At 31.5% G+C, this 57671-nt stretch carries 61 protein-coding genes, 1 tRNA gene and 2 pseudogenes (1 of these 64 running past the window's edge); 43 read left to right on the top strand and 21 right to left on the bottom strand.

Features of this window, described 5'->3' with window-relative positions; translation table 11 throughout:
- From porM to V1468_RS00310, 3 genes are all read left to right on the top strand, one after another.
- On the top strand, positions 1–349 hold the final stretch of the coding sequence (porM, locus tag V1468_RS00320; protein ID WP_331808270.1) for a type IX secretion system motor protein PorM/GldM. 1238 nt of this gene lie to the left of the window's left edge; 349 of the gene's 1587 nt are visible here — the last part of the coding sequence; the start codon falls outside the window, past its left edge; the stop codon is at positions 347–349.
- 61 nt (positions 350–410) lie between these two features.
- The gene (gene porN, locus V1468_RS00315) at positions 411–1319 is read left to right on the top strand and encodes a type IX secretion system ring subunit PorN/GldN (protein WP_331808269.1); all 909 of its coding nucleotides are present in this window, start codon (positions 411–413) and stop codon (positions 1317–1319) included.
- A gap of 64 nt (positions 1320–1383) precedes the next feature.
- Entirely contained in the window at positions 1384–2427 is a 1044-nt protein-coding gene (locus tag V1468_RS00310) for an NAD(P)/FAD-dependent oxidoreductase (protein ID WP_408647351.1), read from the top strand.
- Between the two features lie 6 nt (positions 2428–2433).
- Here the strand turns inward: V1468_RS00310 and V1468_RS00305 are convergent, their stop codons facing one another.
- On the bottom strand, positions 2434–2817 hold the full coding sequence (locus tag V1468_RS00305; RefSeq protein ID WP_331809329.1) for a DUF983 domain-containing protein: 384 nt from the start codon (positions 2815–2817) through the stop codon (positions 2434–2436).
- A gap of 113 nt (positions 2818–2930) precedes the next feature.
- Between V1468_RS00305 and V1468_RS00300 the strand changes: the two genes are divergently transcribed.
- From V1468_RS00300 to V1468_RS00235, 14 genes and pseudogenes are all read left to right on the top strand, one after another.
- Positions 2931–4838 (top strand): ABC-F family ATP-binding cassette domain-containing protein, encoded by a 1908-nt coding sequence (locus V1468_RS00300; protein ID WP_331808267.1) that lies wholly within the window; start codon positions 2931–2933, stop codon positions 4836–4838.
- A 75-nt stretch (positions 4839–4913) separates the two neighbouring features.
- Positions 4914–6038, top strand: a pseudogene (locus tag V1468_RS00295) (efflux RND transporter periplasmic adaptor subunit).
- Positions 6038–9241 carry an efflux RND transporter permease subunit gene (locus tag V1468_RS00290; RefSeq protein WP_331808266.1) on the top strand — a complete coding sequence of 1068 codons (3204 nt, stop codon included), beginning with the start codon at positions 6038–6040 and terminating at the stop codon, positions 9239–9241. The pseudogene V1468_RS00295 and the gene V1468_RS00290 overlap by 1 nt, the downstream one beginning before the upstream one ends.
- On the top strand, positions 9228–10547 hold the full coding sequence (locus V1468_RS00285) for a TolC family protein (RefSeq protein WP_331808265.1): 1320 nt from the start codon (positions 9228–9230) through the stop codon (positions 10545–10547). The genes V1468_RS00290 and V1468_RS00285 overlap by 14 nt, the downstream gene beginning before the upstream one ends.
- 13 nt (positions 10548–10560) lie before the next feature.
- Positions 10561–10743, top strand: a complete 183-nt coding sequence (locus V1468_RS00280; protein ID WP_331808264.1) for a CPXCG motif-containing cysteine-rich protein — start codon at positions 10561–10563, stop codon at positions 10741–10743.
- A 132-nt stretch (positions 10744–10875) separates the two neighbouring features.
- The gene (locus V1468_RS00275; protein WP_331808263.1) at positions 10876–11718 is read left to right on the top strand and encodes a leucine-rich repeat domain-containing protein; all 843 of its coding nucleotides are present in this window, start codon (positions 10876–10878) and stop codon (positions 11716–11718) included.
- A gap of 117 nt (positions 11719–11835) precedes the next feature.
- Positions 11836–11908, top strand: a tRNA-Met gene (locus V1468_RS00270).
- A 53-nt stretch (positions 11909–11961) separates the two neighbouring features.
- On the top strand, positions 11962–13320 hold the full coding sequence (locus V1468_RS00265; RefSeq protein WP_331808262.1) for a tyrosine-type recombinase/integrase: 1359 nt from the start codon (positions 11962–11964) through the stop codon (positions 13318–13320).
- Positions 13321–13322: 2 nt separating this feature from the next.
- The gene (locus V1468_RS00260; protein ID WP_331808261.1) at positions 13323–14252 is read left to right on the top strand and encodes a hypothetical protein; all 930 of its coding nucleotides are present in this window, start codon (positions 13323–13325) and stop codon (positions 14250–14252) included.
- Between the two features lie 199 nt (positions 14253–14451).
- Complete coding sequence (locus tag V1468_RS00255; RefSeq protein WP_331808260.1) at positions 14452–14967, top strand: hypothetical protein; 516 nt, start codon at positions 14452–14454, stop codon at positions 14965–14967.
- Between the two features lie 4 nt (positions 14968–14971).
- Positions 14972–16021 carry an AAA family ATPase gene (locus tag V1468_RS00250; protein WP_331808259.1) on the top strand — a complete coding sequence of 350 codons (1050 nt, stop codon included), beginning with the start codon at positions 14972–14974 and terminating at the stop codon, positions 16019–16021.
- The gene (locus V1468_RS00245; protein WP_299096339.1) at positions 16022–16234 is read left to right on the top strand and encodes a hypothetical protein; all 213 of its coding nucleotides are present in this window, start codon (positions 16022–16024) and stop codon (positions 16232–16234) included.
- A gap of 56 nt (positions 16235–16290) precedes the next feature.
- Positions 16291–16446: pseudogene (locus V1468_RS00240) on the top strand (PG0870-related protein); the annotation flags it as partial.
- Positions 16447–16482: 36 nt separating this feature from the next.
- Positions 16483–17139, top strand: a complete 657-nt coding sequence (locus V1468_RS00235) for a DUF6371 domain-containing protein (RefSeq protein WP_331809328.1) — start codon at positions 16483–16485, stop codon at positions 17137–17139.
- Positions 17140–17201: 62 nt separating this feature from the next.
- Here the strand turns inward: V1468_RS00235 and V1468_RS00230 are convergent, their stop codons facing one another.
- From V1468_RS00230 to V1468_RS00220, 3 genes are all read right to left on the bottom strand, one after another.
- Positions 17202–17864 (bottom strand): hypothetical protein, encoded by a 663-nt coding sequence (locus V1468_RS00230; protein WP_331808258.1) that lies wholly within the window; start codon positions 17862–17864, stop codon positions 17202–17204.
- 6 nt (positions 17865–17870) lie between these two features.
- Positions 17871–18302 (bottom strand): hypothetical protein, encoded by a 432-nt coding sequence (locus V1468_RS00225; RefSeq protein WP_331808257.1) that lies wholly within the window; start codon positions 18300–18302, stop codon positions 17871–17873.
- 161 nt (positions 18303–18463) lie between these two features.
- Complete coding sequence (locus V1468_RS00220; protein ID WP_331808256.1) at positions 18464–18739, bottom strand: hypothetical protein; 276 nt, start codon at positions 18737–18739, stop codon at positions 18464–18466.
- Positions 18740–19096: 357 nt separating this feature from the next.
- On the opposite strand from V1468_RS00220, the gene V1468_RS00215 reads away from it, so the two are divergent.
- The 26 genes from V1468_RS00215 (at position 19097) to V1468_RS00090 (ending at position 43427) form a co-directional block, all read left to right on the top strand.
- Positions 19097–20596, top strand: coding sequence for a MotA/TolQ/ExbB proton channel family protein (locus V1468_RS00215; RefSeq protein ID WP_331808255.1), 1500 nt, complete (start codon positions 19097–19099; stop codon positions 20594–20596).
- A complete protein-coding gene (locus V1468_RS00210; protein WP_331808254.1) occupies positions 20596–21315 on the top strand; it encodes an OmpA/MotB family protein in 720 nt (239 codons plus the stop codon). The genes V1468_RS00215 and V1468_RS00210 overlap by 1 nt, the downstream gene beginning before the upstream one ends.
- The gene (locus V1468_RS00205) at positions 21316–22158 is read left to right on the top strand and encodes an HNH endonuclease (protein WP_331808253.1); all 843 of its coding nucleotides are present in this window, start codon (positions 21316–21318) and stop codon (positions 22156–22158) included. It begins immediately after the preceding gene.
- A 169-nt stretch (positions 22159–22327) separates the two neighbouring features.
- Positions 22328–23716, top strand: coding sequence for a hypothetical protein (locus V1468_RS00200; RefSeq protein ID WP_331808252.1), 1389 nt, complete (start codon positions 22328–22330; stop codon positions 23714–23716).
- A 125-nt stretch (positions 23717–23841) separates the two neighbouring features.
- Positions 23842–25206: a DNA recombination protein RmuC gene (locus V1468_RS00195; protein ID WP_331808251.1), complete on the top strand. Its 1365-nt coding sequence runs from the start codon at positions 23842–23844 to the stop codon at positions 25204–25206.
- A complete protein-coding gene (locus V1468_RS00190; protein ID WP_331808250.1) occupies positions 25199–27751 on the top strand; it encodes an ATP-dependent helicase in 2553 nt (850 codons plus the stop codon). The genes V1468_RS00195 and V1468_RS00190 overlap by 8 nt, the downstream gene beginning before the upstream one ends.
- 129 nt (positions 27752–27880) lie before the next feature.
- Positions 27881–28078, top strand: a complete 198-nt coding sequence (locus tag V1468_RS00185) for a hypothetical protein (protein ID WP_331808249.1) — start codon at positions 27881–27883, stop codon at positions 28076–28078.
- 1 nt (position 28079) lies between these two features.
- Positions 28080–28775 (top strand): hypothetical protein, encoded by a 696-nt coding sequence (locus V1468_RS00180; protein WP_331808248.1) that lies wholly within the window; start codon positions 28080–28082, stop codon positions 28773–28775.
- A gap of 176 nt (positions 28776–28951) precedes the next feature.
- Positions 28952–29689, top strand: coding sequence for an SOS response-associated peptidase (locus tag V1468_RS00175; RefSeq protein WP_331808247.1), 738 nt, complete (start codon positions 28952–28954; stop codon positions 29687–29689).
- A gap of 141 nt (positions 29690–29830) precedes the next feature.
- Positions 29831–30328, top strand: coding sequence for a hypothetical protein (locus V1468_RS00170; protein WP_331808246.1), 498 nt, complete (start codon positions 29831–29833; stop codon positions 30326–30328).
- Positions 30329–30339: 11 nt separating this feature from the next.
- Entirely contained in the window at positions 30340–30672 is a 333-nt protein-coding gene (locus V1468_RS00165; protein ID WP_331808245.1) for a hypothetical protein, read from the top strand.
- A gap of 11 nt (positions 30673–30683) precedes the next feature.
- Entirely contained in the window at positions 30684–30941 is a 258-nt protein-coding gene (locus V1468_RS00160) for a hypothetical protein (protein WP_331808244.1), read from the top strand.
- Complete coding sequence (locus V1468_RS00155; RefSeq protein WP_331808243.1) at positions 30942–32093, top strand: transthyretin-like family protein; 1152 nt, start codon at positions 30942–30944, stop codon at positions 32091–32093.
- 156 nt (positions 32094–32249) lie between these two features.
- A complete protein-coding gene (locus V1468_RS00150) occupies positions 32250–32615 on the top strand; it encodes a hypothetical protein (RefSeq protein WP_331808242.1) in 366 nt (121 codons plus the stop codon).
- Between the two features lie 90 nt (positions 32616–32705).
- The gene (locus tag V1468_RS00145; protein ID WP_331808241.1) at positions 32706–33509 is read left to right on the top strand and encodes a hypothetical protein; all 804 of its coding nucleotides are present in this window, start codon (positions 32706–32708) and stop codon (positions 33507–33509) included.
- A gap of 376 nt (positions 33510–33885) precedes the next feature.
- The gene (locus V1468_RS00140) at positions 33886–35250 is read left to right on the top strand and encodes a tyrosine-type recombinase/integrase (RefSeq protein WP_331808240.1); all 1365 of its coding nucleotides are present in this window, start codon (positions 33886–33888) and stop codon (positions 35248–35250) included.
- Positions 35251–35464: 214 nt separating this feature from the next.
- Positions 35465–35962, top strand: coding sequence for a hypothetical protein (locus V1468_RS00135; RefSeq protein ID WP_331808239.1), 498 nt, complete (start codon positions 35465–35467; stop codon positions 35960–35962).
- Entirely contained in the window at positions 35959–36480 is a 522-nt protein-coding gene (locus V1468_RS00130) for a hypothetical protein (RefSeq protein WP_331808238.1), read from the top strand. Before V1468_RS00135 ends, V1468_RS00130 begins: the two co-directional genes overlap by 4 nt.
- Positions 36481–37443: 963 nt before the next feature.
- The gene (locus V1468_RS00125) at positions 37444–38181 is read left to right on the top strand and encodes an SOS response-associated peptidase (RefSeq protein ID WP_331808237.1); all 738 of its coding nucleotides are present in this window, start codon (positions 37444–37446) and stop codon (positions 38179–38181) included.
- 226 nt (positions 38182–38407) lie between these two features.
- Positions 38408–38809, top strand: a complete 402-nt coding sequence (locus V1468_RS00120; RefSeq protein WP_331808236.1) for a YybH family protein — start codon at positions 38408–38410, stop codon at positions 38807–38809.
- Between the two features lie 156 nt (positions 38810–38965).
- Entirely contained in the window at positions 38966–39265 is a 300-nt protein-coding gene (locus tag V1468_RS00115; protein ID WP_331808235.1) for a hypothetical protein, read from the top strand.
- Positions 39266–39277: 12 nt separating this feature from the next.
- Positions 39278–39787, top strand: coding sequence for a hypothetical protein (locus tag V1468_RS00110; RefSeq protein WP_331808234.1), 510 nt, complete (start codon positions 39278–39280; stop codon positions 39785–39787).
- A gap of 158 nt (positions 39788–39945) precedes the next feature.
- A complete protein-coding gene (locus tag V1468_RS00105; protein ID WP_331808233.1) occupies positions 39946–40992 on the top strand; it encodes a DUF3500 domain-containing protein in 1047 nt (348 codons plus the stop codon).
- Between the two features lie 159 nt (positions 40993–41151).
- Entirely contained in the window at positions 41152–41829 is a 678-nt protein-coding gene (locus V1468_RS00100; RefSeq protein WP_331808232.1) for a sulfotransferase family protein, read from the top strand.
- Positions 41830–41949: 120 nt separating this feature from the next.
- Positions 41950–42522, top strand: a complete 573-nt coding sequence (locus V1468_RS00095; protein WP_331808231.1) for a cupin domain-containing protein — start codon at positions 41950–41952, stop codon at positions 42520–42522.
- A 167-nt stretch (positions 42523–42689) separates the two neighbouring features.
- Entirely contained in the window at positions 42690–43427 is a 738-nt protein-coding gene (locus V1468_RS00090) for a DUF6090 family protein (protein WP_331808230.1), read from the top strand.
- A 103-nt stretch (positions 43428–43530) separates the two neighbouring features.
- On the opposite strand, the gene V1468_RS00085 is transcribed toward V1468_RS00090, so the two are convergent.
- The 17 genes from V1468_RS00085 to V1468_RS00005 all read right to left on the bottom strand — a co-directional run bounded on the left by V1468_RS00085 (position 43531) and on the right by V1468_RS00005 (position 57435).
- Entirely contained in the window at positions 43531–44295 is a 765-nt protein-coding gene (locus tag V1468_RS00085) for an NHL repeat-containing protein (protein WP_331808229.1), read from the bottom strand.
- A gap of 203 nt (positions 44296–44498) precedes the next feature.
- Positions 44499–45476 (bottom strand): hypothetical protein, encoded by a 978-nt coding sequence (locus tag V1468_RS00080; protein WP_331808228.1) that lies wholly within the window; start codon positions 45474–45476, stop codon positions 44499–44501.
- Between the two features lie 221 nt (positions 45477–45697).
- The gene (locus tag V1468_RS00075) at positions 45698–46606 is read right to left on the bottom strand and encodes an alpha/beta fold hydrolase (protein ID WP_331808227.1); all 909 of its coding nucleotides are present in this window, start codon (positions 46604–46606) and stop codon (positions 45698–45700) included.
- A 144-nt stretch (positions 46607–46750) separates the two neighbouring features.
- Positions 46751–47632 carry a hypothetical protein gene (locus tag V1468_RS00070; RefSeq protein WP_331808226.1) on the bottom strand — a complete coding sequence of 294 codons (882 nt, stop codon included), beginning with the start codon at positions 47630–47632 and terminating at the stop codon, positions 46751–46753.
- Between the two features lie 163 nt (positions 47633–47795).
- On the bottom strand, positions 47796–48185 hold the full coding sequence (locus tag V1468_RS00065; protein WP_331808225.1) for a hypothetical protein: 390 nt from the start codon (positions 48183–48185) through the stop codon (positions 47796–47798).
- 229 nt (positions 48186–48414) lie between these two features.
- Positions 48415–49263: a GIY-YIG nuclease family protein gene (locus V1468_RS00060; RefSeq protein WP_331808224.1), complete on the bottom strand. Its 849-nt coding sequence runs from the start codon at positions 49261–49263 to the stop codon at positions 48415–48417.
- A gap of 157 nt (positions 49264–49420) precedes the next feature.
- Positions 49421–49876, bottom strand: a complete 456-nt coding sequence (locus V1468_RS00055; RefSeq protein ID WP_331808223.1) for a hypothetical protein — start codon at positions 49874–49876, stop codon at positions 49421–49423.
- Between the two features lie 380 nt (positions 49877–50256).
- The gene (locus tag V1468_RS00050) at positions 50257–50493 is read right to left on the bottom strand and encodes a hypothetical protein (protein ID WP_331808222.1); all 237 of its coding nucleotides are present in this window, start codon (positions 50491–50493) and stop codon (positions 50257–50259) included.
- Positions 50494–50654: 161 nt separating this feature from the next.
- Positions 50655–51092 (bottom strand): hypothetical protein, encoded by a 438-nt coding sequence (locus V1468_RS00045; protein WP_331808221.1) that lies wholly within the window; start codon positions 51090–51092, stop codon positions 50655–50657.
- 416 nt (positions 51093–51508) lie between these two features.
- Positions 51509–51697, bottom strand: a complete 189-nt coding sequence (locus tag V1468_RS00040) for a hypothetical protein (protein WP_331808220.1) — start codon at positions 51695–51697, stop codon at positions 51509–51511.
- Positions 51698–51880: 183 nt separating this feature from the next.
- Complete coding sequence (locus V1468_RS00035) at positions 51881–52444, bottom strand: hypothetical protein (RefSeq protein WP_331808219.1); 564 nt, start codon at positions 52442–52444, stop codon at positions 51881–51883.
- 158 nt (positions 52445–52602) lie between these two features.
- Positions 52603–53049, bottom strand: a complete 447-nt coding sequence (locus tag V1468_RS00030; RefSeq protein WP_331808218.1) for a hypothetical protein — start codon at positions 53047–53049, stop codon at positions 52603–52605.
- Position 53050: 1 nt separating this feature from the next.
- Complete coding sequence (locus tag V1468_RS00025; RefSeq protein ID WP_331808217.1) at positions 53051–53617, bottom strand: Panacea domain-containing protein; 567 nt, start codon at positions 53615–53617, stop codon at positions 53051–53053.
- A 316-nt stretch (positions 53618–53933) separates the two neighbouring features.
- Positions 53934–55100 carry an HNH endonuclease signature motif containing protein gene (locus tag V1468_RS00020; protein WP_331808216.1) on the bottom strand — a complete coding sequence of 389 codons (1167 nt, stop codon included), beginning with the start codon at positions 55098–55100 and terminating at the stop codon, positions 53934–53936.
- Complete coding sequence (locus tag V1468_RS00015; protein ID WP_331808215.1) at positions 55048–56097, bottom strand: DNA adenine methylase; 1050 nt, start codon at positions 56095–56097, stop codon at positions 55048–55050. Before V1468_RS00015 ends, V1468_RS00020 begins: the two co-directional genes overlap by 53 nt.
- Positions 56090–57088, bottom strand: coding sequence for a DNA cytosine methyltransferase (locus V1468_RS00010; protein WP_331808214.1), 999 nt, complete (start codon positions 57086–57088; stop codon positions 56090–56092). The genes V1468_RS00015 and V1468_RS00010 overlap by 8 nt, the downstream gene beginning before the upstream one ends.
- A complete protein-coding gene (locus V1468_RS00005) occupies positions 57085–57435 on the bottom strand; it encodes a helix-turn-helix domain-containing protein (protein WP_331808213.1) in 351 nt (116 codons plus the stop codon). Before V1468_RS00005 ends, V1468_RS00010 begins: the two co-directional genes overlap by 4 nt.
- Between the last annotated feature and the right edge of the window lie 236 nt (positions 57436–57671).

Here is a 57671-nt window from a genome sequence, read left to right as displayed (position 1 = left end):
AACATTTAGAATAAAAGATATTCCTGCACCAACAGGTGTAATAGCTGGTCAAACAGGTGTAGTAAAGTTGCCTAAGCGTAACGTTGAGATAGGTACTGTTGCGGCAAAATTAGATGATTTTGTTTTCGATTTACCAATCCAAGTTACATCTTTTAAAATTAGAGTGCCAGGTCAACCTACGATTAGTGTATCAGGTACAAAAATGAATGCACAAGCAAAGGCTGCAATCAAAAAGGCTAGAAGAGGAGACAATATTACAATTTTTGATATTAGAGCAAAAATTCAAGGAAACTCAAAATACAATCTTAAAAACGTTTCACCTGTAATTGTAGAAGTTACAAGTAACTAATTAATTCAATAATTAACAGTTACAAACGTTAAAAATAAAGAAACCCAAATTAATTAATAAGATGGAAATTAAAAGGTTTATATACACAGGTTTAGTAGCATTAGTCGCAAACAGTGCTTTTTCGCAGGCTAATATTCTAAATGCAAAAATACCTGAAGAAATAGGTATGAAAACAGAAGCAGAATTGCTTTTAGACAACGATAAGCCATTAGAATACGGTTATGTAGGAGATAGAGACATCTTATACTCAAAAATGACTTGGGAGAAAGTTGTATTAGATGAACGTGTTAATTTTCCACTTTACTTCCCGGTTGAGGGTAATTTAGGTGATGATCGTAAATCTTTATACAAGGTTTTGATGGAAAATATTGAAAGCGGAATGATTTCTAAGATATACGGTGATTCGTATTTCACGGAAGAGCGTACGCTGAAAGATATTGAGGCTGCTTTAAAAATGAGAAAAATCACTGATCCAGGTTATGATTACATGAATGAAAATGGGGTGGGTGAAGACGAAGTACCAGAAGAGTTTGTGATAGAAAGAAATATAGAACCTGCTGATATTAGTTCTTATTTAATCAAAGGCCTTTGGTATTTTGATAAACGTCAAGGTGAATTAAAATATAGAATTCTGGGTATAGCACCTGCGGCACCAGATGTTAACTTTATTGATTCTGAAGACGAAGCTCAGAAAGAGCCAATACCTATGTTTTGGGTCTTTTATCCAGAAGTAAGGGACATTTTGCACGAAGCTAAAGCTTTTAACAACGATAACAGTGCGTCACCAATTTCTTTTGATCATTTACTTAATAGCCGTCGTTTTCATGGAATTATTTATAAAGAAGATAACGTTTATGGTGACAGAGAAGTAAAGGAGTACGTTGCAGAAAATGCGCTTATGCAATTATTAGAATCTGAGCGTATCAAAGATAAGATCAGAGATTTTGAACAAGATATGTGGAGTTACTAATAACTCTCAAAATGTAAAAGTAAACGCTCACTTTAAAGTGGGCGTTTTTTATTTTTGTACAATGATGAAAAGTGTTGATTATATAGTTGTTGGTTGTGGTTTGGCAAGTATTGCATTTTGTGAGTTGTTAAGAAATAACAAGAAATCATTTATAGTTTTCGATGATAATTCACAACAGTCATCTATTGTGGCGGCAGGCTTATATAATCCTGTTATTTTAAAACGATTTTCAGAGGTCTGGAAAGCAAAAGAGCAACTAAATCTGGCATTACCAGTTTATAAAAGAATTGAACAAGATCTAAAAATTAAAATAGATTATAAACTTAGAATACTAAGAAGGTTTACGTCTATAAAAGAACAGAATTTATGGTTTAACGCTTCTGATAAACCAAAACTAGAGCCTTACCTTTCTACGCAACTAGTTAAGAACACTAATGAATTTATAGATGCACCATTCGGATTTGGTGAGGTGTTACACGCAGGCAGGATAGAAACGGAAAAGCTTATACATGCATACAAGACATTTTTAAAAGAAAATCAAAGTTTTGTAGAAGCGCGTTTTGAGTATCAAAATCTTCAAGTTTCACCTCATGGGTTAATTTATAATGATATAAATGCAAGGCAGGTAGTTTTTGCTGAAGGATTTGGAGTTAAAAACAATCCTTATTTTAAAGACATACCGCTTAATGGAACAAAGGGTGAGGTATTAATAATCAAAGCTCCTCAACTTAATATCGATTATGGTATTAAGTCTTCGGTATTTATTATTCCACTAGAAAATGACTTATACGCAGTCGGAGCAACATACAATTGGACCGACAAAAGTAATATCCCAACTGAAGAAGGCAAACAAGAGTTAATCAATAAGCTAAAAACGTTTTTACAGTGTGAATTTGAAGTTGTTCAACATTTAGCTGGAATTCGTCCTACAGTGAAAGACCGTAGACCTTTGGTTGGGCAACATGCCGAATATCAAAATTTATATGTTTTAAACGGACTTGGTACCAGAGGTGTTATGATAGCACCTTATGTAGCGCAAAAGCTTTATCAATTAATAGAAAATAACACAGCTTTAGACTTTGAAATTAATATTTCACGTTTTAATTAAAAGTCTTTACTTCTTAACTAGAGATTTGTCGTATTTCATAAATATGTTAATCCATATATTACGTGATAACCTCATAATTATTGGAAAGAATACTAATAAGGTTCCAACAATACTAATGAAGCCTACCGTTTCAGAAAAGCCAAGAATAACATAACTAATAATAAAAGCGGCTACCGAAAACGCAATTCCAACACCATAGCTTACATACATAGAGCCATAGAAGAATGAAGGTTCCATCTGGTATTTCGTTTTACAATGCGAGCAATGATCGTGCATCTTTAAAACTTCTGAAATGGCATAAGGATTCTTGTTAACATACATAGATTCCTGATGGCATTTTGGGCAGGCGCCAAATAAAATGCTATATAATTTCATTCCTTTTCTAATCATAGCTAAAACCTTTACTTTTGCGTTTTGTTGAACTACAAAGATAACTTTTTTGTAAGTCTGTATTTGTAACAATTGTAACATTTTATGCAGTTGTATTTTTAAGAAAACTATATATGCTCAATATTCATAATCTGTCCATATCCTTTCAAGGAGAATATCTTTTTGAAGACATTACATTTAAACTTGGTGCAGGCGACCGCATTGGTTTAATTGGTAAAAATGGTGCTGGTAAATCTACAATGCTAAGGATTTTGGCCAAAGAACAAGAGTCAGATTCCGGTCAAATAGCCGCAGATAAGGACTTAAAAATAGGCTTCCTTAAACAAGATATAGATTTCGATTTTGGTAAAACCGTTTTAGAAGAATCCTACGAAGCCTTCAAAGAGATTAAACAATGTGAAGCTAAGCTAGATAATATTAACACTCAATTAGCAGAACGTACAGATTACGAAAGTGAAGCTTATAATCAGTTAATGATTGATTTGAATGACATTCAACATCAGTACGAAATCTTAGGTGGTTATAATTATCAAGGTGATACCGAAAAAATTCTTCAAGGTTTAGGATTTAAGCGCGAAGATTTCAATAAGTTAACAGATACCTTTTCAGGTGGTTGGCGAATGCGTATTGAATTAGCAAAGCTATTGCTTCAAAATAACGATTTGCTGTTGTTAGATGAGCCTACAAACCATTTAGATATTGAATCTATCATCTGGTTAGAAAACTTTCTGAAAACATATCCAGGAGCAGTTGTAATTGTATCGCACGATAAAATGTTTCTAGATAATGTAACCAACAGAACTATTGAAATTTCATTAGGAAGAATTTACGATTACAATAAACCGTATACGAAATTCCTAGAGTTAAGAAAAGAAATGAAAGTGCAACAATTGGCAGCGCAAAAAAATCAGGAAAAGCAAATTCAGCAAACCGAAAAACTGATAGAAAAATTCAGAGCCAAAGCCTCAAAGGCAACAATGGCACAATCGTTAATTAAAAAGCTGGATAAGATTGATCGCATTGAAGTTGATGAAGATGATAATAGTGTAATGACTTTAAATTTTCCTGTGTCTATTACACCAGGAAAAGTGGTTGTTGAGATTGAAAATGTCTCAAAAAATTATGGTGATTTACAAGTTCTGAATAATGTGAATTTAACTGTGCCAAGAGACGTAAAGACTGCATTTGTTGGCCAGAATGGTCAAGGAAAATCAACCTTAGCTAAAATCATCGTTGGTGACTTAAAGCACGATGGTAACGTCAATCTCGGTCATAATGTGCAGATAGGATATTTTGCACAGAACCAAGCAGAATATTTAGACGGTAATAAAACCGTCTTAGATACAATGATTGATGCAGCAAATGAAACCAATCGAAGTAAGGTTCGTGATATTTTAGGAGCATTCTTATTTAGAGGCGAAGAGGTAGAAAAGTACGTAAAAGTCTTGTCTGGTGGTGAGCGTAACCGTTTGGCATTGGCAAAGCTATTGCTTCAGCCATTGAATGTTTTAATAATGGATGAGCCTACCAACCACTTAGATATTAAGTCTAAAAATGTACTAAAAGATGCGCTCAAAAAGTTTGAAGGTACGCTGATCTTAGTATCTCACGACAGGGATTTTCTACAAGGATTAACCGAAACGGTTTACGAGTTTAAAGACCAAAACATCAAGGAATACCTTGGAGACATCGATTACTATTTAGAGCAACGTAATATTGAAAATCTAAGAGAAGCCGAAAAGCGAACCATTGTAGAGGATAAGCCTAAAGAAAGCAATAAGCAAAGTTACGAAGACCAGAAAAAAGTAAAGTCGCTCAATAACAAGCTGAGTAATATTGAAGCTAAAATAAATCAGCTGGAAAAAGCTATTAAAGAAGACGACTTTAAACTGGAAACAGATTACGATAACACGGCTTCTGACCCTAAATTTTTTGACGATTATCAAGAAAAAAAGAAGAATTTAGAACAGTTGATGGAAGAATGGGAAGAAGTTACCATTCAAATTGAAGAAATTTCATAGCAACATTAAGATTATTTTAACGACTGCGCATAATGATAACAATAACTTTGTACGTTATTGATGACCGCTTTCATTATGACCAGAAAAATTATCCTTTCCGTTTTGGGTATCGCTTTAATTGTTGGAGCATACTTTTTCGCAAAATATCTTATTGAGAATAAAAACAAGCCTAAACCTGTAGTGCCAAAAGTGGTTAAAACAGTTTTGGTAGATACGGTTGAAAATTCAACAGTACCTATTGTAATTTCAGCAAATGGAAATCTTACAGCAAAGCAACGTGTGGAGTTGTATTCTGAGGTGCAAGGTGTTTTTAAAACCGGAAATAAACTTTTTAAAGCTGGTCAAAAATTCAATAAAGGCGAAACACTTATTCGTTTAGATGCTTCAGAATATTATGCTAGTGTGCAATCTGCAAAGAGCAATCTTTACAATAGTATTGCTGCAATTATGCCAGATTTGAGGTTAGATTTTGCAGATGTTTATCCGAAATGGCAAGCCTACCTTAATGGTTTTGATTTAAATAAAAGCACACCACAATTACCAGAAATATCTGGTGAAAAGGAAAACTATTTTATCACAGGTCGTGGAATAGTCAGTGCGTATTACAACGTTAAAAATTTAGAACAGCGTTTAGCAAAATATAGAATTACTGCGCCTTTTACAGGTATATTAACCGAAGCTCTAGTTACAGAAGGTACGCTTGTAAGAAGTGGACAAAAATTAGGCGAATTCATAAATCCATCGGTTTACGAAATGCAAGTAGCCGTAAGTAAATCTTATGCAGATGTGCTAAAGGAAGGCGAAGCTGTAACCCTTTCTAATTTAGAAAAAACAAAAACCTATCAAGGAACAGTTTCTAGAGTAAACGGAAGTATTGATGCTACTACGCAAACTATCACTGCTTTTGTTGAAGTAAAGCACTAAGATTTAAAAGAAGGAATGTACTTAGAGGCAAACCTTAATGCCGAAAAAGTAAATGATGCTATAGAAATTGATAGAAATCTGCTACTGGACAGCCAAGAAATTTACATAGTCAAGGATAGTCTTTTGGATGTTATTCCTGTAAAACCTGTGCATTTCTCTGATGCAACTGTAGTATTAAAAGAGGTGCCAAACGGAACCATCATTTTAAGAAAACCAGTACCTGGTGCTTATGCAGGTATGCAAGTTAAAGCTGCAACAACAGATTCTGCCGAATAATGAGAAAGTTAATAGAATACTTTATAAGATACCATGTTGCAGTAAATGTATTTATACTGGCATTTTTTGTGTTTGGTATTATAGGTTATTTGTCGCTGAAATCTTCGTTTTTCCCATTAACCGAATCAAGAATAATAAATGTAGCCATTACTTATCCTGGTGCTTCGCCACAAGAGATAGAAGAGGGAATCGTACTTCAAATTGAAGATAATCTAAAAGGCTTAAAAGGTATAGATAGAGTTACTTCAACTTCACGAGAAAATAGTGGAAGTATTACTGTAGAAATCGAAAAAGGCGAAAGTTTAGACTTTATGCTTCTTGAAGTTAAAAATGCGGTAGATCGTGTGCCATCTTTCCCTACAGGAATGGAACCTTTGGTGGTTTCTAAGCAAGAAGCCATAAGAGAAACCATATCATTTGCAATTAGTGGCAATGATATTCCTCTGGCTACTTTAAAGCAATTAGCCAGACAGGTTGAAACCGATTTAAGAGCTATAGACGGAATCTCACAGATTGAAATTTCTGGTTTTCCTGATGAGGAAATCGAAATTGCAGTTAATGAAACAGATTTATTAGCATATAATCTCACGTTTAACGACGTGGCAACTGCAGTAAGTAACTCAAATATTTTAGTTACAGGTGGTAATGTAAAAACCGTTGCAGAAGAATATTTAATTAGAGCAAATAATAGAGAATACTACGGAAAAGAGCTGTCCAATATTATTGTAAAAGCCTCTGCTGATGGAAAAGTTGTTCGCCTTAAGGATGTGGCAATTATAAGAGATCGTTTTTCTGAAACACCAAATGCTACCTATTTTAATCAAGAATTAGCTGTAAATATTTCGGTTACCAGTACTAATAATGAGGATTTAATTAGCTCAGCAGATAAGGTAAAAGAGTACATCGAAGCGTATAATCAAAAGTACACAAACGTACACCTTAGTGTGGTTAGAGATTTATCAATTACACTAAATCAAAGAACACAATTATTAACAGAAAATGCCATTGTTGGTATGTTGTTAGTTTTAGTGTTTTTATCTATTTTTCTTAATACAAGATTGGCATTATGGGTCGCTTTTGGTTTACCAATTTCATTCTTGGGAATGTTCATTTTTGCCGGTCAATTTGATGTGACGATTAATGTATTATCACTCTTCGGAATGATTATCGTTATTGGTATTCTGGTTGATGATGGTATTGTTATTGCCGAAAATATCTATCAGCATTACGAGAAAGGTAAAAAACCAATTCAAGCAGCTATTGATGGTACTATGGAGGTAATACCACCTGTGGTTTCTGCAATTACAACAACGGTATTAGCCTTTTCATTGTTTTTCTTTTTAGAAAGTAGAATAGGAGAGTTCTTTAGTGAAGTGTCAGTCATCGTTATATTAACATTGGTTGTGTCGCTTGTTGAAGCATTAATCATTTTGCCTGCGCATTTGGCACATTCAAAAGCTCTTAGAATTAAAAAAGAAGAGCTGCATAACAAAAAGTCATCTAATGGGTTCTTTTCCTTTATGCGAGGACTAAATCGTTCTGGAGACCGCTTTATGTCATATTTAAGAGATAAGGTTTATGCACCTACATTACGATTTGTAATGGAATTTAAACTATTGGCACTTGGTATTTTTGTTGCGCTTTTAGTGCTAACATTTGGCTCTCTTGGAGGTGGAATTATTGGTGTAACCCTTTTTCCAAGAATTGCAAGTGATGCAGCTAATATTGAGTTAGTAATGCCTGCAGGAACCAATGTAAAGATCACTGATTCTATCATTTCAATGATTGAAGAAAAATCTTTCATCGTTAACCAAGAGCTTACAGAAAAGTATTTAAAAGGCACAGATAAACAATTGTTTGAAAATACGATCGTGTCTATTAACAGCAGTTCTTCAGCCAATTTAAGAATCAATTTATTGCCAGGCGAAGAACGACCAGATGAAGTTCAATCGTTTTTAATAACCAACAGGTTAGAAGAATTGGTTGGTCCAGTAATTGGTACAGAACGATTAATCTATGGTTCTGGTGGAAATTTTGGTGGTAATCCAGTTTCAGTATCCTTACTGAGTAATAATATCGAGGAATTAAAAGCCGCTAAACTAGAATTAAAAGAGCATTTGCAATCTAATCCTTTGCTAAAAGATATTGGAGACAATGACCCAGCCGGAATTAAGGAAATACGCTTAGAGCTCAAAGAAAGCGCATACTTACTCGGCTTAGATTTAAGAAGTGTAATGTCTCAGGTGCGTTCAGGTTTTTTTGGTGCTCAGGCGCAACGTTTCCAAAGAGGACAAGACGAAATTAGAGTTTGGGTACGTTACGACAAAAACAACCGAAGTTCTATTAATGATTTAGACGATATGCGAATCGTAACGCCTACTGGCGAACGTGTTACTCTAAAGGATATCGCAACCTATAGCATTGAGCGTGGTGATGTGGCCATCAATCACTTGGAAGGTAAACGCGAAATTCAAGTGTATGCAGATTTAAAAGACCCGAGTACAAGTGCTACTGATATTATAGACAATATTAGAAAAGATTTTATTCCAGAGTTACAATCAAAATACCCAACAATTACAACGTCTTACGAAGGACAAAATAGGGAAGCAGGCAAGCTAACAAGCTCTTTAGCAATTGCAGGACCTATCATCCTATTACTAATATACATTACAATTGCGTTTACGTTTAGAAGTTATTCGCAACCGCTATTGCTGATTTTATTGATTCCTTTCAGTTTAACAGCTGTAGCTTGGGGACACTGGTTATTAGATTTTCCTGTTAATATTTTATCCCTTTTAGGAATCATTGCATTAATAGGTATTATGGTTAATGACGGATTGGTGCTCATTGGGAAATTCAATAGTAATCTAAAAGAAGGAATGAAATTTGACGAGGCACTTTCCGAAGCCGGTAAATCGCGTTTTAGAGCTATTTTCTTAACCTCATTGACTACAATAGCAGGTTTGGCACCTTTACTATTAGAGAAAAGTAGGCAAGCACAATTTTTAAAACCAATGGCAATTTCCATTTCCTTTGGTATCGCTTATGCAACCATTTTAACCTTGTTGGTGTTACCGTTGTTTTTGTCATTCAGCAATAATATTAAGAAGAATACCAAATGGCTGGTAACCGGAAACGATGTTACCAAGGAAGAAGTAGAACGCGCTATAAAAGAACAAAATGAAGGTAATGAAGAGCACTAAACAGATATTGATTGTCTTGGGCGTTTTATGTTGTGTTAATCTGCAAGCCCAAAATATATTAACAAAAGAAGAGGCTGTTTCTAAGGCTTTAGAAAATAATTATGGTGTACAAATCGCCAAGAATGATGTAGCTGTTGCAGAGAATAATACCAGTATTTTAAATTCAGGTTATTTGCCAACATTGACTGGTAGTGCAGGCGCAACGTATAATTTAGATAATACTGAAGCTGAATTTTCTAACGGAGAGGTTACAGTCTTAAATGGTGCTGAGAGTTCTAGATATAATGCTAGTGTAAATCTTAACTACACCTTGTTTGATGGTTTAGGCAGACGTTACAATTACAAACGATTAAAAGAGCAATACCAATTAACCGAATTGCAAGCAAGAGAAACGATAGAAAACACGATTATTCAAATGTTTTCGGTGTACTACAATGTGGCGCAATTGTCCGATAATTTAAACACTCTTGAAGAAACGCTAACCGTTACCAAAGACCGATTAGTAAGAGCAGAATATCAATTTGAATATGGACAAAACACAAAGCTTGAAGTTTTAAATGCTGAAGTTGATATTAATAACGACAGCATCAACATCATCAATACAAAACAGCAGTTAAAAAATGCAAAGCGCGATTTAAAATTGGTATTGGGAGAAACGTTTACGGAAGATTACAATGTAGAAACCGAAGTGGACTTCACGTTACAATTTCAAAAGGATAGCTTATTTCAACAAGCAAAACGAAGAAATGTTGCTTTACTTCAAACCGAAAAAAACATTGCAATTAGCAAGTTAGATATTAATTCTGGTCAATCCGCATATTTACCAACTATTGGTTTAACAGGTTCTTACGGCTGGAACAAAAACAACAACAACGCAGCATCGTTTTTAACCACTTCAACCAATACAGGATTATCAGGAGGCATTAATCTGAGTTGGAATTTGTTTGATGGTGGAGCAACCATTAATAGAGTAAGAAATGCAAAGATTAATCTTGAAACGCAACAGCTTCAAAAAGAAAATATCCTATTGAGCATTGAGCGCGATTTTAATAATGCCTGGGATGACTATATGAACAAGCTCGATATTTATAACATTCAAGATAAAAATATCATTACAGCTCAGAATAACTTTGATAGAACTCAAGAAAAGTTCAAGATAGGTCAAGTCAATTCAATTGAGTTTAGACAAGCCCAAATCAATTTATTGAATGCAGAGTTAAGCAGAAGTCAAGCAAAATATGATGCAAAATTAGCTGAGTTAACTTTGCTTCAAATTAGTGGCGAGTTGTTAAATGTTCAATTCTAAAAACCGCTAAAGAATGGAAGAACACTTTTTTCAATGTCCTTATTGTTGGGAGCAAATATCTATGTTAATAGATGTGTCTCAAAGTCAGCAAACTTATATTGAAGATTGTGAAATTTGCTGTAATCCTATTCAAATTTCTGTAGTCACAGAAGCACAACAAATAGTCAATTTTCAAGCAGAGAATATAGAGCAATGAGATAAGTGTAAAATACGAAAAATTAAGTTTTTATGTTAATTAGTAGTGTAGTTCATCGAAAAAATTTGCAGTTTAAGGTGTAAGACCCTATTTTTGAATAGTTTATGTGCCCCTCCACAAAATCTAGCTATTATGAAAACTTTAAAATTAACCCTACTATGTTGCTTGCTTTCTGTCTTTACATATGCCAACGTTTCTCAAAGTCAAAAAGACGCACTAGTAGCACTTTATAACGCAACTGATGGTGACACTTGGAATACCTCTTGGAATTTAGACCAACCTATAACTGAATGGTATGGTTTAACCATTGAGGATGATAACGTGATAGCCATCGACTTAAGCTTCAATAATCTATCTGGTAAATTGCCAAGTGAAATATCTCAATTAACCTTTTTAAAGACTTTGAATTTAGCATTCAATAAACTAGAAGGAAAATTACCAGAGACATTAACGAGTATGATTAATCTAGAGACCTTACAATTGTTCTCTAATAATTTTTCAGGTGCCTTACCATCAGACATTGGCAGCATGGCCAATCTTAAGACAGTCGAGTTATACAATAATAATTTTTTTGGTGAGATTCCTAGCTCTATAGGTAATTTAACCAAGCTTGAAAGTTTAATACTTAGTAGTAACCAATTAATAGGGAAATTACCAGCAAGTATATCTAATCTTAAATCCTTAAAAGTATTAAGCTTATTTGATAATAGCTTATTAGGTACAATTCCGGCTAGTATCGGCGAATTAACGCAGTTAGAGGAATTAGTATTATCTAATAATGCTTTTTATGGTAATTTACCTGGTGAATTAGCTCAGTTGTCAAATTTAAAAACGCTGTTGTTAAGTAATAATGGTTTTAAAGGAAACTACGCCGCTTTAAAAGATAAACTACCTAATATTGTAGATTTTGATCTAGATGATGCAAACATGAAGGGAGCATTAGCAACATTAGATTCTGAAGAGAACGACGACTAATATTTGTTTTTAACCATATAATTATATATTAAAAAAAGTGTTCAAATTATTTGAACACTTTTTTTATGCTAAAAACTTGCTAAAACTAAAAAGCGTTGTATATTTGCAGTCCAATATCGCGGGATAGAGCAGTAGGTAGCTCGTCGGGCTCATAACCCGAAGGTCACTGGTTCGAGTCCAGTTCCCGCTACTAAGGCGAAAGCCAGTAAAATCAACGGATTGTGTCTCACAATCCGTTTTTTTATGTCTTCTATTTTCTTACTTTTACAAAAAGTACACGAAAACGTACACGTTTTATCAATGAAAGCCAATTATTCTGAGCCCAAAATCTACACAGGTGGGGTGGATATCAATCAATGGTCTAAACTCACTAAATCAGAGCGAACCAAAGCCTTAAAGAAAGATTGGTACATACATTACAGGTTTAGACACCCTGAAACAGGTCTTTTAACAAGACAAACAAACATCAAGGCTGGTGCAAATAGATTTAAAGACAAAAGATCAAGATACCATATTCTGAAGATTATAAAGCAAAGCCTAGAAATCGTGCTAAGGGAAGGCTTTAACCCTTATGAGGATAACACTGATCTGAAACAATATCTAGAAGAAAGACTTGAAAATAAACAGAGAGCAAAGAATAACTCTGTACCATTAAATAATTCGACTAAATCAAAAGTTGAACCAGTGGATGAACTTGCAACAAAGGTTCAGTTGAAAGAGGCATTCGAACTGGTATTGAAACTAAAAGAGAATGTTATGACACATGACTCTTTTGTTAAGTACAGGAGTAGGATTAATAAGTTTAATACATGGCTACTTAATAACGGTTTTAACAACAAGTCTGATATCACGAGCATTCAGAAAAAGACTGTTATTTCTTATTTAAATCAAAGATTAGAAGAAACAGGTGTTAGAAATAGAAACAATGCAAGAACGGATTTATCCTCATTTTTTCAAACACTAAAGGACAATGATATCATTGTACAAAATTTTATAAAAGAGATTAATATTCTAAAAGCTATACCTAAAAGAAATAAGTCTTTTTCACCTAAGCAGGAAAATGAAATTTTTAGCTATTTAGAAAAGTCAGACCAAACTTTATTACTGTTCATTAAGTTTATTTGTTATGCACTACTTCGACCTATAGAAATATGTCGCTTGAAAATCAAGGATATCGATATCCAAGACAAAAAACTCTATGTGGTGGCAAAAAACCAACCTGTAAAAATTAAAATAATCCCTGAGATTTTATTGAAGGAAATCCCAAACTTGAAGGACTTTGATCCAAATCATCCTTTGTTCTCCAAGGATTCCCTAGGGCAAAAATGGTCAGCAAAGGAAAGTAGTCGTAAGGACTATTACACAAAACAATTTAAAGAAGTTAAGGATAAGTTAGGTTTTAATTCAGAATATGGACTATACAGTTTTAGACACACTTATATCGCCAAAATGTATAGGAAACTGGCAAGAGAAGGCTCACCTCACAAAGCTAAGAGTGATTTGATGTTGATTACGGGTCATACCTCAATGTCAGGATTGGAAAACTATCTAAGGAGTATTGATGCCCAACTACCAAAGGATTACTCTAATTTATTGAAATAGCAATGGAAGTAACTTTACTATATAAATATCATTACGAAGCAATAATTAAAAGATCAAAGCATTTAGTTGTTACTATTTTTAAGAGTAATAAATCTATAAAAAGAACCTTTAGTTCTTTTTATAACGACATCATAGAAGAGTTTAAGGGTCGTAAAATACATTACTATGATCTTTACAAGGGTAAATATTCAAATTCTATGAATGTATTTGATCGTAATAAAATGATTTATGAGGGAAGTAAATATGAAGTAATTGAATTAGTATTTAAGAATCATATTTTTTCTCTCTATGAGAAATATTCTAAAAAGGAATTATTGAATTTTATTGTAGATCTAGCGAGACGTGATGCTTTGGATTATCTATCTAGGCACTTGTATAACCATCGAGATTATTATAGCTTGGTTTATGACACTAAAAGTTACCAAAATATTTATTTTGATGACTCTGGTAATATTTATTTCAGAGATTCTAAAGAATTTAATGATATGCTAGATTTGAAACATCCTAATAGAAAAGCAGCCGAGTTAAATATTGAAATTAAATTACCAAAGGAAGATAACATTTCAAAAACTATTAGTTCTGAAAATGACAAGGATTCTGAAATTCAAGAAAAACTTAACGACTTTACTGATGATGAAAGATTAATTCTTAGTCATTTAGTATATTATAATATTATAAAATCCAATAAGAAGTCAGTTGACTTAAATAGATTTTTAATGCTTGTTAAAATAATGGGCGGATATAATAGTATATCCCTATTTTATCAAAAAACTAATACTAATACGTTATATAAAAAGGCGCTTGAAGGCCCCTCGTATTTTGTTGGAGCCACAAGGAGGGAATTACTACGGTCTCTCCAACAGAAATTAATTAATTTAGGCATTGACGATTTTCTATATCTTATCGAAAAGCAATTACGAAATATAAAATAAATACGATTTTCCTTCCGACATAATAACATAGTTAGCACATTTTAGACCTTAAAAAAGTGTTTTAAAATTCTGAATATCAATTAGTTGTTGTTTGTGTGTCGGAATCCGACGAACTTCCGAGACCTGTTCGAAAACAACAATTTGTTTGTAATCTTTGCTTCCGTAGGACAATGTCCCACATAATTAAAACATTATGTATATGGAAACAAAAATCAGTATTAGAGTAGACGAATTCACCAAAAATCAACTAGAAACTTTCGCGCAAAACGAGAGTAAGACACTGTCGACTTATGTTAGGGAATTACTTAATGACCATGTAAGGCTAGATTTATATGAAGATGAGTATGAGGTATTAGAATCATATGTACCATCCGAATATCCAAAAGAGTATTGTATTGATATTAAACCTGAGTTTGAGAAGTCTTATGGCTTTACGTTTTTGTTAACTTGGTTATTTGCTAAAGGTATGAATAATACATGCACATGTAGCAAGGATAATCTAAGGGATTTAAAAGTTCTAGTTGAATCAGTTATCGAGTTTAGTTCGTTTTCTAATGAGCTAAAAATGGAATTTGTCAAAGTCCTTAATGATATAAATAGGGTTTTGGTAGAAGCCAATAATTCATCAAAACAGTTTTACTTTTCAATAGCAAACCATCAAGGTAGTTTTAATTATTATTTGCTAATGAGTGAAGTGTGGAGCGTAAAATATTAATGTTATGAACAGGAATATTTTAAATGGTAACTTAAGAACTGAGTTGGGTGAGCAATTAAAATCAGCCAAAGAACAAAGGTTGATAAACATCAATCACAATGAAGGCCTAATAATTAAGACAGCTAACCAATGGCTTGATAAAGCTAAGTCAACTCCAATACCAAATATGCTATTTAGCGAATTCTGGTATGAGAATGAACTCTGCATTCTATTTGCAGACACCAATTTAGGCAAGTCCATTTTAGCTGTTCAAATAGCGCAAAGTATAAGCAGTGGTGTTCCTATTGATGGTTTTAAATTGGAATCTACTCCAAGAAAAACATTGTATCTGGATTTTGAATTGTCAGACAAGCAGTTTGAGAAACGCTATTCAGAGGAATATACTAACCACTTTGTATTTTCTGAAAATTTACTGCGAGCGGAGTTAAATCCGTATCACGAATTGCCTAAGGAATTCAAATCGGTTGAAGATTATATATGTACTTATATAGAGACCTGTATTAAAGAGCACCACGTTGCGGTTGTTATTGTGGATAATATGACCTACTTAAAGAACGATAACGAAAAGGCGAAGGATGCATTGGATTTGATGAAAAAACTAAATAAAATCAAAAAAACATACCAGATTTCGATTTTAGTACTTGCCCATACACCTAAACGTGATGAGTCCAAGCCAATTTCTAAAAATGATATATCAGGCAGTAAAATGATTGTTAATTTTTGTGATAGTGCGTTCGCCATTGGTAATAGTACAGAGGCTGCCAATCGTAGATATTTGAAACAAATAAAACAACGTAACATAGAGCATTTGTATCATGGTGGTAATGTTGTGGTATGTGATATAAATAAGGATTTCAACTTTTTAGAGTTCCGCTTTATTGATTATGATAACGAATTGACTCATTTGAAGAGTTATGACAAAATGGGTATTGAAGAACGGGATACTGAAATGGTTAGACTTCTTAATGATGGTCTCAGTAACGTGGCAATTGCAGAACAATTAGGAGTTTCAGAAGGAACTATTCGTATTCGTAGAAAAAAACTTGGTATTTAATTGAAAGCTACCGATGTATATAATATAGCCATTGCACTTCCATCAGAGGAGCTTAGTTTGCTATATAATATGCTAGGTAAAAAAGTCATGTCGATTCCTGATTCTGGAATTAAGAAACGCAGAAAATGTTTGCCAAGATTTACAATAGATGATGGACTTAGGTATTTGTTGGAGAATATTATTGATAAAAATAGAGAACAAGACGATTCGTAATATTCGTAATCAATTCTTGTTACGAATATTACGAATCAAAAGGAAAGCATTTTAAAATGTATAAGTATTCACTTGATAAGAGCAGTAAAAAATTTATTTGTCCGTCATGCAACAAAAAGCGGTATGTTCGGTATGTAGATATTATTTCGAATAATTATCTGGACTATAATTATGGTCGGTGCGATAGGGAAAGTAGCTGCGGTTATCACTCTAGTCCTAGTGGTAATACAATTGTCAGTCACACCTATATGGCTCCAAAGGACATACAACCCACATTTATGAATGACGAATTATTGGGTTCTTATGGAAATGACTATAACAACAATTGTTTTATAAAGTACTTAATGATACATTTTACTGTAAATGAAATTAAGTCAGCTATTAGAAGGTACTTTTTAGGAACCTCACATTATTGGCCAGGTGCGACAGTGTTTTGGCAAATAGATCAGTTTATGAATATAAGGACAGGCAAAATAATGTTGTACAACAAAGAGAACGGTAAAAGAGTTAAGGAGCCTTATTCACATATTACATGGATGCATAGTTTATTAAAAAAAGACAACTTTGTCTTACAGCAATGTTTATTTGGCATACATAATTTATGCGATTACAAAACAGATGACCTAATTTGTATTGTAGAGTCAGAGAAAACAGCTGTTATTATGAGTATGCTCTATCCTGAATATTTGTGGTTGGCTACTGGCTCAAAATCAAACCTAAAATATGAATTAATTAAACCCCTAAAAAATTATAACATTGTCTTACTACCAGATAAATCGGAGTTTGAGGATTGGAATACTAAAGCTATTAGTTATAGAAAAATGGGATATAAAATATCTTGCAATGTCCTTTTGGAGCAACTTAATGTCGCTAATGGTTCTGATTTTGCAGATATATTAGTTTGATTTTTTATTTATCTGTGAGACAATTTAATAACAATTGTTTTTTAGGTGTAAAACTATCAAAATCAGAGATTTTCATTTAGCTTCATTTTTTCATTTTCTATATCATTTCTAATGAAGATAGGATCTAAAAAAGAAAAATAAGATTCTGATATTTTATCTGTGTTCCTCCAATTAAAAATAATATCATTACTTATTTTTAATCTATGTTTATATTTCTCATTGTATGGATATTCTGTGTCTTTAAGATACTTTTTACCGTTAAAGGTTTTAAAACTACCCTTAATCTTTCTAGTTTTCTTTTTAATGTTTAAATAATAAGGTTCGTTGGTTGCACACAGAAAAACTCCAAGATCAATTTTGTCATCTTGAAATAAGCTATCTAATTTCTTTAAATCGTTTATGATTTTCTGAATATTCTGAGTCTGGCCTGAATTACTCTTTTTTTTATGGGGAAATTTAAATTCTATGCCCACACGATGTTTGATTGATTCAATTTCAACTTCAAAATACAGGTCGAGAAATTTCCCGTCTTTAAAATCTCTTCTAAAAAGATTTTTTTCAAAATCGATATTATATACTTTAAAATCATCTATTGTATTTAAAAGCCATGCAAATTTGAAAACTAAAGTTTTTTCAGATGAAATTACTATTTGTTGTGCATTTAAATCCGATTCAATCGTTTTCCAAATGTTTTTTATCACTTCTGATGTAATAGTCAGGCTCATGCTATATTAATGTTTAAATAGTTTTATTATCTCTTCCTTATTTTCAAAGATGAGATTGAAATTAAACATTTCATTTCTCGCATCCGATTCAGAAATTTGGTTGTAAATCAATAACTTACCAGCAATCAGAAAAAGATTTCTATTTTCAAAGGTTGAATATTCAATTAAATAGGATAACTCGTCTAGCTGATATTTTCCTATTTCTTTCTTTAATTTATATACAGTTTGCTCTCTAAACTCTATAAAATAGAGATCATTCAATAGCTCTATTTTGAAACAGCAATTTAATTCCCCTTCAATACTGCTTGAGAAATAATCAAATAAGGTAACATTGATTAACTTTTTATCCTCAAGAGAGTTTATTAAAGCCAGATTGTTTCCTGTATATTCTAGGTAAATATGACCTAAGTAATGTTTTGGTGGATTGTTAACTTTCATTTATTGGCTTGATTTATAATGGTTAGGAGTTAATGTATAACAATCTTTTTAATTAAAAAATTAGGATTTATGGAAAGTCATTTTGTTAAAAAATGTATCCTTTTCGTTAATTAATTTTCTTATGTCAGGGTAAAATGAAATCTGTTTCGAGTTAATTTTTGCTAATTATCAAATCTAGATTTACTCAGCATATATTTCAATACATTTTTAGGAGTATTTTCCATAGTCAGTCGATTTAGTTTTTTTTCTAAATCATATATGTGAATGTTGTAACTGTACTTTCTGTCGTTGTTCCTTTCTTTGTCTCTTAACTGGTACAGCTCATCTAATCGACTTTCTAACGATACAATGTTAAACGCTTTTTGATATTCATTGACTTCAATGTGCGGAATACCTTGGTTCTTAATTACACCTGAAAAATACTTTGTAAACTTCATTCAACAAATTTAGAAGCTATCTCAGCTTGGTATTGCTATAGAATGTAGTAGATGAAATAATATCTACCCTAATACGGTAAAACGTAATTGGATTTTATTAATTTTTATTATTTTTAAATCCCCCTTAATTAATTTCAACCCCCTTTATTAATAAAAGATGAACCATGGATCTTTGAATCTATCGGTATATTTTGATTTAAAATGAACTGATAATTTAATACAAGTTGGAGACTGTATTATTATTGTTTATATAAAAGATATATAGATAATACGTATATCAAATTGTTGGCATTCATTATGACGAATCAACAAACGACAGAAAAAACAATCAACATTTGAACTAACCAACAACAGAATATGAATAAAGAATTTTTGGCAAACATAGTTTATAGTGCATTAATAATTTGGCTACTATTCTCTCTATATTACATAATCCGACTTTGGTATCGAAAAAGCACAAAATCTTATAACGAATATTTATATAATTCAATTCCTTCTGTTTTTACAACAATTGGAATACTTGGAACTTTTGGCGGAATTTATCTCGGATTAAGAAATTTTGATGTTGATGATATTGACAATAGTATTCCAATGCTATTAGAAGGAATGAAACTTGCGTTTCTTACTTCAATTGTTGGAATTATTCTATCATTAATATTCAGAGTATTTGGACAACTAATCTTGCGAACAGTTGAACTAAATGAACCACCAAAGCAAACAGATGAATTATCAGCATTAAGCGAAATACTCGAAGTCTTAAAATCATCTAAAACAGAAACAAAAGCCAATTTTGATAAACTAAACACCTCGCTGGTTGGAGAAACAGAAACAAGCCTATCTACTCAATTAGTTAAACTTCGCAATCAAACAACTGACAACCAAAAAGAACAAGAAAAACAAAACATTTTACTTGAAAAAATCCAGACATCGTTAATCGGGAACGAAGAAACAAGCTTACTTACTCAACTTGAAAAATTAAGAAGTCAAGCAACTGACAACTACAAAGAGCAAAAAGAACATAAAAAAGTACTTACTGCAATAAATGAAACTCTTGGGTCTAAAAACGAGAACAGTATATTATCACAAATTAAAAATTTAAAAACCGACCAAAATAAAAATAACAAAACATTAGAAAGCAAGTTTGATGAATTTGCGGAAATTCTAAAAAAGAATAATACAGAGGCTTTAGTGGAAGTAATGAAAAGTGCTACAGAAACTTTCAACGCTCAAATGACAGAATTAATCCAAAGATTGGTTCAAGAAAATTTTGCAGAATTAAACAATAGTGTTCAGAGTTTAAACGATTGGCAAAAAGACAATAAAGAAATGATTTCATCCTTAACAGAGCAGTTTAAATCTGTTTCTAAAGACTTTGAAATTGCATCAGTTTCCATTAAAGAAATTACCGAAAACACAACAAAACTAACAGAGGATAACAGTCAATTATCGAAATTAATTGCGGAATTACAAAAGGTGCTAATTGATGACACAAAATTCCAAGAAATAGTTACAAAACTTGAAAGTTCTATTGACACCATCAAAACAAATACAGAAACATTTGACGAAACAACTAATAAATTAAATGATTGGATTGGCAAAGAGCATAGCTTCAAAAAATCTGTTGATATACTAATTAGCAGATTAAAAGAAATAGAAGACATAAAAGACATTAACGGAGAATTTTGGAGCAATACAAAAACTCAAATGGAAGAAGGAGTTTCAATTATAAGTAACTCTTCATTAGAATTAAGAAATAATCTCGATAATATTTCAGAAGAGTTTACAGGTCAGTTAAATCAAACTTTAACGAGTTTAGATGAACTTATTCAACGCCTAATCGAACAAGCAAATAGATAATGAAAGAGAGTTCAGACAACAATTGGGTTTCATTTTCCGACATTATGACTGTATTGATGATTATCTTCCTATTCATCTCTATTTCATATATGATGCAAGTAAAAAAAGAGCAAGCACAGAGAGATGAAATATTTGAGGAATTTAAAGCAACTAAAGAGGAGCTTTATAATGAGTTAAATACAGTTTTTAAAGATGACTTTCAAAAGTGGGATGTTAAACTAGATAAAGACTTGTCTATAAAATTTACAAACCCTGATGTTTTGTTTCAATCAGGAAGAACAAATATAAGACCATATTTTTCAGAAATATTGAACAAGTTTTTACCCAAATATTTTGACGTTATTTTGCAAGAAAAATACAAGGATAAAATTTCAGAAATAAGAGTTGAAGGACATACAGATAATGTTCCTGCACCACGATACGACCAAGACCCTTACATTGCCAATACATTGCTATCCCAAGAAAGGTCTTCAGAAGTAATTAAGCATTTTCGTGAAATGGACTATTTTAAAAGTTTATCTTCCAAAGAAATCATTTTAATAGAATATTTACTTACTGCAAACGGATTGTCTTATGGAAGAACAGTTGATGATAACGGAAAATTAACCATAAATAGTAATCAACCTATTAATAATCAAAAGTCTCGTAGAGTAGAATTTCGCATAATAACAACAAGTGATAAGTTAATTGATAAAGTCCTTAAAGAATTAGAAAAATAGATGCCATTAATAAAGTTTAATAGAGCACATAATTATTTAGATACGATTGGAGTTCCTCGTTTAGAGGAGTACAATAGTAATGTAATCATTGATAGAATTGATTTTACTGAACAAGAAAATGATGGAAATTTAGAATGGAGAGAAGATGGAGTTTATTTAAATGTTCGTGGTAATTTTCAAAAAGGTTTTATGTTTAATAAAGACTATAAAAGGTCTGATTATGGGAATCCTAGATTTCATTTGTTTGAGTGTTCTGTTATTGAAAAGTTTATAGAAAAAGGAATTTTGTCAAGATATTATTTTTGGTCGAACTCTGATTTAGTAACTGTAACACAAAGAGGAACTAAAAAAGAATATCCAGACCAAAATCTAAATTTATGCTCAAAATGTAGAGCAATTCTACACGACAGAAACCTTGAGAGTATAAATGATACAGAAGACTTTCATAATTTACTTGACTTAAATGACCAAAACATTAAGGAAAAACTAGAAGAAGTTGAAACTGATATTTATAAAAGACCTTTAAATTGGCGAAGTATTTCAAAAGCTTATAGAGAAGAACAAAACTATACTTGTGAAGAATGTGGATTTGGTGGTAACGACCTTGATAATAATTACGATAAAAGATATTTACATACACATCATATAGATAGTTATGATTTAATAAATACTCATAGAGACAATTTGAAATGTGTATGCGTTTTGTGTCATTACAACCAAGACGAACATCACCAATCTAATTTTGAAAAGCCTAGATTAAAAAGGGAATTGAATTCCTTTATCAATAAATACAGAAATAGACTAATGGAAATCGGAAACGTACACATTGGAAATTACGAATGAAAAAATAACGAAATGCCAACATTGTATAAAAATAATAGCGGTTTAATCGCCTAAACAAAATGAAATATATAAATCAAAAGACAGTGACAAATCAAAAAGTAAGTGCGTAAAACACCGCTACTATTCTTATACGGTTACCGTTGACATAATTTAAAACGAACAACATAGAATGATAAAATGGTTAAGGAAAAAACTCGGAATTAATACTATCGACAAAAATATTGTTGAAAACAATTCTATGACCAAAAGCCAACTTATTGAGGTTGCTAATAGTTTTGAAATGAAAAACGATATTTCAAATTTAACTTTCAAATTAAATAATAATATTAGTTTAGATAATAGTTGGTCTTTAATTACTACTCAAAACAACAAATCGAATTTTCTTTCTCAAATTGCTGGAACTTCATCAATAGGTAGTTCAGTCGCTTATTCAGCAAATGGATTATACACTGCAACTGCGAATACAGGGAGTTTAATGACTTATGGAAATGGCTCTTTAAGTTCAATAACAATGAATGGTTCTCAATTCGGAAGTCACGCAGGTTTTGTTAGTGCAAATCCTGCTGTTTTTACACCAATTTTAGCTGTCCAATTTGCTTCAATGCTTACTGGTCAATATTATTTTAAAGGTTTAACAAAACAATTAACATCAGTTCAAAAAGGGATAAACGAACTTATCAGTTTGCATCATAATGAAAGATTAGCAAAATTGAGATATATAAACACTAAAACAAACGAATTAAATAATCGGAATTATTTCACAACCGAGGATTATGTTATTGTCGATAGATTAAAATATGACTTGTCAATTATTAGGTTTGAATACTTACTTTCTGCTCAACAAGAAATCATTAACACTTTTGAGATACAAAATGGAAAAGAAAATAAAGAAGAAATAATTGATATAATATCAGAAGATAGTAATCAAGTTGAGAAAGCTTTTATTTCAATAAAAAGCAATGCCAAAAAAATATCTTCCTTTTTTTCATCAACCTATAAAAAATCTGGAATCGAATCTGGAATAAACTATTTAAAATCTAAAACTGAAAATTCACATAAAAAAGTTGAAAAACTTTCAGAAAAAGTAAATAATAGTAAATTCTTTTTTTATTCAGAAATCGCTTTAAAATCGGAGCAATTATACCAACTCTTAAAGCTATTGGAATTAAAAATAAATTTATCTGATAAAAAACCAAACCATAACCGAATTGGAAAAATTGAGGAACTTTATAAATCAATAGTAGATTTTAATTACGAAGACAGTATTTATGATGAAATGGAGCAACTGAATTCGGAATTAAAGGAAAATCTATTATCTGAAATCGAAATCTATAAAGCAAATAGCCAAATGACTAAAAGTAAAATTGAGTCAAAAGCAACTGAAATACTTGAAAATTTCACAAGATTAGAACAGAATTTAAGCGATAAGGATATAATATTTGATGACATTGAACAAATTAAAATTGGTTTTGAAAAATCACATCAAATACTAATTGACAATAGATCAGAAACAACTAGAATTTACACAAAAGCTACTGATAACAGTGGCTATGACTAATTGCTTGTTCTTGCTACTTCTAAAAATTTTTACGGATTTTACGTTTGCTGTGCTCTTGTAGAGTTAAGTAATAATAGATGTGACTTTTAATAGTCAAACAATAGAATAAAATTTAAAAAACCAACATGACCACTGAGATAATACTACTGATAATACTGATATCGTTACTTGCAATAAATCTGATCGTAACTTTAGTTAAAAAGATAAAACTTGATTTTGACATTGAAGGGAATTTTAATGAAACAAAAAATTCTTTAGTTAAGTTTGATTCAACATTGGAAAGAACCGATAAGTCAATGAGAGATGAGTTTCAAAGAAATAGAGAAGAATCAAATACTTCTGCTAAAAATCAAAGGGAAGAATTGACTAAATCGCTTAATAGTTTTAAAGAAGGGTTTGACAATAATACCAAACACTTAAATGATTTATTAAAAGAGAGATTTGATGCCTTTAGCAAACAACAAATCGAAATAAACCAAGAATCAGAAAAAAGAATTAAAGAGGTAAAAGAAACAGTTGAGAACCAGCTAAAAGAAATCCGAGAAGATAATACGAAACAACTTAATGAGGTCAGAAAAACAGTAGATGAGAAATTACAAAAAACATTAAATGAACGTTTGACCCAATCATTTGAAACAGTTGGTAAACAATTAAAGTCTGTTCAAGAAGGCTTGGGTGAAATGAAAAATTTGGCTACAGATGTTGGTGGATTAAAAAAAGTTCTGAGTAATGTAAAAATGCGTGGTGGTATTGGAGAGGTTCAACTTGCTATGCTATTGGAACAAATACTTGCACCCGAACAATATGAAGCAAATGTCAAGACAAAAAAAGGTAGTTCAGCTACTGTTGAATTTGCCATAAAATTACCAGGAAAAAATGACGACAACTCTGTAGTATGGCTTCCTGTAGATGCTAAGTTCCCAAAAGATGTTTATGAAAAACTTCAAATGGCTTATGATGATGGGGATTTAGATAAAATTCAGTTCGCTCAAAAAGAGCTAGACAACACCATTAAAAAAATGGCTAAAGATATCAGCGAAAAATATATTGACCCACCAAATACGACTGATTTTGGAATAATGTTTTTACCGTTCGAAGGCATTTATGCCGAAGTTGTAAGAAAAGCATCTTTACTTGAAACTTTACAAAAAGATTATAAGATAATTGTAACAGGTCCAACAACATTAGCCGCTATTTTGAATAGTTTACAGATGGGCTTCAAAACCTTAGCTATCCAAAAGAGAAGTGGTGAAGTTTGGCAAGTTTTAGGCGCAGTAAAAAAGGAATTTGAAAATTTTGGTGGAATGATGCAAAAAGCTCAAAAAAATATCCAAACCGGATTGAACCAACTAGATGATGTAATGGGTAAAAGAACAAGAGCTATTCAAAGAAAATTAAAAAATGTTGAAACACTTGACGAAGGACAAGCGAAAGCAATCTTACCGGAAATAACAGATAATTTATTAGACTTAGAAGAAGATAATGGATAGTGTTCAGAAGCTAAAAAAAAATTTGAACGAACAACAGTTGAAAGCTGTAACAGAAACCGAAGGTTTTGTTAGAGTAATCGCAGGTGCAGGTTCGGGAAAAACTAAAGCACTCACTCAAAGATACGCCTACATTGTTGAAGTATTAGGAATTAACTCTTCTAATATTCTTTGTGTAACCTTTACCAACAAAGCTGCACAAGAAATGCGAAAAAGAGTAAAACGCTTAGTAGGAGAAAATTCAGATTTAAGCTATATAACTACTTATCACGGATTTTGTGTTCGAGTTTTAAGAGAGGATATAAACAAAATTAAGTATCCTAAAAACTTTATCATAATGGACGTAGAAGACCAAAAAACTGTTCTTCGACAAGTCTATAATGAATTGGGTTTAACATCAAAAGTGTTCACTTTCAAACAAGTCCTAAGATATATAAGCAAACAAAAAACTTCGCAAGAATATTTACAATATATCCTTGAATCAAAGAAAAAAGAAACTGATAATGAAATAGAAAAAATCTTTATTAGGTATTTAGAAAAGCAACAAAGGAATTTCGCTTTAGACTTTGACGATTTACTCAATTTTGCTCTTTACATATTCGTTAATAATCCTGACGTTCTAGAAAAGTGGCAAAAGAGATTACACTACATTCAAGTTGACGAAACTCAAGATAGTTCTCAAAAACAGTTTATGTTAATTGAGATGCTTTCTCAGTTCCATAAAAATCTTTTCGTTGTTGGCGATCCAGACCAAACCATTTATGAATGGCGAGGTGCAAAACCTGAAATTTTGGTTGATTTTGACAAACAATTTGTTGATTCAAAAACAATCATTATGAATCAAAATTATCGTTCAACACCAAATATTTTAAGTCTCGGCAATCATATAATTAAAAACAACAAAATTCGAGTAGAAAAAGATATGTTTACTCAAAATCCAGAAGGTGTTGAAGTTGTTCACTTTCACGGAGAAAATGATTATGAAGAAGGATTATGGGTCGCAAATGAAATCAAAAGACTTGTAAAAGATGAGAACTGTAAATATTCAGATTTTGCAATATTATACAGAGCAAATCATATTTCACGTAGCATTGAACAATCGCTAATTCGAGAAAATATACCTTACTCAGTTTTTGGCGGTATTCGATTCTTTGAGCGTAAAGAAATTAAAGATGTCTTGGCATATTTACGATTGATTGAATTTGAAGATGATTTTTCATTTTTAAGAGTTGTGAACACACCAAGTAGAGGTTTAGGGAAAAAGTTCATTGAAAATGTAGCAAAAATTGCTGAAAAAGATAACATTTCTCTTTACTCAGCTTTGCAACAAAATATAAATCAAAAAGCTTTAAGTCGTAAAGGAGCAATTGATTTTATTGAACTTATAGAAAAGTATAAAAAATCAAAAGCAGATTTAATTATTTCAGATTTAATAAAAGAAATAATGGACGAAAGTGGATTGTCTGCTTATTATAGAACTGATGGAGATACAGATAGATTAGATAATATCAAAGAACTTCAGAACTCTATAGTTTTATTAGAAACACAAGACGAAGAACCAATAAACCTTACTGAATATTTGCAAGAAATTGCACTTTACACGGATATGGATATTGAAGATGATAGAAATGACCGAGTTAAACTAATGACTATCCACACTTCTAAAGGTTTAGAGTTTCCTTACGTTTTTCTTTGTGGCTTCACAGAAGGTGTATTACCAAGTGCAATGTCAATTAAAGAAAGAAGAGCAAAAGCAATTGAAGAAGAAAGACGTTTAACCTATGTTGCAATTACAAGAGCCGAAAAAGCATTTTATATGACTGAATCAGAAGGTTTCAATTTCAGCACAGGTCTAAATAAATATCCTTCTCGTTTTTTATTTGAAATAAGCGACAATTATTTTGTGCGAAAAGGAGAATTAAGTCAAGAAATCATAAATGAGGCTAAAGAACAACTTAAACTTGATGCAAGCAGACAATTAATCCAAAAGAAATTTGACGTTGGAGATTTGGTATATCACTTGATTTGGAAACAAGGCAAAGTAATTGAAGTAAACGAAGAAAAGGGAGAATATCAAATTGAGTTTGTAGAAACGGGAAAAACCAAACCAATAAATTTTGAATTTAGAGGTTTAACGAAAATCGAGAAGCAAACTGAACTTACAGAGGAAGAAAAGACTGAAAAATCAAAATCGGATGAAGATTGGAATTCGTTTGTAGAAAACGAAATTCAAATTAAACAAAGCGAAAAACCTGAAATTCCGGAACCGGAAGAAACCAGCGTAGAGGAAAAGAAAGACTTGATTAGAAAAAGAATAACTGATTTAAAAGAAGAAAAGGAATTACTTGACAAAATAAAAGACGAAAAAATTAAATCAGAACTAATAGTCGAACCAAAAAAATCGGCAAAAGAGACGACTAAGGAACAAGAAACGGAGGAAAAAATACTAAGCCCAACAACGTATAAAAGTAATGGCGGGAATAGTGCTAAACCCAATGAAAAAGATAAAAATAAACTTTGGTCTAAACTGAAAAGATTCTGGTCTTAAACCACCATTACTCTTATATAAGATCGTTATATATAATGGAAAAAACCAACGAAATAATCAGTAAATACAGAAAATATGTCAAATTACTATTGTAAAAATTGTGGAACGAAATATTCAAGTATTTCCACCTTGACACTAAATAAATGTGCAAGACATCCTAACGGCACAAACAAAGGTTCGCACGAACTTTACGAAGGAAGTGAAAAATCCCATTACGAATGTAAATATTGCGGAACTAAATACAACAGCATCTCATCTATGACCGTGAATAGATGTGCACGTCATCCAAAGGGAATGAATAAAGGCCAACATTCACCAGCTTTATAAAATGGAACTATTGACTTATCAAAATTGGTGTGCTGATATTAAAAAGAGTCTAACAGCCTTGAAAAGTAAAATAGACCAAAACAAAATCTCAAAATCTTTATATGGTGGATTTTATGTTTGGGATAGCAAGTACATAAAAAACCCTGAAATTATGTTCATTGGAATTAATCCAGGAAACGGAAATCCCAACAATTCAGGAAAAGTTATAACAGAGCCAGAACATCAAATTTCATATATGGAATTTCTTGATGGCGAGAATCCAAATTATAGATTAGCCAAAGAAACCATCAAATCATTTGAGATGGCTGGCTACTCAATTCAAGAGATTAAAAAACTTTTCAACGAAAAGTCTATTAAGACAAATTTTTATTATCTGATAACCAAAAATCAAACAGATATTAGTAAATGTATCAATGAACTTGACAATTATTCTTTCAACGATTTTTGGCAAAAAAGCTATGAATGGACTGGACAACTTATCGAATTAACAAATCCTAAAGTTATTGTTAGCGAAGGTAAAAGCATATTCGACACTATTATGGACTATGACGATGTTTCAGAAAAGGAATGGAAAAATGACTGTGGATATTGCATTAGACCAAATGGACAAGTAATAATCGGATACAATAGAATTTTTAGCATTATCAAAAACAAAGACGGATTTTCCGAACTAATTAAACGATTCATAAAAAAATAAAGAATAACACAGCAATGACTATAAGTAATTGCTTGTTCTCGTCTTCTTTAGTAAATTCTTACGGATTTTCAATTTAGCGTGTATATGTTTAAAGTAACTAACCATTAGTTGAAATCGTAAACATATTGAAACCAAATGATTATTAGAATTTGATTAATTTTAATTAAAAATAGAATATGTGTTTTCATACCAGCACTACGCATAGTGTAAACAAATTAGAAAAACATTTTAAAGTTAAAATAGTCGACTCTTCAATGGAGCCCTATTTTAATAATCCTACGTATCATCATAATGGATTTTCTCATCCAAATATGCTTGTTATACCTCAAGAACGATCGGACGTTTTAGCTCCTGGTATTTGGGGCATAGTACCAAGCTATAAAACCAAAGATCAAATAAAGGAATATCATAAGGAAGCTGTGCGCTATGGTGGCGGTCTAAATGCTCGTTCAGAAAAGACATTTGATCATTTTATTTATAAAGATGCGATTATGGACAACCGTTGCATAATTCCAGTCTCAGGTTTTTTTGAACCTCATGACCATAAAGGAAAAAAATATCCATTTTATTTTAAGGATAAAGTTGATAAGCCTATAGCCTTGGCAGGACTTTATACTGTAATTGACACTTACATAACTTTTACCATTCTGACAAAAGAGGCCTCACCATTATTTGCTAAAATCCATAATAAGAAGAATAGACAGCCAATAATCCTAGATGAAGAGTTAACTCATAATTGGTTGTCCGTTGATCTAAAAGAGACAGATGTAGAAGATATTCTGCACTTTAATTTTCCAGAAGATCAATTAGAGACTTATACAGTAAGCAAGGATTTGTTTAGTCCAAAGGTGAACAGTAATGTTGATGCCATTTTAGAGAAAACTCGATACTCAGAACTTTCTAACATTTTGTAATTCAATTTATTACAACGATTTTTTTTGCTTTTTAGCCAATAAAGTAAATTCCTGATGTTTTGGGTTTTATCTTTTTACTCCTATAAACTGGATATAGTTAATACGTATATCCAATTGTTAGCAACAAATTAAAAGAAACATATGAGACAAATTCAAATCAAAAAAACTTTTAGACTGACTACATTTTTAATGTTAACATTAGTTCTATTTCAAAATTGCAAATCAATAAGATTGATAAGCGAATATGATGAAATTACAGATAAAACTGTTACTGCTGTTCAAGAAAAAGTTAGTGGTTACTTTGTGAAATTGGAAAATTCTGTCGGAACTAAAGAATCGAGTTATGACAATTACAAAGAACAGTTCGAGCAAATTAAAATAGACCTAAATACACTAGAAGTTCGCGCTAAAGCAATTGATAAAAATAGAATTGTAATTGAACAAGTCAAAGAGTTACAAAATATGATAGCCAACCTAGAAAAATTACATAAATCTTTTGGAGAAAATGGCTATCAATCTTATGATTTAATTGAACCAAATCTGAATTCATTTAATAGTGCATTTACTGCAATAATTAAACTTCAATTAGCCTTAAAAAGAGGTGAGAAAACGAAAGAAGACAAATCTGAAAACAATTAAATTTTATCACTATGGCAGATATAAATGTAAACGAAATATTAGAAGAGATGTTGAATGCAGCTAAAGGTGTTCTAGAAAATCATTGGGAAGATGCAAAACCTTTTGCAGAGCAAGAATTAAAATCATTAGCGGAAAACTTAAAACTTATTGCTCAACTAAAAGTCAAAGGGAAAATTAATGAAGAGCAAGCAAAATACTATGTTGAAATTCAAAAAAGTAGTGTCAGAATTGTACTTTTAACAATTGAAGGATTAGGTATTTTAGCTGTTGAGTCAGCTATAAATGCTGCTTTAGATGTTATTAAAACTACAGTCAACACAGCTATTGGCTGGTCAATTATATAAAAACAATAAATATGAATTTAGAATTACTAAAGAAAAGGCTTCAAGAAGAATTAGGAATAACTGGTCATAGTTTAACCAATTCTGAACTTATAGAATTAGTTCAAAAATTAAAATCTACACCAAGAGAGGGGAGAACACGAGAAAAAGTTCAAGAGATTGTAAAATCTGTCATCGACATTGACATTTTCATAATTAAGGAGTCGTTTGACAATAGTGATTTAGATAATATTATAGACCAGATAGAAGATGCTTTAAGAAATAGAAGTTAGATGCCGAAAAAAACTTTACAGGATTTTGATGAAGATTTAGCACAAGCAAAAGAGGATTTCTTTCGTGAATTTAAAAATATGTTATCGTTAGTAAAATCTACAGATACTACTTCTGCAAAAATCCAAATTTGTTTGACTGACCTTCATTCAAAAGGTGTAAAATATTTTAATGTTTTCAGCCTTTCATTAAATGCTCTATGTAAAAAGAAAAGCTATGGTCAAGAAATTAGAGACAGTAAAGTTGATGATACAATAAATATCTCTAATACTATTATCAAGTACTGGAAACTTATAAACTCTTTAGAGGAGAAATTTCAAATTCGAAAACCAATTCCTTCCGAAAGAGCTTATAGCAACATCCAAGTTTTTTTAAAAACCTTTGATAGCGAAGCTGCAAAAAAACTAAAAGTACGATTTGAAGAAATAAATTTACCTGTAAGTGGGTTTAACTCAAATAAAAAATTTTGTGATATGACTAAAAAACAACAAGTTACATTCGGCGCAATAACCGGTTTAGTACTTTTAGTAACATTATTAATTATTACTCTAATCATTGATTGTCCTACGAATTTTCAAAGCACAATTTTTACAACCATATTGGCTCTTGCAGCAGCTGCATTTGCAACAGTAATTCCAGGCTTGATTGATATTCGTTATAGACAAATTATTACAGCAAGTGGAGCACTAGCCGTTTTTGTAATAGTATTTTTTTTGAAACCAGCTGAATTAACGGATTTCAAAAGCTGTAATGAATTAACGGTTTCTGGTAATATACTTTATGGTTCAGAACCATTAAAAAATATTGAATTAAAAATAATGCAAACCAATCAGCAAACTTCTACTGATGATTTTGGTAAGTTTAATTTTCCACCTTTGAGTTCGACTTTAAATAGCAATATTTCTATCAAATTGAAAAATGAAAGTATTGCGCTTGATACTCTTTATACTTTTACAAAAGCTGATATTGAAAAACCTATCTTAATAAATATTAAAAAGCATTGTGTTGTTTGTAAAAGAAAAAACGCTGAAGGAAATGTAGTTTTTCGTAAAGAGAGTTGTAAAGGGAATTATAAATATATCTCGAATTTCATAGAAGGTTTTACGGATAAAAGCGTGGAACTTGGAATGGAAGCGGACTGTGTGCGAAAATAATCTGTTGCTAACAATGGCTATAAACAATTGCTATTACAGGCTTATCCTGAAAATTCCTGCAGAATTTTCAGCTTGTCGTGTACTTGCAAAAGTCCATGCCAAAACACACAACTGTTCATAGCCGAGACCGTTGCATGCAACAAAAACTGACCAGATATGATATTTTACACAGGAAGAGGAATGATGGTTTTAGCACTTATTGGAATACCTTACGCCATATTAAGTGTTTTAAACCTAAATGTTTCAGATGTAAGCGCGATGGCATATTCAGCTTTTATCGGAGCACCATTTATTTACTTTATTGGGAGTTACTGGAACAAACCAAAAATCGGTATTGAAGAGAAAGCAAATGAACAGTTCTGGTATAAGCCAAATCACTCATTATTTTGGATACCAATGCAGTATTATATTCACAGGGTAAGGAATCAATACAAATGGAATATGGTTTATATAAGGAAGAATAATGCTTTGATAATAATTGTCACCATAATTGATAGATTCAAGTGCATCCGAACTTATTAGGAAATCATAGTTTTAGTGTTTAACAGAAAAATAATAACTAACCACAACTAATTGTTACGCTGAACAATTAGCAATAATTCTGAAATTTAAATGGATAAGAAGAAAAATGTTTATGAAAAAATCGCGGATTTTTTGAACAAATCTAAAATACCAACAGCTTATATTTTGTTTATTTATATAACAAGTGTTCAATTTCTTCCAGACTCATGGATCTCTAAAGAATTTAAGGAGGTAACTGTTTGGCCTTTTATGGTAACATTAGGAATTATTATTCTGAGAGTTTTTTTTGATATCTATAAAAAAATCAATGAACCAAAAAAGACATTACCTTTTTATAGTAAATGGGGGGACGTAATTAATTCAGGTGACTTTTCAAAACTTTTTAAAAAAAGACTACATGATGATAAAGTTATTTATATCAAGGTAATTGGAATATCACTTAGATTTCATTGGTATTACATTAAGAATCTCATGGAAGAATATTTGATACAAGATAAAAATGTTGAATTTAATGTCACTTTAGCAATGCTAGATACTAAATCTTATAACAAACTTGAGTTCATTGATGAAAGTTTTAAGCAAAAATTTCTAAAGCAAGCTGAGGCTACAAAAAATGATATTGAATTATTTAAAAATACTTATGAAGGTAAGGATAGAACTTGTAAGTGCAATGTTGAGCTAATTGAATATACTTTTATGCCTTCTTTTTATGGAATTTTATTGGATAACAAATTCTTGTTTTTGGGTAATACATATTGGGGTAAAGAAATGATTCGAAGTGCAGGGCAATCATATAATCTTTATGTAGAAGATGATGACTTTAGCGGTTCAGAAAGAATTAAAATATTTAACTCTTGGTTTGAATATATTGATAGTCAAAACGGTAAAGAGTAAAAACTATTAGCAACCATGTAAGTGTTTTAATCATAGTTATACTCTAAAAACAAAAATCTTCACTGATTTTTTTTGCCTGAATTTGTAAATTTTGATCGATTGATCTTCTACAAATGTTTCAATACAGTAGATTTAAAATTGAAAATTTCATTGTAGATTAATACGCGAGAAAAAAATATAATATATTTGATTATAAATTTTATTAATCAGAGTACACAATACAGTACACGATTTTTAAGCGAAAAGCCATTTTAGGGGTAGTTTTCGGGTGATTTGTCAAACTCATAACCCGAAGGTCACTGGTTCGAGTCCAGTTCCCGCTACTAAGTACAAAGTTAGGTATGTTAACGGTTTGGTGTTGCCAAACCGTTTTTTTATGCTTAATTTTAATACTTTAATCCAAAATGAATACGAAAGTGCATACGAAAATGCATACGATTTGTCATTGAAGAAACAATTTTCAAAACCCAAAATCTATACCGCCAAAGGTGATCTGTCCAAGCGATGGTATGTCTACTTTTCATATCGTAATCCTGATACGGGAAGACTGAAGCGCCAAAACCCTTTTTACGGCAATGCCAATACATATAAGACCAAAGAGGAGCGCATGGCTGTGTTAACTATTTACAAGAACATAATCTACAAATACCTTAGAAAAGGATATAGTCCTTATGGAGATACTCTCGAAAAAACAGTTTTGGATACATCATTCGAACAACATGTTAGTCAGAAGCCAGCAGATGTTCCCTTAGTTGAAAATGAAGATGAACTTAAGGCAAGGACGGAAATGGAAACCACGGATGTATTCAAAGGTGAAACTGTACAGGGTGCACTAGAGTCTGTACTGGAGACCAAGGAACGAAGATTAAGGCAAAGTAGTATTCGGTCGTTCAAGAGCCATTTGAATGTTTTTATTGACTGGATGGATAAAGAAAGGTGTAACATAAAATATATCTCTGATGTCGATAGGAAAACAATCCACGCATTTCTAGATAATATTCATGCTCAATCTTCCGCGCGAAACAGAAATAACTACAGAGCTAGTCTCAGCAGTGCATTTGAAACCCTTGTTGAGAGGGAGGTGGTACACAGCAATATCGTTAAACAGATTAAAAAGCTAAAAACAAGACCAAAGCAACATGCCAGATATTCAGCAGAGCAGCAGGGTGCAATATTCAAGTTTCTCAAAAAAGAAGATCCTTATATCCTGCTCTACATCAAGTTTATGGCATATACATTTATGAGGCCGTTGGAAGTCTGTAGGCTAATGGTTGGTGATGTCGATCTAGAAAAAAAGACCCTTAGTTTTAAGCCAAAGAACGGTTCAAGAAAGACAAAGATCATTCCTGAGATATTGATAAAACAGCTTCCCGATCTATCCGATATGGAAAGTGAAGCTTTTCTGTTCACTGCAGAAGGGATGGGGAAGTTCACCAAAACTAAACTTGAGAACCGTAGAAGCTACTTTACTAATAGATTTAAGAAAAGAGTAAAGGGCCGATTTGAGCTTGACCTCGAGCACACTATGTACAGTTTTAGGCACACGTTTATTACAAAACTCTATAGGGAGCTGCGGAAAACCTACTCGCCTTTCGAGGCCAAAAGCAGGTTGATGCACATCACGGGACACACCTCTATGAAAGCACTGGAGGCCTATCTTAGAGACAACGACGTGGAGCTTCCGGAAGATTACTCAGACATGTTGAACATCCAAAATAAAGGTAATGGAGAGTATAGGTGATTTTTATGATCGTATATACAAAAACTTTTTGTGCTGCTCCGCACTATACCTTCCGCGTTTTCTTGCAGAGGAAATAGAAAGGGTTCAGAAAAGCGCAAATGACCTCGACGTTCAGCAATATGCGGACACCGTATTCGTGCTTGACCAAAAGGGCCATAATTTCGTCCCATAGAAACATGAACTCCCGAGCCACGTTGTCGGAAAAAAGATTCTTTTGGAAGACAACCTGTTTTTGTTATTGCAGAAAAGGGACAGTTATCTTCCAGAAACGTTTGCCTATATATTCAAAAAGTACTGCCAACAATTTGCATTTTACTTATGGCTGGTGGAATGGCTAGACGACAACCTGAAGACCCATATTACTGATTGTGATGAGGATGCTGAGCGTACCTTTAGAGACCAGCGAAAAATATTTAGCAAACATAAGGAGGAACTCTGGAGGATGTTCAGAAGGGAAATGTTCAAGATTGGTGGATTGCCTATGACACGATTTGAGTTAAATGGGACAAATAAAGCAGAGCCGTCAAAAGACCTTGAAGAGATGAAACGGATCATGATACCCAAAACAGAAATAGAAAGAAAAAGGACAGTCAAAAGCAGAAGGGAAAAGATCACGGAGTTGAAAGATTTCACAAAGGGTTATGCCGACGAACTGATACTGGAAAGGGTATTCAATATGAAACAAGATAGTAGAAAAAACCATACCGAATGAAAAGGAACAAGATAAAGAACGAGGACGTATCTATAAATTTCAGGATACCGAGGGCACTAAAGGCAAAGATCATAAATGAGGCTTCGGTCAGAAACATTACCATTTCCAAGTACCTTAGAGAAACCCTAGAGGAAATCCACGGTGATTTGGAAGAAAGACCAAAAGAATTCCTTAGTGAAACGAAGGACTATCTTTTTTCTAAGGAGTTTGTTCGGTTCGTTTTCTGGATATACCGTAAACTAAAGGACAACAATAGGGAGGAAGACGATGATATCGATGGTTACATAGATCTAATTAAGGGTGTCGGAAAGTACCTACCGAGCGATGTGGTCTGTGAGCTCGACAAGGTTCTAATGGACTTGCTCAGGATAAGAACGGCAATTGGGATTGATGGAAAATATTACCGTTTTGTGGACAGTTATGCGGACGATAAAAGATTGAACTATAAGAAGCTGGAGGACTTTTTCTTGGGCTTTGGACTGGATCAGCATTTCTCTGATAAAAAATATAAGTATTGATTTATTCTGTAATATAATTATAATAAAATTTGTGATAAATAAATATTAATATTTTATCACAAATTAAATTACGATTATTTTTATAGTCAAATCTCAAAAAAACACTCTAAAACAAGGCTATTTAAACTGTTTAAAGACAGTAACAACAATTAAACTAAACGTTACAGTTCCACTTAATCTGTATTACAATATGCTTTTAAAAATGATATGTACTCTTGTTAGTACCTGGGTAATCTCATTTAATTTGAACCTGTATTTGAGTCTTGTGTTTCAGTCTTTCTTCTGCAATCTTTTTTATGCCCTTTACCCTAAACCTAAGCCAATTCTCTCTTAAGATCGAACCGTCAATAGCATATTAGAAATTCCTGAAGGGCATTTTTTGGAAAGCTCCTTTGACAGATACATTTTAAGATCGATGTTTTCAAATTATTCAACGAACCCTTTCATAATATCAAGGGATTCAAAACTCTATATGATCTCAAATTAAATGATATCCTATTCGTTAGCCCTTATTTTATTCATGTAGGAGTGAAAAACCCCTACGAGCTCATTGTACGTCTAGTAATTTATAAAATCTGGAAAACGCAGCTGTGTAGCCACTTTGATCAGCTTGTCCTAAATGTGTTCCATCATCGTTAATGAATTTGAATTGGTGAGATGAATCAATGATTTTACCGCCTTGATGAATAAAAGAACCAAACATCCCATTTCAACTTTGAAAGTCAGATTTTGATTTAGAATCCCATCAAATCATTCCATAAGAATTTGGTTCGTCAAGTTCAGATTTAATAACAATTCCAAATTCTTCATCAAGAGAGACTTTCATTCATATTTCAAAATCGTTTTTTATTTTTTTCATTTTGGCGTGTATACGTATAAAGTAACTAACCATTAGTCGAAATCGTAAACATATTGAAACCAAATGATTATTAATATTTGATTAATTTTAATCAAAAATAGAATATGTGTTTTCATACTAGCACTACGCATAGTGTAAATAAATTAGAAAAGCATTTTAAAGTTAAAATAGTGGATCCTTCAATGGAGCCCTATTTTAATAGTCCTACCTATCATCATAATGGATTTTCTCATCCAAATATGCTTGTTATACCTCAAGAGCGTTCGGACGTTTTAGCTCCAGGTATTTGGGGTATAGTACCAAGCTATAAAACCAAGGATCAAATAAAGGAATATCATAAGGAAGCTGTGCGTTATGGAGGCGGTCTAAATGCTCGTTCAGAAAAGGCATTTGACCATTTTATTTATAAAGATGCGATTATGGACAATCGATGCATAATACCTGTTTCTGGTTTTTTTGAACCGCATGACCATAAAGGAAGAAAATATCCTTTTTGTTTTAAAGACAAAGCAGATAAACCTCTAGCCTTAGCAGGACTTTATACTGTAATTGACACTTACATAACTTTTACCATTCTGACAAAAGAAGCGTCACCATTATTTGCTAAAATTCATAATAAGAAGAAGAGACAGCCTTTAATCCTAGATGAAGAGTTAACTCATAATTGGTTATCGGTTGATTTAAAGGAGACAGATGTAGAAGATATCCTGCACTTTAATTTTCCAGAAGATAAATTAGAGACTTATACTGTAAGTAAGGATTTGTTTAGTCCAAAGGTCAATAGTAATGTTGATACCATTTTAGAGAAAACTCATTATTTAGAGCTTTCTAATATTTTGTAATTCAGCTTATTACAACGATTTTTTTTACCTTTTAGCCAATAAAGTAAATTCCTGATGTTTTGGGTTTTATCTTTTTAGAAAGATAATGGATATAGTTATATCTATATTCTGTTGTTGTTCGAAATTAAAACTAGCCAATATGAAAAATTTAATATTTAGTTTGAAAATAATGGTCATTTTGTCTTGTATTCTCATTGGGTGTGAAAATGACAAAAAAACAGAAGTAGTGACGAAAACTTCGGATTCTGTACTAACAGCCATGATAATAGAACAAGTTGATAGTCTTTATTCCGTTTATGAAAGATTTGATTACGATTGGATTGAATTTTACGCTGACAACTATACAGCTATTTATCCTGATTCACCTATTCGACATTTGACTAAAGATTCATTAATAGCACAATGGAAACAAATTTACGCTAAATATGACGTAAAACTCATCCATCGTGGAAGACCAACCATTATACCATCGGAAGATATGGCAATTTCTTATAATACTTTCAACGAAATATTCATCAATAAAGAAAATTCTGATACCATTAAAAATGTTGGAACCTATATTATTAATTGGAAAAGACAATCAGATGATTCATGGAAAATAGTATTTGAAACTTTACAAAATCATTAAAAACTGAACACAATAATAACCGCAATTACGGTGGATTTGACTATGTACGAGTACACCCGACATTAATAGCGTCAATGATAAATCGAAAATTAACGCATATTAACCCGTAACAGACGATTATGTGAAATAGTTGTATGTAATAAAAACCAACCAGATATGATATTTTACACAGGAAGAGGAATGATGGTTTTAGCACTTATAGGAATACCTTACGCCATATTAAGTGTTTTAAACCTAAATGTTTCAGATGAAAGCGCGATGGCATATTCAGCTTTTATCGGAGCACCATTTATTTACTTTATTGGGAGTTACTGGAACAAACCAAAAATTGGTGTTGATGAGAAAACAAATGAACAGTTTTGGTATAAGCCAAATCACTCATTATTTTGGATACCAATGCAGTATTGGTCGATAATTTGGGTTATTATAGGGATAATAATTCTGATTGCATCATAAAAAGTTACGGTTATGACTAATAAGGAATTGAAAACCACAGCATTTGCATTGGGAATTATGGGTTTACTTGCTAATCTTGGTTCAGCTCTTGCATTAAATAAATGGTATCCAATAGTACTCTTAATTAGTATTGGAACTATAATTTTTGGATTTTTCGTCCCTAGCAAAGACCCGAAGAAAAAAAGAAGAATTTCAAACGAAGAACTTAAAAAGCTACCGTATAAAATTGACAAGTTCATTCCTGAGAATAAACCTCATAATTCATTTGATTTTGTGTGCGCTTGGACAAAGACACAATTTTCTGGTCTACCTGTTACCTATCAAGATTACAAAGAAGACAGTAAAGATGATTATTGTACTTATCAACCCATTGGGCAAATTTGTCCAAATTGTGGTAGTGTATCATATGAAACAGCAAAAGAATCTGGAATGGCATTTAGTGATTGGGATGGATACGAAAGCATAAAATGTAATTCTTGTAATAATGACGATATAGAACCTATTATAATTTTAAACTGCTGAATTAATGCGTACAAAAATGACTATAAGTAATTGTTTGATCTCGCCTACTTCTGAAAATCCTCGCGGATTTTCAGTTTGGTGTGTACTTTCAAAGTTAAGTACTAAACCACGCAACTACTAAAAGCCTAAACCGTTGTACATAATAAAACCAATCTGTAATGAAAACTCTATTTAGTTTCATACTTACCTTTTACTCTTTTATTGGCTTTTCTCAAACGTCTCAAGAAATAGTAAATATCAGTAACGAATTTTTATTGACTTTAAGCGAAGACGAAAAAAAAGAAGTATTACGAGATTTCAATGATTCATTGAGAACTAAATGGACAAATCTACCAATAGGATTAGCAAAACGGCCTGGTAAGAAATTTGGTGATTTATCAGATGAGGCAAAAATTAAATTTCATGAGGTTTTAACAACTATTTTTAGTTCACAAGGCTATTTAAAAACAACTAGTATTATGCAACTTGACGATATGTTGAACGCAAGAGTTGATGAAGCAATCGAAAAAAACCTAATTAAAAAAGAAAATATTCCAAAAATTAAAGCATTAGACTGGGACTACAACAATTATTTTATATCTATTTGGGGAAATCCAAACTTACAAATCCCTTGGAGTATAAAGTTTGAAGGACACCATCTTTCAATTAATCTCACTATCATAAAAGAAAAGATTTCCTTTACACCTATGTTCGTAGGCGCTGATCCAGCATTAATACCATCAACAAAGCATGTTGGTTTAAGAGTTTTAAGCAAAGAAGAAGATTACGGAATTAAGCTTATAAACTCATTTGATGAATCTCAACAAAAGATTGCAACATTGAGTCAAGAAGTTCCAAAAGACATAATCACTAACCCTTCAAATAATCAAAGAATTACAGAATATCAAGGCATCAAAGCCAATGCACTAACTAAAGATCAGAAGAAAATTTTAATGCTACTCATTAAGGAATTTATAAATAATCTTGAGTATGAAAAATCTAATAAATATTTATTAGAAATTGAGGAAAAGGGATTAGACGAGATTTACTTTGCATGGATAGGAAGTTATAAAAAAAGAGAGCCAAATTACTATATCATTAATGGTCCTAATTTCATAATTGAATATGATAATACAGGAAACCACATACATTCTATTTGGAGGGAAAAAGACAATGATTTCGGTGAAGACCTTTTAAGAACACATCATATTAATCATAAACATTAACTATGTACAACAACGGCTATAATCAATTGGGGCTTAGTTGTCCAAACAAAAATATAAACATTAAACAAAGGTCGGTGCTTAACTGAAAAGTATAGGAGTAAAATCTTCAACTACGCATAGCCAAGACCGTTAGGCAAAATTTTCAAAAAAACGATAATTATGGCATTAAAAGTAATTGGAGCAGGATTTGGAAGAACAGGAACAAAGTCTCTTCAAATTGCTCTAGAAAAATTAGGGTTTGACAATTGTTATCATATGGAAGCGTTGTTTAGAAATCCTAGTGATGTAACTCATTGGGAAAATGCTTACTTAGAAAAAGAAACCGACTGGAATTCATTATTTAAAAATTATAAATCTGCTGTAGATTTCCCGAGTTCAATGTACTATAAAGAATTGGCGGATTTCTATCCAGATTCAAAGATAATATTAACTATTAGAGATCCAGAGAAATGGTACAAAAGCGCCTATTCTACTATTTTTAGTTTTGATCCTGGTCCTAAAATAAAATTAAAGATGCTTTTTTCAATGCTTTTCTCATCAAAAGCAAGAAACCTTTTTAAAGTAATTAAATTGAACGAAAAATCTATATGGGGAAAATACTTTGAAGGAAAATTTGAGGATAAAAATTATACTATTCAGAAATTTAAAGATCATATAGAAGAAGTGAAAAAATCGATTCCTAAAGAGAGGTTGTTAATTTTTCAACCAAGTGACGGTTGGGGTCCACTTTGCAAATTTCTAGAAGTCGAAATACCTTCTGACCCTTTTCCAAATTCGAACAAAAGAGAAAATTTTAATCTGTGGGCGAGAGGTATTGTCAGTGATGTATTAAAATAATTTTGCCTAACAACATAAAAAAAATGCTAGCTTTAGCTAAACCAAAACTAGTAAACGAGAACCATTCTTTATACATAAACGGAGGCAACAATATAGACTAACCAATCAAAACTCAAGAATATGGAGCGTAAAGATTTCTTAAAAAAGTCAGCAATCGGAATTGGAGCATTGTCATTTATATCTATGATTAATGCTTGTAAATCCGAATCAAAGCAGGAGGTTATTAACGAATCTTCAAAATCAGAAGTTACAGAATTACAAAAACCCAAAATTGTTAAAGAGAACGAGGGAAACAAATTGAATGTTCTGGGAGATAATCAAAACATCAAATTGAGCGGTGCAGACACTAATGGACAGTACACTTTAATTGAGCAAAATAATGAACCAGGGGTCGGAATTCCGACTCATGTTCATGAAAATGAGGATGAAGTTTTTCAAGTATTGTCTGGTCAAGTAGAAATGATCATTGGTAATCAAATCAAAACTTTACAAGCTGGTGACTTGATTTTCTGCCCTAAAGGAGTTCCTCATTCATGGAAAGTTATCGGAGAAGAAAAAGCCCGAGCCATGTTGAGTATTTTTCCCGCTGGTTTAGAAGGTATGTTTAAGGAATTAGCGGAATTACCTGCAGGACCACCTGACATGGAAAAAGTTACAGCTATTTGCGGAAAGTATAATTTAAAATTCGTTTAAATAAAATTCAGTTGCCAACAAAAGCTAAAAGTAATTGCTTGTTCTCTGCAAATTCTATAAATCCTCACGGATTTTCATTTTGGCGTGTACTTGAAAAGCTAAGTGCTAAGGCACATAACAAATCATATTCGAGACCGTTGGACTTCATTATGACCAATCAATAACCAATGATAAAATTCTTTAGGAAAATTCGGCAAAAACTAATCACTGAAAATAAATTCAGCAAATATCTGCTTTATGCAATTGGGGAAATTGTGCTTGTAGTTATTGGAATCTTAATTGCGCTGCAAATCAACAATAAAAATCAAGAAAAAATAAATAGAAAGTATGAGTTAACAATGTTGAATGAAATTAAAGATGCTATGGAAAAAGACATCAAAAATATGGAAGGAGGATTAAAGAATATTGAGGAGCTAAAACAAAGCGTTATCAAATTAGCTTTAGTTCGAAACGAACCTAATTATCCAAAAGACTCATTGGATTATCATTTCACTGAGGTAAGAAGAGGTGGTATAGCTGTTGCTATAAACTATAGTCCATATGAATCTTTAAAGTCTACAGGTCTAGATAAAATATCGAATACGAAACTTAGAAATAGTATCACCAATTTATATGAGGTAAAATTAAAAGCTGTTGAATTTTGGGTGAATGAATTTATCAGGAGACAATTGTACAAGAAAGGTGATTTGGTATCAACAACTTTTGAAAAAGAAGTAAAATCTGATTCAATAAATGGTATAAATGTTAATTACCTTATCAATCAAGAGGTAATGCTTAAAGATGAGTTTGATGATTTTCTTATCCTTTCAGGAGGGTTTATCCCAATTGCTAAAAGAAATTTAAGTTATGCGATAGAAGATATGAAATCTCAACTAAAAGAAATTGAGCTAGAAATAAATAAATAACGAAAGCACAACAATATATAATCACAATTCCGAGTGGATTTAGGCGTAGTCGAATCCGCCGTAATTGCGGTTATAAATTGTTGTATAATTTTTTTTATTAAGACTATCTGTTGTAAGGTGCTATGGCTGTTATCCAACCATCTATTTCTATTTTAATATCAGATAAATGTTCTTTTGTATTCAGGTCGAATCTTCTAAAATGATTGTTACTCACAACTACAAAATTATTGTCTACAATCGCTAAGGTATACGGATTTGGTATATCAGTTTCTAAAATAAATTCATTCTGTCCTGTTGTTTCGTTTATCTTAATAATTGGGTCAATTGCTCCATTATAGACATAATATTTGTTTGAGTTATAAATGGCCAAGTCTGTGATGCCAGAGTCTTCTACGGGAATTGAATTAACAAGAGTTCCAGTTTTTGTTATTTCTACAATTTGTCCGTAAGTAGAGTAGTAGATATGGTCGCCATGTATAGCGATTCCTTCAGTTCTTATATTCTCGATTATTGAAATTACATTTCCTGTGTCAGGATTAATCTCATAAATCGGATTATAAGTAATTATTCCATTATTGTTATTTGAACTTGCACCTCCTAACCATAAAGAAGTTCCGTCAAAATCTAATGCATGAGGTGAGCCTTCAGGTTCAGGTAAGGGTAAAATTTTTTCAATAGTTGATTCAGTTTCATTGTATAGATATATTCCAGGATTGCCATAGGATGGATGTACAAGAATCCACCATTTTAAAATATTATTTTCAGAAGTAGAACCTTCTTCTAAAGTGAAATCTACAGTTTCATTATTGCAAGATAAAAATGTGACTAAAAAAAATGTCAGAAATAGAATGGACTTAGATGTTTTCATGAATTGGTTTTCGAAAATCATTCAATAATTATACCATAAGGCATTTAATTGGGTAAATTGCAAACAACGGTCTGGTATAACGGTCAGTTACGGTTTTAAAGTTAATAATTTTCGGTTTAGCACAGACGTTAGCAATTCCGAGTGGATTCGGACGTAGTCGAATCCGCTGTAATTGCGGTTATACATTGTTGTAGCACGTTTTTTTATTCATCATAAATTAATTCAATGTAAAGTTCTTCAATTTTTTCAATATTTGTTTTTTCCATTTTTAGAATAAATTTCCGACCTCCATATATATAATGTGGAACTCCTGGATTGTAATAATATTGATAATAGTTTAAATCTGTAATATCAAAAATAGCATTGTCGATAGTCTCTTTAGCTTTTGATTCCTCAATTTTCATTTTAGTAAATAATTCTTTAACGACTCGTTTGGTGTCGTCAGGATTTATTACTGTTTCTTCTTTTAATGAGCAAAAACTATTTTCAAAATCCACTTCCTCAAATGTTAGTGTAGCATCAGCTATTATTGGTTTGCCTCCTAAAACATTAGGAAGTTCTTGTTCGTATTCAATTGGTTCTGTAATGTCGTATTCCAATCCAAATGGAAAGTGAAAATATTGAAGTTCATTAATAGCTAATTGTTCAATACCTTGTTTAGAACTATATATTTCAATAATTGGGTTTATAGCATTTCTTAATTCGCTAACTTTTTCTGGATTCTTTTTTTCAAAACTATTCAGCATTTCTTGTAGCAATAATTTTGTAGATTCTCCTAATTCTTTCCAGTTTAAAATCTCAAGAAATTCTCCAAGTTCATTCGTTTTATAAATTACTTTGGATAAGTCATTTTTTTTGAGAATTTGATTAACAGCTTCTTTATCGTCAAAAATATTTTCAGCTTTTTCTTGAAATGTGCTTACAATATTGTTTTTATATGTCCATTGGATTTTATATGATTTATCATTAGAATCAAGGACTTTAAAATTAGCAATATACTGTGATGAATCTTTTTTTGTTAACACATCATTTTTCCATTCTCTTTTGACTTTTGAAACTTTGAAATCATAATCGTCACCAATTGACCAATAAGCAACAAATGAAACTTTGGTTGAGTCAATTTGACTGTATGATATAAGAGAAAAGAATAAAAATAAGAGTAGAATAGTTTTCTTTTTCATAGATTTTTAGTCAAATGTGCTACAACGGTTTGGCTATGCGCAGTGCGGGATTGAAAAGCCGAAACTTTCAATCTTGCACCAACGGTAGCCAAAGCTGCGTTTTGTGTTTTTAAATTTATTCAACAAAAACGTCAAAGCGGAGCTTTGGCGGGCTAAATGCACCAACCTTTCTTTTGTCTCTTCAGCCCGCATTGCGTATAGGTGTTGTTGTAGCTCGTTTTTTATTTTAAGAACAACTTGATTTCATTCAGCGTTTCCATAAATTTTTCTTCTTGCAAAAAATGTCCAGCTTCGAATTCAACCACTTTAGCGTGAGGCAATCTGTTTTTCCATTTTTCTAAGTAATCGATCGAAATGAAGTCATCTTGGTTGCCCCATAGAATCAACCAGGGTTTATTTTCAATTTGGGCTAATTCGTTCCATTTTAGCTCATAAAAGTCCGAAGATCCAACTAATGACTTTGCAATATTCAAAAGGGAATATCTGGATGCTTTTGAAGGAAAAGGCTTGTAATAATGCCGATGGATTTGCTTTGTTAAATTCTTTTTGTCCTGAAAACCTTTCTTTAGCAAAGATTTTGGCGAATAGTTTAATCTTAAATATAGAAATCTTCCAAGTGTACTATTGATGATTTTATCAGCCTTCTTTAGTTCCTCATTACTATTTGTCTCTCCTAGCCATGTATTAAACATTATTATCTGTTTGATTCTGGAATCATTGCTGATTGCTGATGATAAACCTATCGGACCTCCAAAGTCGTGTACAACCATGGTTATACTGTCAAGGTCTAGTTTTTGAATAAATTCTGTTAAATTTTTAGAATGTGTCTCAGGCTTGCCATCAAAATCTTCCGGTTTTTCAGACAAACCGAAACCTATGTGGTCTATGGCTATACATCGGTAATTTTCAGATAATTTTTTAATATAATTTCTATATAAAAATGACCATGTAGGTGTTCCATGTACGAAAAGGATAACATCACCTTTTCCCGTATCTACATAGTGCATTTTGCCCTGTTCAAGTTGAACGTAATTACTATCAAAGGGATATAGGTTATCATCAAGCCAATCTTGGCTATAAAGACTTAAGCTGGTCAACGATAGAAACATTATTAGTAGTTTTTTCTCCATTCTTTTTAATGAGCTACAACGGTCTCGGCTATGAGTAGTTGCGTGGTTTAGCGGTTAACTTTGCAAGTACACACCAAACTGAAAATCCGCGAGGATTTTCAGAAGTAGGCGAGAACAAGCAATTACTTATAGCCATTGTTGTGCTTAGTGCTTTTTATTTTTCATTTTTATATCGACCTTAACTTTACCATCTTTGTCTTTAGTCGTGGTTCTTTTTGTATCAGGTTCTAAATTTCCTTTTAAAACTTCTTTCACATCATTTTTTAACTTCTCAAAGTCAATATCCTCTTTGTATGTATAAGCGTATAAAGTTCCGCTTACATCTTCAGTTGCTGTTTCCAATCTTTTGTCCATTACATAATCAAAATTCTCATTATTTCCGTGAAACATTAAAACGTGCAATCGGTAAAGCTGGTCTTTATCTGAACCATCTGGATTTGTACTATATATATAATAAACAACTTTGGTAAAACTACTTGAAAATCGGTCTTTTGGTAATTCTGCATACCATTCATAGCCCCAAATATTCTTATCCTCGAATTTAAAAAAGTCATAATTGAAAAATTCATCAATTCCCTCTGGAAGCATATCATTTTCCCTAGCCTCATACATTTTCTTTTTCCATTTTTTTCCTTCTTCGAAATTCCCTAATCCATAATGTGAAACGATTATATTTTTTATCATAAAATATTTTCTTTTGGCAAATTCCTCGTCGAATATTTCTATTCCTTTTTCTATTCCATCAAGTGCTTCTTTTGCATATTCAAGAGATTTGCCAAAATTTTCTTGGAAACGATTTATTTCTTGTAAATGTGTTGCAGTTCCAACTTTGTACCAAAGAGCATATTCATACAAAGTATCGTTTTTCGGAAGACTCTTCTCTAATTCATTAAATTTCACAAATGCAGAGTCAATTTCATTAGTCTGTAAAAGACTTTCCGCTTTCTGATATTCGGATAGATAATCGTTTTGACTAAATCCGACTATTGGAATTAGTAATAAAATCAGAATGTTTATTTTTTTCATAAAGTTCGTTTCGGCATTAAGCACAACGTGTTTGGCTATGGTTTCGTTGCGTGAAAATCCGCTAGGATTTTCCGCTGTGGCAACTAATATAACAAATTTGCGTGGAATTTTCGGTAGAAAATTCCGCAGCAATGAACTATAGCCGGTGTTGTAAAACGTTTTTTTATTCAAATATTTGATAGCTTTTTTCGGCTTTTTTTCTTAAATCTTTCCATTCAGCGTTGTTCTTATATTCTCGCAAATCTATTTTTATTTTTGATTCGAATTTTATTGGGACTTTAGGTTTGTGATGAGAGTAAATTATCAATGTACTGTCTTCAACTTTATAAATTATTTCAGAGAATCCGTTAAAAACGTAATTTGATAATGTGTCCGTCTCAAATTTTAATTCCTTATTCGTTGATATTTCTGTAGTTTGATGATTACCTGTAATTCCCCAAGTTTTTCTTTTTAAATATAATGATTCTTCTTTTTTAGGAAAGTTAATTTGCTCAATTATATATGTAGGTTTAAAAGTTTCATCCCATACAGTAAATTCTTGTTCAGCTTTCATTCCGAACCAAAATGAGAATATTATCAGTATAATTGAAATTATTATTAAATATCTTTTTTTCAATTCGTAGTACGGTTTGTGTTAAATGTTTTACAACGGTCTCGGCTATGAGTAGTTGCGTGGTTTAGCGATTAACTCTGCAAGTACACACCAAGTTGGAAATTCCGTAGGAATTTCCAAAGTAGGCGAGAACAAGCAATTACTTATAGCCATTGTTGTGCGTAGGTTTTTATTCATTCCAAAGTTTCATTATTTCAGATTTGTTTGGATATAAACCATCTCTTTCTACAGACTCTCCATTTACAAAATCAAACCAAGTTCTATCCTCGTCAAAAAGTCCAAAACCGCTTTTAGTTTCTATAAATTTTCTTTTTTCCCATTTTTCATTTTCCAGAATGTATTCCCAACCAAAGATAATTTCTGTCATTTCCTCTTTTGGTTGAATATTCACAAATATTAATCTTGAGTCTAAATCAGGTTGTTCAATTAATTCGGTTATCTCGTATGGAAGATTACTTCTATCTGGATTTTCGGATAATTCTGGGCAAACAAAAACTTTAGAGTTTCTATTAGAAATTTCCATTTCTCCTTTTGGTCCGATATCCCAACTTTTAGTTTCAAGAATAAAATTAGGCTGTAAGTAATCTACCTTTCTGTCAACTACCTTAAAATTCCAATTTAGGTTCTGAAAGAAGTTTTTCCATTTATGTTCCAAAAATTCTGAATTACTTAAAATATCTTTAACTGATTTTAAATCATTTTTTAAAGTTGAAATTTCTCTTTTTTTATCTTCAATTTGCGTTTCAATTATGGCTTGTTTAGCAATACTTATTTTGCAATTAAAAAACTCTTTTCTTTTATTATATCTGTATTTTGCAAGTTGTGAATGAATTTTTCTTTCAGCCCAATTTATATCGGAAAATTCAAACTCTTCTTCGATTTCAAAGTTTTCAGGAATACTTGTCGATGAAGACAACTGTTTTGTTCTGTCAGCAGTTTCTTTACTTGTCTTCCCAATTTTGAGAAGATTTTCCTTTAGAGAATTATTCGATAATATGTATATGAATCCTTTTTTCATAATCTTTGGTCAACTTACGCACAACGGTCTAGGCTATGAGTAGTTGCGTGGTTTAGCGATTAACTTTGCAAGTACACACCAAACTGAAAATCCGCGAGGATTTTCAGAAGTAGTCGAGACCAAGCAATTACTTATAGCCATTGTTGTACAACGTTTTTTAATTAGGTTTTTCAAGTTCAACTTCAAATTTCATTGCTGGTTTTCCTTCCACTTTTTCTATTCCAATCGTTTTTTCTATTTCAGTTAACCATTTATCAGCATCACTTTTCTTTTCACACCATTTTGAAAATTCATCGATTTCTCCAACATAATTTTTGTCAAAATAAATCGTGAATCCATAATATCCACACTCGTCAAGGTTTTCAAAAAACAGTTGTCTTTTTACCGATAAATTAAATTTTTCGCCTTCTCCGGTCCAATCATAATTTCCGTATTCAAATAGTAACATATCGCAATCGGGGTTATCCAAGTCAAGTCCTGAAATTTCAACTTCTAAATAATCCATTTTTACACTTTTCATAATTGCTTTCAAATTCAAGTCCTCTACATTGAGTTCTCCAACATTGATTGTCTTTAAGAAATTTTGATATGCTTTTTTAAATGTCAGTTTCATAATGTTGTACAACGTTGTTGTATAAGATTAGTTGCGTGTTTTAAGCACTAAATTTAGCAAATAAATCACAGATAGAAAGTCCGCGAGGACTTTCGTAAGCAAGCTAGAACCAGCAATTAATTTTATACGGTGTTGGCATTTCGTTGTTTTTATTCAAACTTTTAATTATTCGGCTAATTTCCTTTCTTATTTTTTCCAGCGTCTGAATGAATTCGGTCAGCGTTTTACTCCGCAAACTTTTTCAATTCCGATTAATTGAGTAATTCCGCAACTAGCTAAATTCCGCATTCAATTCGGGTTTTACTTTTCAATTCAGTTTCCAATTCCCCAAACATTTTCAATTCCAATTGAGTGCGTAATTTCTCAATTGGCTAAATTCCTTAGTAAATTTCCTTTTTGCTTTGTTTCAGCTTTAATTTCAGTTCTTGAATTTCCCTATTCTTATCTTTAATTTCCATTTTAGAATAATATAAGCTTGTAATTAAGTAAATTATAACAAGAACATTTCTCAATCCATTACTATTCCATTCAATTGATTCATTAAATCTGCTTACAATTAAAGAAACAGCAAATAAAATAATTGATATTTCAGAAATAATTTTCACACCTTTTTTCATTCTCTATATTTTTCGATTTATATTTCATTCCGCCAATGAATGCCAACGTGTTTGGCTATGATTTGTTGCGGAAAAATCCGCAGGATTCTTTCCGCCGTAGCCGAAAGATAGTAAATTGCAATGAAATTCCGATAGGAATTTCAGCCGCAATGGATTATAGCCTATGTTGTAGCTAGTTTTTCTTCTTTTATAATTTCTCCAATTTTATATACAAGCAATAAGCTCAATATTATTACTGTTTTTATCGAGTTTTCATTCCAGAAATGATAAATAATTATTCCAAAGATTACTGGACTTATATAATTCAATATTTTACTTAATATCCGTAACCAAAATTTAATGGATTCAGGTAAAATTGAGTTTAGTTTTTTTGTAAAGGAATTGAAGAGTATTTTCATTAAATGAGCTGTTAATATCACTAATCCAATTACAAACGCAACAATGACAACAACTCTTTCGCTTCCATTTTCCACAATAGCTTTGAATATTAACTTTACACATAAAAAAATGATACCAATGAGTAAAATTGGTCTTATCCACTTTTTCCAAATAGAAATTAATGTATTCCAAACTTTTATAAAAAATTCTCTTCTATTCATTCAGTTAATTGGCTACAACGTGTTTGGCTATGGTTAGTTGCGTGGTTAAGCAACTAATTTAGCAAATAAATCACAGATAGAAAATTCCAGCGGAATTTTCGTAAGTCGGAAGTGACCTAGCAATTAATTATAGGCGTTGTTGGCAACCGTTTTTTATTAACCACACAGATTGTCAGTCCAGCGTAACAGTTGCGCTTTTATGATTCAGATTACGGTTTATTCAGTCCACCGTTTTTAAGTGATTGAATCCAATTAATAAAAATATTATGTCAAACTTTAAAGTAAATTTTGATGTTCACGAAGAACATTTATCAGAAAATCAACAAAACATTGTTTCGAGTATTCAACCATTAATTAAAGGCAAAAATTGTCAAGACGTTAAGAAGGCTCTTAATTCAATTATTAGATTTATGGATTTAAACTCTACCGTAAACTTGTAACTTTAATTCATCAAAAGATTCATTAATCTTTATATGAATATCATTTACAGCAATTACGCATTGCTTTGAGTTTGGACTTGTTTCAACAATATTCGATATAAAAGCTTTATTGATTAAAACTTTTTGATTGTTTGCGGTTTTTAGTTCAATTAAATCGTATTTCATAATATATGGTTTCTAATTTTTGTGCTTTAGCGAGCAATGGTTGCCAACGGTCTTGGCTATGATTTCGTTGCGGAAAAATCCGCAGGATTCTTTCCGCCGTAGCCGAAAGATAACAAATTTGCGTTGAATTCCGATTAGGAATTCAACCGCAATGAATTATAGCCATTGTTGTGCCTAGTTTTTTTATAATTCATTCAGTTTATCCACAGCAATGTCCCAATCAATTGGAAAAAACTTATTGAATAAAATCTTTGATTGAATCAGTTTATTTTCTTTAATATAATTTATTGTAAATCCTTTAAAATCCCTGTTATTTGGATTTAAGAGAGCATATGTCTTACACGATTCAAAAGGTAAGTTAAATTCATCTGTCTCCTCAATCAAATATTTAATTCCATTTAAATTCGTTTTATTATGTTCAGCAATTAGTTTGTCAATAAGTACAATATCAATGTTCTCGAAAATATAAGTATTTGATTCCATTTTTCCATAAATCTGATTTTGGTCAGAACTATAATCTAAAAGGTAAGAGTACTTCTTTAAGTTTTTATCTTCACTTTTAAATTCATAAAAAATGGCATTTCTGATTGGCATTAAAGTGTCAACCCATTTCTGATTAAAAATATCTTCCGCAACGAATAATTTTTCTACTCCTTTTTCAGATGAAATTAATGTCTTTTCATTTCCTTTTTCACAAGAATTGATTAGAAAAAATAGTGTTGAAAATAGTATTAATGTTAGTTTCATTTAGTTCCGTTCAAATTATGCACAACGGTTTTGTATATGATACGTTGCGTGGTTTAAGCACCTAATTTAGCAAATAAAAACCGAATAGAAAATCCGCGAGGATTTTCGTAAGTAGGCTAGTAATAGCAATGGATTATATACGTTGTTGGCAGTAGTATTTAATTCTCTAACATTTTTCTGTATTTTCTTTTTACAGATTTAGAGTTCTTAAGACATTCAATTAGTGAAACAAAAAGTTCTTCTTTCATTTTTCCCCATATTTCATAGTCGGTATTTTCTAGAGGATAAATTTCTTTCAAAAATTCCACCTCATAAACATCTATTTGATGCCCATAAATATGGGTTTTAAAATCAAACATTTTACCACATTCAGTTACTTCAATTTCATTAGAAATAACAAAGCAATTCAGATTTATTGAAGGAAGTTCAATGCAACCATTGTCTATTTCTTCTTTTTGAGGAATTGAATCTGTTCTTGTTGGAAGTGATGCTAAAATATTTTGTCCATCTTGATTTTTTAAAACAACAAAATATTTTGGCTTTGCAGTATTTCCATTTTTGAAATAAAAAGGGTCAAAGTAAATTATAGTTCCTTCTTCAAACATTTTAGTTTGATTCTATATAATCACTATAAACAACTTTTTTCCTTTCATCGTGGTTTATTAAAGAAGCCATATCAATTAATAACTCTGTATTATTGATTTCTTCTTTTTCTAATAATTCCAAAACAGAATTTTCTTTAGCTGTATTATGCCAAGGTGAATTTTTACGATGAGTGTAATAAACTAAATCTTTAGCTGTTTTATCTCCAAATTTCTCAATAACAAAATCTAATAAATCAATATCATTATCTGAAAATTCATCATCATTAAAGTCTACAATTGGTCTTATTACCGTAACACCTTCTTCAGAAGTTCTTTCTATGTAATCTTTAAGCAGTGTAGTTTCTGAAGATAAATCAATGAAAATTTCTTCTGAAACAGGTCCAAATTTCCAAACTTTATACTTTAAATTAAAGAAAGGGATTCCGCTTTTTTTAATTGATAATTCATCTAAAATATAAATAAGTTTTAATGCTTTCGTTTTAGATAATTCACCAATTTTTTCAGAAAGGTAAATAATTGAATTTCCAACTTTGTCTATTTGGTCGTTCGATAATTTTATGTAAGACATTTTTTCCACATTGCAAAAGTACAAAAAAAATAAATTATAAACAATCTGTTGAAAACTACCATTTTCGTCCGTTATATTACTGCCAACGGTCTCGTGTATGAGCAGTAGCGGATTTTAAGCCACTAAACTGTCAGATAGCACCGACCTTTGATTTATTGTTTTAAGTTTCAAAATAGCACTGAACCCGCTATTGCTTATACACAATGTTACCTGCTGGCTTTTTTTCTTTTTCTGTCTGTCAGCGTTGGCAAAGACATACTCTTTTGTAATTTTTGGTTGCAGCGTTGGCTTGTGCGAATTGCAAATGTGTATGGTCTTAAGCTCGGGCATCAATTTCTGTCATTAGGTTTCTATGATAAGCCAAATATTCTTTTCTCTTTTCATTTAAAATATTTTCTTCGAGTTTATAATTTTCCCAAAACTCCTTTACATCATCTGATATTCTATTTGAGAAAATCATAGTTCCTTCATCTGTAAACGAAATGTATTTTAAGTCAAATAATGAATCAATTGTTCTACTTAATAACAATCCATTATTTGGGTCATAAGCTTCATTTTCATCAGAGTCAATAAAAGGTTTTATATGACTAGCAATTAAGACAGGGTATGAAAGATGTTCTAAAACACACATTGGATTGCCATATAATTCTTCACATTCTTCTTGTAGTTGATTTTTGTAAAGTCTATGTAAATAAGGATCTCTTTTCTTTTCAATGTGCTTTAGGTATGCTTTGTCCTTATAATCATCACCGAAAATAATAGCAGCATCTTCTTCAAAATAAAGTTCATAATCACTACGTCCTCTTTTTATAAAAACAACATCATCTAATTTGTTGAGAATATTATTTAGATAACCAATCTGATTGTATTTTCGCTCAATAAATCCACTGCTTTCAGCTTCACGTCTTATAGCAGATAATTCACTTTCAATTACATATTCTCTTTCATAATTAGAAATATCAATTGTCATTAAAGCAATAATGTCTTTTTTAGAAAGCTTACCAATTTCTTCAAGAGTTTTTAAAAGAAAATTTATTTGACTCCAATTATGTGTGTTTGTTATTGAACTATTAAATTTTGCATTCGAATAAACTATTTTAGAGAATATGGTTTGTCGTCTCCTGCTAGAACGAGCAGCTAGATAATCTTTAGTGTTTGGATGATAAGATTTTAACTCAGGGTTCACAAAACCTAACTTAATACATTGATTAATAGCTTTTCTAGTTGAACCTAGTTGATTATTTATATTAGTAGAACTTTTTGGTACAGCTCTTAATACTGCCTGTTGTAAATCTTTATAATCTTGAGAATTGTATGTGTAACTACCACTAGCATTAAGTTCATCAACTTTATTTACAAGTAGTTGTAGTGTTGTTAGGAATTTGTCATCGTTAAAATCAGTATACTCTAACGTTAATTTCCAATATTCTTCATAGTTCTGCTGTGGCATAATTTTCTTTAATAGTTTCTTTATAATTTTCATTTTTTACAATGAATAAAAATTCTTTATTTTTTTCTTTTTTGTTTTTACCAGTAATTTGATAGTTGTGTTTACGCTCAATTACTTCAACATTGTCTGAATATTTACTCAACAGATAAAGTAGTTCTTCCTTACTCGGAAAAGAAGAGTTATTGTAACTCAAATACCAATATTTGAAATTATTTAGCTTAGAAAACAATTTATCAAAAAGTTCTATTGCAGAATTTTTATTTACAAAATTGTTTTCAAATGGTTTTGTTACTTCTAATGTTATGAAGTCATCTACTAAACCATAAAAACCAAAATAATTATTCATAGTCCCTGTATAAGGTGGATCTAAATAAATAATATCAGCTTTTACGTTTTCTAACAAATTGAAAATGTCATCATTGTATGCAATATTATTTTTATCATTGTTGAAAACAGCTTGGTTGTACTCATTTAGATTTTGAAGGAAATGATGTTTAAATGATTGGTTGTGATATGCTCTTCTTCGTTTGTATTTTTTATAGCTGTATTCCTCATCTCTTAATTGGACTATTTTATCCCAATTTAATGTAAATCTAGAGTAGGGCATTTTACGAATCATGGCTCTTCTCATTAAAGCAAAAGCTAATGATTTTTTCTCTTCTGATTCAAGCAGTTCAATGTTTTGTCTGTACAAATCAAGTTCTTTGCATTCTTGTGGGAAAAAATAGACTTCTGAGTAATTTTTAAACATAAAACCTTCAAACGGTTCTCCTTTAAAAATTATCGCTATATCATTTTTGTCAAGTAGAGTATCATTGTTTTTAATTAAAGCATTGGCAATGTGATAATTAACTTTCAAAATATCATTTGTGTAAATTTCTAAACCTCTACATTTTGCTTCATAACTTAAAGAACAACCACCAGAAAAAGCATCAAAAAGTGTTTTTGCATCCGTTGGAAATTGGTCACATATCCACTTTGCAATTTTTTCTTTATTGCCTATATAATTTACTTTGGGATATTTAAACATTTTCACTCATTTTAATAATTACACTTGCGATAGCTTCTGCCATTCTTGGTGGAACAGAGTTTCCTACTTGTTGTTGTTGAGAAATTTTTGTGCCTTTGAATTCAAAATCATCAGGGAAAGATTGCAGTTTTGCTAATTCACGAACAGTCAGTGCTCTGTTCTGTTCATAATGAAATATTTTTCTCATATCTCCTGTAACGGTTACAGAAGGTTTATCGCTTGAATATTTTATATATTTTCTAACATCACCTGATTTTGGTCTAATTTGTTCAGGGATTTCATTTCTATCTCCACCATCTGAAACAAAGCTCATTTTATGCAACATTTGTTCAGAATGAGACATTGCGATATGGTTTGGAATTTTTGATTCTTGACCAGATTCCAACTTTGGATAAGAAGATAAAGCCTCTTTTACAGTTACATATCTATCAACTTCCTTTTTAGGAAAAAGTATTTTTTGACTGTTTTTAGTTCCAATGAAGATTACACGTTTTCTAACTTGAGGAACTCCATAATCTGCGGAATTTAGAATTTTACATTCCACTTTATAACCTAAATTTTCAAAATCATTTATAATTTCATTTCTAGTATTTCCTTTGTTATGGTTGTATAATCGAGCAACATTCTCCATGACAAAGTATGTAGGCTCAACAACCTGAACTACTCTAACAAATTCTTTGAATAGTTTGTTTCTTGGGTCATCAATAAATTTTCTTCCAATATTACCAGCGATACTAAATCCTTGACAAGGTGGACCACCTATAACAACATCAATTTTATCATATTCTTTTAAGTATTTCAATTCGCCATCTGTAACATCACAAATATCCTTTTGTATCAAATTATGATTTGGAAAATTATGATTGTATGTTTCACAAAAACTAGGTTCAATATCCACTGAAAAGACATTTTGAAAACCTTTATTGTCAAATCCAAGCGAAAAGCCTCCAGCACCAGAGAACAGGTCAATATATTTTAAACTTCTCCTCATAGTTCTAATTTCCCTTGTTTAACATTTGTGTTGCGATAATAATTTGCAGTGTCTTCTGCAACAGAAAATACTGATTCCGAGCATTTATATTTAAAAGCCTCTCTAGCAAATTTGTCTGCGAAAAATAAGTCAGTTACTTGTTGTAATTGAATTTCAAATAATTCTGAAAGTTCCTTTAGTTTAGATTTACTAAACTTTTGACTTCCGTTTTCTATTCTACTGATGGCACTAGTGTTGATTCCGATTTTTGCACCGAATTCAGTTTGAGTCCATTCTCGTTTTTCTCTTTCTGTCTTTATGAAATTTCCGAAACTTGCCATTTTATTAATTTGACCTATTTTTAGCAAATGTAAAGATAATTTGCGAATTTTATATCAAGTTGTCAAATATTTTTTTTGGGTGGTGGTGTGGAAGGGCAAGCTCTTTTGGTTTTTTAGCGTTGGTTTTGTGTGTCGGAAAAACCAAATGTGCTTGACCGTGCGGTGGCTTTTTTTCAGCTTGCAGGTAACGGTCTCGGCTATGAGTAGTTGCGTGGTTTAGCGCTTAATTTTACAAGTACATACCAAACTGAAAATCCGTAAGG

Origin of the sequence: Winogradskyella poriferorum (genome assembly GCF_036553625.1) — a bacterium.
GTDB lineage: Bacteria > Bacteroidota > Bacteroidia > Flavobacteriales > Flavobacteriaceae > Winogradskyella > Winogradskyella poriferorum.
This window is presented reverse-complemented; position numbering and strand designations above follow the sequence as displayed.

What these genes read in the sequence shown, in the direction of transcription:
- porN (WP_331808269.1), top strand. Translation starts at nt 411, where the DNA reads ATGGAAATTAAAAGGTTTATATACACAGGTTTAGTAGCATTAGTCGCA.
- V1468_RS00310 (WP_408647351.1), top strand. Translation starts at nt 1,384, where the DNA reads ATGAAAAGTGTTGATTATATAGTTGTTGGTTGTGGTTTGGCAAGTATT.
- V1468_RS00305 (WP_331809329.1), bottom strand. Translation starts at nt 2,817, where the DNA reads ATGATTAGAAAAGGAATGAAATTATATAGCATTTTATTTGGCGCCTGC.
- V1468_RS00300 (WP_331808267.1), top strand. Translation starts at nt 2,931, where the DNA reads ATGCTCAATATTCATAATCTGTCCATATCCTTTCAAGGAGAATATCTT.
- V1468_RS00290 (WP_331808266.1), top strand. Translation starts at nt 6,038, where the DNA reads ATGAGAAAGTTAATAGAATACTTTATAAGATACCATGTTGCAGTAAAT.
- V1468_RS00285 (WP_331808265.1), top strand. Translation starts at nt 9,228, where the DNA reads ATGAAGAGCACTAAACAGATATTGATTGTCTTGGGCGTTTTATGTTGT.
- V1468_RS00280 (WP_331808264.1), top strand. Translation starts at nt 10,561, where the DNA reads ATGGAAGAACACTTTTTTCAATGTCCTTATTGTTGGGAGCAAATATCT.
- V1468_RS00275 (WP_331808263.1), top strand. Translation starts at nt 10,876, where the DNA reads ATGAAAACTTTAAAATTAACCCTACTATGTTGCTTGCTTTCTGTCTTT.
- V1468_RS00265 (WP_331808262.1), top strand. Translation starts at nt 11,962, where the DNA reads ATGTCTTCTATTTTCTTACTTTTACAAAAAGTACACGAAAACGTACAC.
- V1468_RS00260 (WP_331808261.1), top strand. Translation starts at nt 13,323, where the DNA reads ATGGAAGTAACTTTACTATATAAATATCATTACGAAGCAATAATTAAA.
- V1468_RS00255 (WP_331808260.1), top strand. Translation starts at nt 14,452, where the DNA reads ATGGAAACAAAAATCAGTATTAGAGTAGACGAATTCACCAAAAATCAA.
- V1468_RS00250 (WP_331808259.1), top strand. Translation starts at nt 14,972, where the DNA reads ATGAACAGGAATATTTTAAATGGTAACTTAAGAACTGAGTTGGGTGAG.
- V1468_RS00235 (WP_331809328.1), top strand. Translation starts at nt 16,483, where the DNA reads ATGGCTCCAAAGGACATACAACCCACATTTATGAATGACGAATTATTG.
- V1468_RS00230 (WP_331808258.1), bottom strand. Translation starts at nt 17,864, where the DNA reads ATGAGCCTGACTATTACATCAGAAGTGATAAAAAACATTTGGAAAACG.
- V1468_RS00225 (WP_331808257.1), bottom strand. Translation starts at nt 18,302, where the DNA reads ATGAAAGTTAACAATCCACCAAAACATTACTTAGGTCATATTTACCTA.
- V1468_RS00220 (WP_331808256.1), bottom strand. Translation starts at nt 18,739, where the DNA reads ATGAAGTTTACAAAGTATTTTTCAGGTGTAATTAAGAACCAAGGTATT.
- V1468_RS00215 (WP_331808255.1), top strand. Translation starts at nt 19,097, where the DNA reads ATGAATAAAGAATTTTTGGCAAACATAGTTTATAGTGCATTAATAATT.
- V1468_RS00210 (WP_331808254.1), top strand. Translation starts at nt 20,596, where the DNA reads ATGAAAGAGAGTTCAGACAACAATTGGGTTTCATTTTCCGACATTATG.
- V1468_RS00205 (WP_331808253.1), top strand. Translation starts at nt 21,316, where the DNA reads ATGCCATTAATAAAGTTTAATAGAGCACATAATTATTTAGATACGATT.
- V1468_RS00200 (WP_331808252.1), top strand. Translation starts at nt 22,328, where the DNA reads ATGATAAAATGGTTAAGGAAAAAACTCGGAATTAATACTATCGACAAA.
- V1468_RS00195 (WP_331808251.1), top strand. Translation starts at nt 23,842, where the DNA reads ATGACCACTGAGATAATACTACTGATAATACTGATATCGTTACTTGCA.
- V1468_RS00190 (WP_331808250.1), top strand. Translation starts at nt 25,199, where the DNA reads ATGGATAGTGTTCAGAAGCTAAAAAAAAATTTGAACGAACAACAGTTG.
- V1468_RS00180 (WP_331808248.1), top strand. Translation starts at nt 28,080, where the DNA reads ATGGAACTATTGACTTATCAAAATTGGTGTGCTGATATTAAAAAGAGT.
- V1468_RS00175 (WP_331808247.1), top strand. Translation starts at nt 28,952, where the DNA reads ATGTGTTTTCATACCAGCACTACGCATAGTGTAAACAAATTAGAAAAA.
- V1468_RS00170 (WP_331808246.1), top strand. Translation starts at nt 29,831, where the DNA reads ATGAGACAAATTCAAATCAAAAAAACTTTTAGACTGACTACATTTTTA.
- V1468_RS00165 (WP_331808245.1), top strand. Translation starts at nt 30,340, where the DNA reads ATGGCAGATATAAATGTAAACGAAATATTAGAAGAGATGTTGAATGCA.
- V1468_RS00160 (WP_331808244.1), top strand. Translation starts at nt 30,684, where the DNA reads ATGAATTTAGAATTACTAAAGAAAAGGCTTCAAGAAGAATTAGGAATA.
- V1468_RS00155 (WP_331808243.1), top strand. Translation starts at nt 30,942, where the DNA reads ATGCCGAAAAAAACTTTACAGGATTTTGATGAAGATTTAGCACAAGCA.
- V1468_RS00150 (WP_331808242.1), top strand. Translation starts at nt 32,250, where the DNA reads ATGATATTTTACACAGGAAGAGGAATGATGGTTTTAGCACTTATTGGA.
- V1468_RS00145 (WP_331808241.1), top strand. Translation starts at nt 32,706, where the DNA reads ATGGATAAGAAGAAAAATGTTTATGAAAAAATCGCGGATTTTTTGAAC.
- V1468_RS00140 (WP_331808240.1), top strand. Translation starts at nt 33,886, where the DNA reads ATGCTTAATTTTAATACTTTAATCCAAAATGAATACGAAAGTGCATAC.
- V1468_RS00130 (WP_331808238.1), top strand. Translation starts at nt 35,959, where the DNA reads ATGAAAAGGAACAAGATAAAGAACGAGGACGTATCTATAAATTTCAGG.
- V1468_RS00125 (WP_331808237.1), top strand. Translation starts at nt 37,444, where the DNA reads ATGTGTTTTCATACTAGCACTACGCATAGTGTAAATAAATTAGAAAAG.
- V1468_RS00115 (WP_331808235.1), top strand. Translation starts at nt 38,966, where the DNA reads ATGATATTTTACACAGGAAGAGGAATGATGGTTTTAGCACTTATAGGA.
- V1468_RS00110 (WP_331808234.1), top strand. Translation starts at nt 39,278, where the DNA reads ATGACTAATAAGGAATTGAAAACCACAGCATTTGCATTGGGAATTATG.
- V1468_RS00105 (WP_331808233.1), top strand. Translation starts at nt 39,946, where the DNA reads ATGAAAACTCTATTTAGTTTCATACTTACCTTTTACTCTTTTATTGGC.
- V1468_RS00100 (WP_331808232.1), top strand. Translation starts at nt 41,152, where the DNA reads ATGGCATTAAAAGTAATTGGAGCAGGATTTGGAAGAACAGGAACAAAG.
- V1468_RS00095 (WP_331808231.1), top strand. Translation starts at nt 41,950, where the DNA reads ATGGAGCGTAAAGATTTCTTAAAAAAGTCAGCAATCGGAATTGGAGCA.
- V1468_RS00090 (WP_331808230.1), top strand. Translation starts at nt 42,690, where the DNA reads ATGATAAAATTCTTTAGGAAAATTCGGCAAAAACTAATCACTGAAAAT.
- V1468_RS00085 (WP_331808229.1), bottom strand. Translation starts at nt 44,295, where the DNA reads ATGAAAACATCTAAGTCCATTCTATTTCTGACATTTTTTTTAGTCACA.
- V1468_RS00080 (WP_331808228.1), bottom strand. Translation starts at nt 45,476, where the DNA reads ATGAAAAAGAAAACTATTCTACTCTTATTTTTATTCTTTTCTCTTATA.
- V1468_RS00075 (WP_331808227.1), bottom strand. Translation starts at nt 46,606, where the DNA reads ATGGAGAAAAAACTACTAATAATGTTTCTATCGTTGACCAGCTTAAGT.
- V1468_RS00070 (WP_331808226.1), bottom strand. Translation starts at nt 47,632, where the DNA reads ATGAAAAAAATAAACATTCTGATTTTATTACTAATTCCAATAGTCGGA.
- V1468_RS00065 (WP_331808225.1), bottom strand. Translation starts at nt 48,185, where the DNA reads ATGAAAGCTGAACAAGAATTTACTGTATGGGATGAAACTTTTAAACCT.
- V1468_RS00060 (WP_331808224.1), bottom strand. Translation starts at nt 49,263, where the DNA reads ATGAAAAAAGGATTCATATACATATTATCGAATAATTCTCTAAAGGAA.
- V1468_RS00055 (WP_331808223.1), bottom strand. Translation starts at nt 49,876, where the DNA reads ATGAAACTGACATTTAAAAAAGCATATCAAAATTTCTTAAAGACAATC.
- V1468_RS00050 (WP_331808222.1), bottom strand. Translation starts at nt 50,493, where the DNA reads ATGAAAAAAGGTGTGAAAATTATTTCTGAAATATCAATTATTTTATTT.
- V1468_RS00045 (WP_331808221.1), bottom strand. Translation starts at nt 51,092, where the DNA reads ATGAATAGAAGAGAATTTTTTATAAAAGTTTGGAATACATTAATTTCT.
- V1468_RS00040 (WP_331808220.1), bottom strand. Translation starts at nt 51,697, where the DNA reads ATGAAATACGATTTAATTGAACTAAAAACCGCAAACAATCAAAAAGTT.
- V1468_RS00035 (WP_331808219.1), bottom strand. Translation starts at nt 52,444, where the DNA reads ATGAAACTAACATTAATACTATTTTCAACACTATTTTTTCTAATCAAT.
- V1468_RS00030 (WP_331808218.1), bottom strand. Translation starts at nt 53,049, where the DNA reads ATGTTTGAAGAAGGAACTATAATTTACTTTGACCCTTTTTATTTCAAA.
- V1468_RS00025 (WP_331808217.1), bottom strand. Translation starts at nt 53,617, where the DNA reads ATGTCTTACATAAAATTATCGAACGACCAAATAGACAAAGTTGGAAAT.
- V1468_RS00020 (WP_331808216.1), bottom strand. Translation starts at nt 55,100, where the DNA reads ATGAAAATTATAAAGAAACTATTAAAGAAAATTATGCCACAGCAGAAC.
- V1468_RS00015 (WP_331808215.1), bottom strand. Translation starts at nt 56,097, where the DNA reads ATGTTTAAATATCCCAAAGTAAATTATATAGGCAATAAAGAAAAAATT.
- V1468_RS00010 (WP_331808214.1), bottom strand. Translation starts at nt 57,088, where the DNA reads ATGAGGAGAAGTTTAAAATATATTGACCTGTTCTCTGGTGCTGGAGGC.